The organism is Rhodococcus zopfii NBRC 100606 = JCM 9919 (assembly GCF_001895025.1).
In the GTDB taxonomy this organism is placed as follows: Bacteria; Actinomycetota; Actinomycetes; order Mycobacteriales; family Mycobacteriaceae; genus Rhodococcus; species Rhodococcus zopfii.
This window is the reverse complement of sequence record NZ_BCXI01000023.1, coordinates 57,672-115,342: the sequence shown is the minus strand read 5'-3', so window position 1 is coordinate 115,342 and position 57,671 is coordinate 57,672. Positions and strand designations below refer to the sequence as shown.

The window sequence follows — 57,671 nt, the reverse complement described above, 5'->3', positions numbered from 1 at the left end:
CTGGACCAGGTCCGTACCCGAACCCGATTCCCGCTCCCGGCGGACGGGCCCGCGGTCACCGTCGACGCGCTGACATCGATGCCCGACGCCCTGCGGGAACGGCAGAAGATCTTCGACACCACCGGTGGGCTGCACGCTGCCGGGTTGTTCACCCCCGACGGGGTGCTGCTCGCGGTGCGGGAGGACGTCGGGCGGCACAACGCTGTCGACAAGGTGCTCGGCTGGGCGCTGACCGAGAGGCGGGTACCGCTCGGGGACACGGTGCTCATTGTCAGCGGCCGGGCGTCGTTCGAACTCGCCCAGAAGGCGGTCATGGCCGGGGTGCGGATGCTCGGGGCGGTGTCCGCGCCGTCGTCGCTGGCGGTGGATCTCGCGGCCGACGCCGGTCTGACGCTCGTCGGGTTCCTGCGCGGCGGAACCATGAACGTCTACACCGGCGCCGACCGCATCAAGAGCGGCGGCTGACGGGCTGCGCCGAGGGTCGCCGGACGTGCCCGCGGCCGTCGGCCGTTACCGCCCGCCCGTCTCCGAGCGAACGACACACCCGATCGATCCAAGGAGACGAACGGTACATTCGCTCCGAGAGAGCCGGGTCGGGAAGAGACCGCGTCAGTCGACCTCCGGCGCCCACTGCACGCCGTTGATGTGCGCACCACCGTCGACGAACAGTGTGTTGCCGGTCAAATAGCGACTGTCGTCGCTCGCGAGAAACGCTGCGACGGTGCCGATGTCGTCGAGCGGGTCACCGATCCGGCCCATGGGGTTCGCCGCGGCCTGCGCCGCCGCCATCTGCGGGTTGGCCTCCGCGACGCGCTGGTACGCGGCGCTCTGCGCACCCGGACAGATCACGTTGCAGCACACCTGCTTCGGCGCCCACTCGCGGGCGGCGGTGCGGGTCATGCTGCGCAGCGCCTCCTTCGCGGCGTTATAGGCCACCGAATACATGTGGGCGTTGACGCCGTTGAGACTGCACAGATTGATCACTCGGCCGGTACCGTGCTCGAGCAGCGCCGGATATGCACGCTGCATCGCCCAGAACGCTGCCATCACCGCCATGTCGAACCCGGCCTGCATGCTCTCCTCGGCCGTCTTCTCCAGCCGCGCGAATCCCAATCCGCGCCAGGCGTTGTTGACGAGGACATCGAGCCGTCCGAATTCCCGCGTCGCGGTATCGACCATCGCGTGCACCTGCTCACGGTCGGTGACGTCGGTGCGCACGAATGTCGCCCGCACACCCCACTCGTCGGTGAGCCAGCGCGCGGTGCCGGCCCCGGCCTGCTCGTCGACCTCCGCGACCAGCACGTTCGCGCCCTCACGCGCCAACGCACCCGCGATGCCCCGACCGATTCCCATACCGGCGCCGGTAACGATCGCCACCCGCCCGTTCAGTTTGCCCATGATGGGCACCTCCTTCGTCGGCGCCGCCCGCGTCGTCAGCGGGGGCGCGGAATGGTCTTGTCGACGAACAACGCTTCGACGGACACGCACACCGTGCCGTCGGCGGTCCTGATGTCGCCGACGGTGTTGATCTTTCGGCCGTCCTGGGCCACGAGTCGGCCGCTCACCGTGAGCGGCTCGAACAGCGGCGTCGGGCGGTGGTACCGGACGTTGAGCTGAGCGGTCGCGCCACTGCGGCCGGCCCACGCGTTCGCGACCCCGAGCGTGTGATCGAGCAGGAGCGCAGACACTCCGCCGTGTACGTGCCCGGGCGGGCCCTGATACGGGAACGTCAACGTGACGACACCCTCGACCGAGCCGTCGTCGCGGCCGGCGAGCACCAGCGGCGGGGCGACGGCGTTCTCCGGACCGGCAACGGGATCGTGCCGGGTCACACCCTCGCCGTGCCACATGTCGATCAGCCGTTCCGCGACCTCGGGGGCGTGCTCCTCGAGGTGCTCGGCGATGCTGTCGAGTTCCTCCGCCACCCGCTCGAGATTCGCGTTGGACCGGTCCGTCCGCAGCAGAGCGTTCACGACGCGCCGGGCCGCGGCGGTCGCCCTGTCCACCGGGATGTCCTGGGGTGCCGACGTCAGGACTGTGCCGTCCGGGGCCCTCCCGACGGTGGGATGCGTATCCGGGTCGATCTTCATCGGACCTCCATTACTGCGTGGGTGAGAACCGGTTGCCCGTCCCGTTCGGGGCAGGTGGCCAGCAGGGTCAGGCGATTGCCGTCGCGCCAGACGGCGGTCTCGAGGGTCTCGCCGGGGTACAGCGACCCGGCGAACCGCACCGAGAAAGACTGCATCCGATCCGGATCCCCGTCCAGAAGGCCGTCGACGACGGCCTTGCAGACGATTCCGTAGGACGCGAGCCCGTGCAGGATCGGCCGGTCGAAACCGGCCGTCGTCGCGAACTCCGGGTCGGCGTGCAGCGGGTTCAGGTCGCCGCTGAGCCGGTACACGAGTGCCTGCTGCGGGCCGGTCGGCGACACCAGGACCTTGTCGGCGGCCCGCTCGGGCACCGCACTCGACACGTCGGGTCCGGCGACGCCGCCGAAGCCGCCCTCGCCGCGCGCCCAGATCTGCATACTGTTGGTCCACAACGGGTTTCCCTCGTCGTCGACGGCCGACTGCTCGAGCACGATGACCGCGGCCTTGCCCTTGTCCCACACGTCGGCCACCCGCGACGAGATCGTCGCGGTGCCGGCCGCCGGGATGGGGGCGTGCAGTGCCAGCGACTGTCCACCGTGCAGAATCCGGCGCAGGTCGATGTCGATACCCGGCAGGTTCATCCCGGCCGGTTTCGTCTCACCCGCCGAGACGCCCTGCCCCGCGACCATCGCGAACGTGGGCAGTACCCGCAGGTTCTTCTCGTACACCCAGCCCAGCTCGGCCGGATCCAGCGAGTTCACGCCCGCCCCGAGACCGAGGTGGTAGAGGATGACGTCACGCTCGGTCCAGGTGGCCTCGCGGACGGTCGGTGCAGCAGCCAATGCCGCGTTCACATCGATCGGCATGGCGCTACGACTCCTTCGCCGACGTTCCGGACGGGTATTGCTCCACGCGGTTCACGGATGCTCCCTCACCTGCCGGGTTCGGGATCGCGCGGCAGACCGAGGATCCGCTCGCCGATGATGTTGAGCTGGACGTTCGTGGTTCCGCCCGCGATGGACAGGCACTGTGCGTTGAGGAACATCTGTGTCGCGGACCGGCGGTCCTGCTCGCCGAGCAGCGACGCCGGGCCGGCCCATTCCATCGCGACCTCCCACACCTGCTGGACGTGCTCGACGCCGAGCAGCTTGGCGATCGACGACTCCGCGCCGGGTTGCGCACCGGTCAGCGATCGCAGCGTCGCCCGCAGCCCCATGAGTCCACCGGACTGCGCGTCGCACAGCACCTTCCCGAGGACGGTGAGCTGTTCGTCGTCGAAGCCGGGGGTCGTTTTCGCGAGCGAGAGCAGCGTTTCTCCGCCGGCCCCGAGCGACGAGTCGTTGGACAGCGACACCCGCTCGTTCGCCAGGGTCGTCCGAGCGAGTTTCCAGCCGTCGCCGGGCTCGCCGACGAGACAGTCGTCCGGGACGAACACATCGTCGAGGAACACCTCGTTGAACAGTGCCTCGCCGGTGATCTCGCGGAGCGGTCGGATGTCGAGGCCCGGGGTGTTCCTGATGTCGATCAGGAAGTACGACAGGCCCTTGTGCTTGGCGACGTCGGAGTCGGTGCGGGCCAGGCAGATACCCCAGTCGGCCACCCTGGCCATTGACGTCCACACCTTCTGGCCCTGCAGCTTCCAGCCGCCGTCGACCTTGGTGGCCTTGGTGGACAGGCCCGCGAGGTCGGAGCCGGCGCCCGGTTCGGAGAACAGCTGGCACCAGACGATGTCTCCGCGCAGCGATCCGGGCACGAACCGTTCGAGCTGCTCGTCACTGCCGTGCGCGATGAGCGTGGGCACTACCCAGTTCCCGATGATCATGTCGTGCGGTTCGAGCTCCGCGGCACGCAGCTCCTCGGCGATCACGAGCTGGGTGACCGGATCGGCGCTCTTGCCCCAGGGTGCGGGCAGATGCGGTGCAGTGTAACCCTTCTCGGCAAGGTATACCTTACGATCGGCACCGACGAGTTCGGACGCGTGTGCGAGTTCTGCACGAACGTCGGCGCGAATCTGCTCGGCCTCGGCCGGCAGATCGATCCCGAGGACGCGGCGGGCGCCGCCGAGGGTGAGGGCCGCGACCCGGCGCTTCCAGGATGCGGTGGAGCCCAGCAGGATCCGCAGCGACTGGGCGCGCCGCAGATACAGGTGGGCGTCGTGCTCCCACGTGTAGCCGATGCCACCGAGGACCTGGATACAGTCCGTCGTCACCCGGAACGCAGCCTCGGGCGCCACGGCTGCGGCGACCGCGGCAGCCAGCGCCGCCTCGCCGGCCGGGACGCCCTCGCCCTGGGCACGCGCGGCATCCCACGCGGTGACGCGGGCCTGCTCGGTCCGGCTCAGCATGCGGGCGGCCTGGTGCTTGACGCCCTGGAACTGGCCGATGACCCGCCCGAACTGCTGACGCACGCGCGCATAATCGGCGGCGGTCGTGGTGGCCCAGTCGCACAGGCCGGCCGCTTCCGCCGCGAAGAGCGTCGCGGCGAAGTCGAGGACCCGCCGCGAATCGAGGCTGAGCACGTCACTGGTGGCGAGCGGCAGGCCGTCGACCTCGACCTCGGCGTTGCGTCGCACCACGTCGTAGCTGGGCAGATCGCGAACGACCAGCCGGTCGCGGTGCAGAGCGACGAACGCGAGCTCACCGTCGTCGGCGGCGGCGAGCAGGAACACGTCGCCGATCTGGCCACCGAGCACTTGACTCGACGTGCCGGACAGGGTGGCGGTATCACCGTCGCGGGTGATGCGCAGACGACCGGGCTGCAGGGACACCGCGCCGGACAACGAGCCGTCGGCCAGTCCCGCGAGATCGTCGGTGCGCCCGGCGGCGTTCAGTACGGCGGAGACGATCACGGTCGGCAGGAACGGACCCGGCACCATCGCGCGACCGAGTTCCTCTGCGACGATCCCGGTTTCGAGGAGGGAGAAACCGGCACCGCCGACCTCTTCCGGCAGGTGCAGGCCGAGCATGCCGAGTTCGGCGAGCGAATCCCAGTACTGCGGTCGCGTCTCGGTCTTCGCCTCGACGGCCTCGCGGATCACCGCGGGGGTTGAATGGCGCGCGGCCCATCCGCGTACGGAATCGCGGAGTTCGCGGTCCTCGTCACTCAGTCCAATGGTCATGAACGGGTCCTTCGGTTGGAAGCATAGGAAAGGTTCGCCACCCCCGTTCTTTCCGAGCGAATGTATCGTTCGATCGATCCAAGGAGACGAGCGATACATTCGCTCGGACCCGGGGCGGGGTTCCCCCGGACGCAGGTGCGGGGGTGGCGGGACAGCGCAGGTACGGGCAGGACGGTCTAGATGCGCTCGATGATCGTGGCGGTGGACAATGCCCCGCCCGCGCACATGGTGACCAGGGCGGTGGAGCGGTCCGAGCGCTCGAGTTCGTGCAGGGCGCTGGTGATGAGCCGGGCGCCAGTGGAGCCGACCGGGTGCCCCAGCGCGATGGCACCACCGTTGACGTTGACCTTGCCCATGTCGGCGTCGAGCACCTGAGCCCACGACAGTACGACCGACGCGAACGCCTCGTTGATCTCGACGATGTCGATGTCCGACAACGACATGCCCGTGCGGTCGAGCACGGCGCGGGTGGAGTCGATCGGGCCGTCGAGGTGGTAGTACGGGTCGGCGCCGATCAGGGTGGACGCGAGGATCCGGGCCCGCGGCTGCAGTCCGGCCTCGCGCGCCTTCTCCTCGCTCATCAGCAGCACCGCGGCCGCGCCGTCGCTGACCTGCGACGAGTTGCCAGCTGTGTGAATGCCGCCCTCGATCACCGGCTTCAGGCCGGCCAGACCCTCGGGGGTGGTCTCGCGCAGACCGCCGTCACGGGTGACGGTCGCGACCTCACCGGTGGGTTCGCCTTCCTTGGTGACGACGGGCGCGACCACCGGGACGATCTCGCGGTCGAAGCGGCCTTCGCTCCAGGCGACCGCGGCGCGCCGCTGGGATTCGAGCCCGAGGGCGTCGACGTCGGCGCGCGTGATCCCGCGGTGGGCGGCGATCCGTTCGGCTGAGGTGAACTGGTCGCCCATATCGACGGACCAGTCGTCCGGGTAGGGGCTACCGGTGCCGGGCGTGTTGGCCTGACCGAGGAACACCCTGCTCATCACCTCGACGCCGCAGCCGATTCCGGCGTCGATCTGCCCGGAGGCGATGAGCCCGGCGACCATATGGACGGCTTGCTGCGACGACCCGCACGCGCAGTCGATGGTGGTGGCCGCGGTCCGGTACGGGAGGCCGGCGTGCAGCCATGCCTGGCGGGTCACGTTGTTGGACTGCTCCCCCGCCTGGGTCACTGCCCCACCGACAAGCTGGCCGATCCGGTCGGCGGGCAGGCCCGTCCGGTCTACGACCGCCTTCTGGGCGGCGCCCAGCAACACCGCCGGATGAACTCCGGACAGTTGACCACGACGACGGCCGATCGGCGTCCGCGCGGCCTCGACGACAACGACATTGCTCAAGTCCACTCCTCATTCCGGATGCTGGAATTGATTCTATTTCTCTGGTGACCCCACTCCCCCTGCTCATCTCACCGAGCGGGACCACGCCGGTCTGGACACGGGACCGGGAATCGAGGGGCGCCCGTTGAGGGCTGATCGGACGAGCCCGAACCACAACGCCACCACGACCGGTGCGCGAGCGAGAGAGCCGTGCGCTCGATCCGGTCGACCATCACCGCGACGAACAGGTGCGCCTCGGAAGGGAAACAGCGGTACAGGGTGCCGATCGCGACGCCGGCGAGCTTCGCTACCTCGTGCATCCGGACACGTTCGGGGTCGTTCTCGGCACCCAGGTACGCCGCCGCCTTCAGGATGCGGCCGTGCCGCGCGCGGCTCCGCCGAACCGGGTTCGGCGGCGTCTCGTGCCGACGCAATTCTCGGCATCGTCCGCCCCGTCGTTCCGTCCACCCCGGACGAAGATCGAACGCTCGGTGTCGCACCGTCGACGACGGATGATCGAGTCGATTCCGGTCAGGGAGAACCACCCGCAACGGGTCACAGAGGTGCGCGAGATCGCCTGTAGCACTGGATAAATTGCCTTTCAGCCAACAACCTTCGAGTGCTACGGTATCCACACTCGATTCGGCTTCGGTCCGTGATCGACGATCTGGGCCGGGACTGTCGACCGGCGCCCGCAACTATCACAAGGAGCACCTCCATGCCCGACTTCTCCGGCAAGACCGTCGTCGTCACCGGCTGCTCGTCCGGTGTCGGCGCTGCCGCCGTCACCAAGCTCACAGCCCAGGGCGCCACCGTGATCGGCGTCGACCGGGTCGCGACCACCCGACCCCGCGGTCTCCCGCATGGTGGTGGGCGATCTGTCGACGCACGCCGGTGTCCTCGCGATCGCCGAGCAGATCGCCGGCCCGATCGACTCGCTCATCAACAACGCGGGTGTCGCCGCGACACTGCCGTGGCGCACCGTCCTGTCGATCAACGCCCTCGCCCCCCGTGACCTGACACGGGCGCTGCAGCCGAAGTTCACCTCCGACGCCACCGTCGTCACGACCGCGTCCCAGGCCGGGTTCATGTGGCAGCAGCACTACGACATGCTCAACGACTTCCTCGGGATCGACGACTGGGACGCCGCACTCGACTCCTTCGCGGACCATCCGGGCATCGAAGGCGCGTGCTACAGCCTCTCCAAGGAAGCCGCGATCATCTGGTCCGGCAATCTCGCCGTTGAAGGCAAGGCGACCGGGCTGCGCTCGAACAGCGTCTCTCCCGGCACGATCGGCACGCCGCTCCTGAAGGACTTCACCGCGACGATGGGCGCGGAAACCATCGACGGGGCCGCGGCGTGGGCCGGCCGGCACGGTCGCGCCGAGGAGATCGCCGATGCCCTGCTGTTCCTCGCGTCGTCCGAGTCCACCTGGATCAGCGGCGCGGATCTTCCCGTCGACGGCGGCTTCGGCGCGTACGTACATCGCACGTTCATCGCGCCGGCGCTGTCCGCGATGGCCGCGCAGACGTCGGAAAACTGACGAGACGACAAGGGGCGGTGCGGCGAGCGTGCCGCCGCACTGCCCCTTCTCACGGAGCCATATCCAGCCAGCCGGTGAAGCCGGACGGATCATGGCGTCCCATAACCGCGTGCTCGAACATGCCCCAGCCCACCCGACCGTCGATCGTCGCCTTCGCGATGTGGTCGATGGTGGAGAACGGAAGCCGGGCGAGGAAGTCCTGGCTCGCGGTGTCCACGACGGACAACGACGACCAGTTCTCGCCCTTCCACTCACCGTGCGTCCACTCCGGGTCGCCGCTGTAGCCGGCGCCGTGGCTGAGCGAGATGAATCCCAGGTTCTCGATGTCCACGACGAGCGGCTCGCCCTTCGGCGTGGTCAGGTGCAGGCGCGCCGACTCGGGGTGGCGGGTTCCGCTGCGATAGTTCACCTCGACCCGGGGCCATCCGAGTTGCTCGACGCGGCCGTCGGCGAAGACCCGGGTGGCGTGGTTGAGGGTGCGGTGACCGTCCTGCGACTCCTGCACGATGACCATCAGCGCGAAGTCGTCGAAGCGCAGCGGCACGTATGTCCAGTAGTGGCCGCCTCGGTTCTCGTAGGTCCAGCGTCCCTGCGGATCCGGCTCGCCGACCGGACGGATGCCCCACGAGCGGTCGCGCGTGCCCATCCACGTGTGGGGGTCGAGGGTGACGTCCTTGCCCTGTACGGCCAGGGTGCCGGACCAGCTCCCGACCTGCGCGAAGCGGGACGCGTCGAGAATCGGGCGCGGGCTCGACATGAGGATGTGCGCTTCCTCGAGTACAGCCGGAAACGAACCGTCCCAGGTGATGTCGCACGAGAGTTGCTCGTGCTCGCAGATCACGCGGATCTTCTGCAGCGGCTCGATGACCTCGAGGCGGTAGCCGCCGACCTTGCTCTCCATCGAGCGCTCTCCGAGCGCGTCCGAGAAGCGCACCGCGACCTGCGAGTCGCCGTGCCGCACGGTGACGAACGCATCGACGACACTCAGGTTCGGATAGACACCGAAGCCGGAGATCAGGAAGATGTCGCCGGTACGGTCGTGAGCGTTGAAATAGTTGCGGTCGTAGAAGTTCCGGTCCGTGGACGACACGCGACCCAGCGACAGCGGCGCCTGGTGCACGGGGTACTCGTCGAGCTGAACGGGTTTCATCTGTGCTACTTCTCCCAGTCGTAGGAATCGTCGATCAACTGCGCGAGCATTGCCTGATGGAGCACCAGGTGATCGGGGTCGGCGGGGAACTCCATCTCGCCGAAATGGACGCGACGGCGCATGATCTGAGACATCACGATGCCGTGGCGCAGTGCGGCGTACACGAGGTAGAAGTCGAGGTCACGGACTTCGACTCCGGAGATCTTCTCGTACTCGGCCACGACGTCCGAGCGCCGGAGGAATCCGGGCAGACCTGGCATTGAGAACTGGTCGGCGATGTCCTGGAACATGCGGTGGAAGAAGATGAACCAGCCCAGGTCCAGTTCCCGCGGGGCGAGCGCCGCCGACTCCCAGTCGAGGACCGCGCCGGCGTCGGTGCCTCTGTACAGAATGTTGCCGATACGCGCGTCGCCCCAGCACAGCACGTCCTCGGACGGGTCGGCCGGCCAGTTGGTCTCGAGCCACTCGAATGCGCGCTCCAGCACGGGAATACGCAGTCCGTCCTCACGGCGGGTCCACTCGTAGTATGCACGCTCGTTCTCGACGTGCCGGCGCAGGCTCGACACTCCGGCGGGAGCGACCATCGCGGGCAGCTTGGACGCGGGTTCGGTGATCGCGTGGATGTCCGCGAGAACCTTCACGCTCGTGCTCTGCACGGCCCTGCGGGTGTCGTCGTCGGCGTCGAGCAACCAGCCGGTGAAAACGTACGGCGGGTTGTCCACGGGCACTACACCTTCGGCGCGGTCCATGACGAGGAACGGCCGGCCCAGCACATCGGCGGAGGTCTCGACCCAGCGCACGTTCGGCACCGGGATGTCGCTACTGTCGCGGACGGCGGTCATGACATCGAACTGACGCTGCAGGTCGTAGCTGGGGAACACCGGGTACGCGTCTGCCTCGGGAGCGAGCCGCGCGACGAGCTGCGCGCTCTGTTCCTGGCCGTTCTTCGACCAGTCGAGGTCGAACAGGACCGAAATGCTGGACATTCCGGAGTGTTCCGGGCGATTCAGGTTGTACACGCGCGGCGACGCGTCGGCTTCGAGACGGTCTCCGAGCCAGCCCTCGAGCTGTTCGCGCAGCTCGCCCAGATCAGTCTCCGTGGTCTTGATGTCCTGCTCCGCGCCTTCAGGCACCACACTCTCGGCGGTCATGCCCGTACCTCCAGTTTCTTGAACGAATCGGGCCCGTGGCGGCACGCTGCAGTGTCAGGGACCTTTCCGCGTCGCGTGCCCGGGCGTTCGGATGAGAGCCGAGATCGTGCCGGATCTCGCGCTGTGAGCGTCGTGGTGGATCCACTCTGCGATGTGGGTCACACTGCGGATCCAGAACGAAGTACAGCAGCGGGATCCACTCGAAGTCAATACGATCTCCAAGGTTTTTGGAATCCGTTCTACCGCTTGACCTGCACAAAGACGCCCACGGCCGACACCGCGGTGCCGGACCTGCGAGCGGTTCGACCCGACGACGTCGTGAGTGCCCTGCCCGATCTCGTTACCCCCATTGCCGGCCCCCGGGATAAAGATAGACGCCAGTCCAACTTTTTGGAACCCGTTCTACGGATTTCCCGCCCATCCGCCCACCTTCTACGCTGACAACGACTCCGCGCCTCGCCCACGCATTCAACCGACGAGACGCCCGACACTGAAAGTTGCGGAAAAGATGAGCGAGCCCCCGGCCCTCGGTCGCCGCGAGCGCAACAAGCTGCAGACCCGCCGGCGCATGCTGGACGCAGCCAGACGACTGTTCGCCGAACGCGGCGTCGCCGGCTCGACGATCGAGGACATCGCCGATCTCGCCGGTGTCTCACGCGCAACGGTTTTCAACTACTTCCCCAGCAAGGACGATCTGATCACGGCACTGCACGCGAGCCACATGGACGCGTTGACAACCCTGGTCGACGAACTGCTCGCGAAGGACCTCACGACCGCGGAACGAATCGCGGGCGTCTTCGCCGACTTCGCGCGTGAATCGCGCCGGTACCCCGGATACATGCGCGCGGTCACCGGCGAAATCGAACGGGATCTCGCCACACCCGACACCAGCCGCGAACGCACCCAGCGGTTCGACGATCAGATGCTGCGCCTCATCGAGCCCGGCACCGAACACGGCGAGGTCCGCACCGACTATCCCCTGCCGTTCCTCGCGCAGATGGTCGGAGCCGTGTACGTCTCGACGATGCGGCACTGGCGGCAGAACCCTGACGACGACGGCACCGAGAACTTCGACCGGGCAGCACGATTCGCTGCCGACACCCTCCTCCCCGGCGGCCCGTCCGGGCGCGGTCGCGGATAGCGCACCCACGACCGCGCCCGGCGATCGGTCTACTTCTCGGCTTCGAGAGTGGCCCTGGCCCAGCGGTAGTCGGCCTTGCCTGCGGGCGAGCGCACGATAGTGTCGACGCCGACAACCATGCGCGGAGCCTTGTAGCGGGCGATCCGGCCGGCGACGTGGGCGATGAGGTCGTCGAGTTCGGGCACCTCATGGCCCTCGCGCGGCTGCACCACGGCTCCGACGCGTTGCCCGTAGCGTTCATCCTCGACTCCCGCGACGAGCACGTCCATCACGGACGGATGGCTCTTGATCGCCATCTCCACTTCTTCCGGGTACACCTTCTCCCCGCCCGTATTGATGCACATCGAGCCGCGGCCGAGCAGCACGATCGTGCCGTCCTCCTCGACACTCGCCATGTCGCCGAGGATCGACATCCGCACGCCGTCGACGACGGGGAACGTTGCCGCGGTCTTCTCCGGGTCACCCCAGTAGCCGAGCGGCACGTGCCCGGCACGGGCGATGTAGCCGATCTCGCCGGATCCCGGTTCGATCGGTCGCATACGCTCGTCGACGACCTTGACGGTCGGCTTCGCGGCGATACGCATCCGGCCGTCCTCGCCGATCGAGAGATCGCCGTCGATCCCGGACTCGGACGATCCGAATCCGTCGCGCACCATGACGTTCGGCAGCAACGAGACGAGCTGTTCGCGCACGTTCTTGGAGAACAGCGCGCCGCCGGAACCGACGACGAACAGGGAGCTCAGGTCGTATTCCGAGCCGTGCTCGGCGATCGCGTCGGCGAGCGGGCGGGCCATCGCGTCGCCGACGATGGTCATCGTCATCACGCGCTCGCGTTCGATGAGCGAGAGCATCTCCTTCGCGTCGAATGCCGGCACCACGACCTGCGAGACGCCGAGGCAGAAGGCACTGAACATGCTGTACATCGCGGCGCCGTGGATCAGCGGCGCGGTCAGCATCCAGGTCATCTCCGGCATGTTCGCGGCCTGCGTCGCGACCGACGCGATGTCGGAGTGAGGATCGCCCATCGGATTGCCGCCTGACAGGGCCGCGTGGAAGAAGTCCTCGGCGCGCCACATCACGCCCTTGGGCATGCCGGTGGTGCCACCGGTGTAGATGATGAATTGATCGTCGCCGCTGCGCGGCGCGAAGTCGCGTTCGTCGGACTGTACGGCGACAGCCTCGTGGAAGTCGGCGGTGGTGACTGTTCCCCAGTCCGCGTCGGCGGCCGCTCCCACGGTGACGACGTGCCGGATCGTCGGCGTGCGCGGCAGTACGACGGCAGTGGTGGTCGCGAACTCGCCGTCGGCAATGAGGGCGGCGAGTTCGGCATTGGCGAACAGATAGGCCAGCTCGGCGTCGACATAGCGGTAGTTGATGTTGATAGGGACAGCCCTGATCTTCAGAATCGCCAGGAGCGATTCGACGAACTCGGTGCTGTTGCGCATGTACAGACCGACGTGGTCACCCGCGACGACCCCCGCACCGGCCAGATGGTGAGCGAGCCGATTGGCACCGGCATCGAGTTCGCGGTAGGTGAGTCGGCCGTTCCCGCAGATGATCGCGGTGCGATCGGGGACGGCGTCGGCGATGGCTTCGTACAAGTCCGCCAAGTTCAGCGACATCGAGATTCCTTCTGACGCAGTGGTAGTAAACCGTCGCGATACGGTGACACCCGCAGCCCGAGTGATTTCGGCCACTCCCGGCCAGTGGGACAGCCGCCGACCGGCCATCCCACCCACCCCACAAGCTAGAACCAATACCAGTTCCGTCGCGGCGTCGTCTCGCCCCGACGCAACCACACAGGAGAGATCTCATGGGTGAATCAGTCAGCCTGACCGGCCGCACCGCCGTCGTTACCGGCGCCGGCGCCGGCCTCGGCCGCGCCGAGGCCGTCGCACTCGCCGCCGCCGGCGCCGCGGTCGTCGTCAATGACATGGGGCAGGCCGCGCACGACGTCGCTGATGAGATCACCGCCGCCGGCGGGCAGGCCATCGCCGTCACCGGCGACGTCTCCGACTGGTCACTCGGCGGCCGCCTCGTCGACGAGGCCGTGAGCAGGTTCGGCTCCCTCGATATCCTGGTCAACAACGCGGGCATCCTGCGCGACAAGATGATCTTCAACCTGACCGAGTCCGACTGGGACGACGTGATCCGTGTCCACCTCAAGGGCCACGCCGCCACCTCGCACGCCGCTGCCGTGCACTGGCGCAACGCGAGTAAGGCCGCCGGCGCCCCCGTCTACGGCCGCGTCGTCAATACCTCCTCCGAGGCGTTCCTGTTCGGGTCCGCCGGACAGCCGAACTACTCGGCGGCCAAGGCGGGCATCACCGCACTGACCCTGTCCACCGCGCAGGGCCTTGCCCGCTACGGTGTGACCGCGAACGCGATCTGCCCGCGCGCCCGGACCGCGATGACCGCCGCCACGTTCGGCGAGAACGAGGCCGCGACCGGCGGACTCGACGCCCTGGCCCCCGAGCGCGTCGCGACCCTGGTGTCCTACCTGGCCTCCCCCGCTTCCCACGAGATCACCGGCCAGGTCTTCGTCGTGTACGGCAAGATGGTCGCGCTCATGGCGTCCCCGAAGGTCGAGAACCGTTTCGACGCAGCAGGATCCGAGTTCACGGTGGACGAACTCGACGAGCAGCTGTCGAGCTACTTCACCGGGCGCGGCAGGTACGAGACGTACTCGGCGTACAGCGTGGCCGAACTGGAGAAGCCCGCACTCGCCATCGACTGACGGGAGGCACCAGACCTGACCGGGCGGAAGACGACAGAGGAGGAGTGTGACATGAGGCTTGCGGGTAAAGTTGCGATCGTCACCGGTGGTGCCGGCGGAATCGGCCGTGGCATCGTCCGCGCGTTCACCAAGGAGGGCGCGAAGGTGTTGTCCGTCGACATCGACGACGCCTCCGGCTCGGCGCTCGAAGCCGAACTCGGCAGCAACACAGTCCGATTCGTGAACGCGGACATTTCCGAGGAGGCGAGTGCCGACAGGATCGTCGCGGCAGCGGTCGACGCGTTCGGGAAGGTGGACGTGCTCGTCAACAACGCGCACGCGTCCAAGCAGGCACCCCTGCTCGAGACCACGCAGGAAATGCTCGACCTGTCGTTCGGCACGGGGTTCTACCCGACGTTCCGGCTGATGAAGGCCGCCCACGCTCAACTGGCCGCGAACCGGGGCTCGGTGATCAACTTCGCGTCCGGGGCCGGCATCGAGGGCAACGTGACGCAAAGCTCCTATGCGGCGGCGAAGGAGGCGATCCGCGCGATCAGCCGGGTGGCGGCCAACGAATGGGCCGCCGACGATATCAACGTCAACGTCATCTCCCCACTGGCGCTCACCGAGGGTGTGCGGGCGTACATCGAGGCGAACCCCGGTGTCGAGCAGGCACTGCTGTCGAAGACTCCACTGCGCCGGTTCGGCGACCCGGAGTCGGACATCGGCCGGGTCGCGGTGTTCCTCGCGAGCGACGATGCCTCCTACATGACCGGTCAGACGCTGATGGTCGACGGTGGCAGCATCAAACTGCGCTGAGCGCCGAGCACCGGACTTCAGGAACGACCACGGCCCCCGGCGTCGGCGGATTCTAGGGGTCCCGATGGTTTAGACGACTGTCACCAGATCACGCAGAACGCTCGGCTGGAGTTCTCCAGCCGAGCGTTCTGCGTGGCCGGCTGTTGAGGCGTTGCGCGACGAGTTCGAGGTCCTCGGCGCTGTGCACCGACAGGTCCGTTCCTTTCGGGAAGTACTGCTGCAAAAGACCATTGGTGTTCTCGTTGGAACCGCGTCGCCAGGGCGAGAGCGGATCACAGAAGTAGACCGGCGCATCGGTGGCGACGGTGAACTGTCTGCGAGCAGACTTCTCGCACCCCTGATCCCAGGTGAACGATCCCCGCAGATGCTCCGGCGGGGAACCGATCAGCGGAATGAGGACATTCCGGACCTCCTCGGCGGCGTGCCCCGCCGGGCAGATGCCCGAGCAACACGTATCGGGTCGAGCGCTCCACCAACGTCACAATGGCCGAGGCCGAGCGGGTTCCGACGATCAGGTCACCTTCCTTACGTTGTAGCGGTGGGCGATATCAGGGTCCGGACGTAGGGTCTTGATCGCTCTCCTTGGGACAGCGGGCATGGCTGAGGTCTCCCTGCCGCAGCGACGGCTCACTGTGGGTCAAGGGGCCGAATGTGATGACCGGGTATCTGGGGAACGAGGAAGCGACGCGGGAAACGATCGATGACGACGGGTTCCTCCATACCGGCGATATCGCCGTGGTCGATTCCGAGCCGTTCGTCTACATCGTCGACCGGCTCAAGGAGCTCATCAAGTACAAGGGCTACCAAGTGCCGCCGGCCGAGCTCGAGGCAGTCCTGCTGGCCCATCCCGTGATCGCCGACGCCGCCGTGATCGGAGTAGCGGACGAGGCGGGCGAGGCGGGCGAGAAGGTTCCGAAGGCGTTCGTCGTGAGACTGCCCGGCAGCGAACTCACAGAGGACGCGGTGATGCACTTCGTGGCCGAGCAGGTCGCACCACACAAGAAGGTGCGTCGAGTGCAGTTCATTGATGTGATCCCGAAATCGACTGCGGGAAAGATCCTCCGAAAGGACCTTCGGGCGTCCCACAGCGGTTGAATTTCGTGCTGCTCCCGGGCGACAACAGCGCGCCCGGGAGTCTCACGAACCGTGCACCAATGCGACTGCGGACCTGACGATCTCGCTGCGCGAGTCCGCCGAGCCTTCGATGCCGATGCTCGAGTGAACAACGGCGGCGCCTTCGAGGAGGCTGACGACGGCCGCTGCGACGGCCGAGCACCGTGGCCTGTCGAGCTCGGGGCGAACACAGGACACGAGGTCGGTGATGTGACCGACGTACTGGGTGTAGAAGTCGCGAACGACCGCAGCTGTTGCTTTGTCGCTGACCGCAATCCCCCAGATCTCCATGAACATCCGCACGCATGAGGGATCATCGTGCTCCGCGAGCAGGGTATGGAACAACCGCGCCGTTTCCGACTCTGTCAGAGTCACCTCTGTGTCGACCTCGTCAACGAACTTCGTTGCTGCAGAAACCCGCTCGAGCGAGCGTTGCAGTGCCCGTTCGAGCACCGCGCGGATGAGGTCTGCTCGTGTCGGGTAGTAGTGCTGGAGGTGGCCGAGACGCACATCCGCCGCCGCCGCGAAGTCACGCATGGATGCGTTGGCATTGCCGACGCTCATGAGGACACGTTCGGCAGAATCCAACAGTTCAGCTTGCCTTTTGGCGCCTTTCCTCGAAGTCACTCCCTCAACACTTCCACTCCGTAGTCGTCCAGCGATCGTAGGACGGAGATCGGATCGGGATGCAGCTCGGGGTAGGTGACGCCGGCTGGCGCCGCTGGATCGAGGACCCTCCGCAATCCGAGGTAGCCGCCGAGCGCAGTCAGGTGGGCCTGGCCGCGGGGGTCGACGATTGTCGCCGACGTTCTTCCGCCCTTGCCGTCGACATCGATCCGAACCCGCGCGCTCCCTCCTTCACCGGGCGCGTACAGAAACGCCCTGCGGACCGAGGTCCACCGATCCCCGCGCCCCCAGCGGAACAGACCTACTTTCTTCACGGCGAGCAGGGCTGTGGTGGCCAAGCCCGAACTGAAGCCGATGCGAGTCGACACAGTGTCGATACCCAGGGTCGTCGGCAGAGTGAACTGTTCCGGAGTGTCGATGCGAGCCACCTTGGTGGGCAATCCTGCAATATTCACTGTTCGCGGGTCCGTCAATGGCGTCACCGTGACCGGACGTCCCGACTGCCGAACCTCGTAGTCATCGCCGAGCCGATCCATGAAGTCGACCGAGTCGGCTCCTGCCGAATCCGCCATGTCCCATCGAACCGCGATATCGACCGACGTGGCGTCTCCGTCGCGTTCGGCGATCAAGGCCGCAACAACGAGACTGGTGACACCCCCCATCCACGCCGACGAGAAGAGCGTTGGGGCGCTCGGCCCCACCACTGCAGCGGTCGCTGCCGCACGCGTCATACGACTGGTCCATCTCGTGATGTCGACGTACGGAATGCCCTCCCGCGCTGCTGCTTCGAGTACCCGATCGTTCGGGTCGTTGACCGCGCCAATTACCGCACGAACGCCAGCGGAGAACGGCGTCGGATCTGAGAGGTCCCAGCGCCGCACCGCGGCGCCGTACCTGTCCGCCAGTTCCGCGCCGTTCTCCGGGGTGCGCCCGGTCAGTAGCAGCGGCCATTGTGCTGCACCGAGTTCGGTGAGTGCCGATCCCACCGTGCCGTATCCCCCGACGATCAGTACCGGACCGCCGTTGTCTCTCACAAGTTGGTCATCCATGGAACCCAACTCTAGGTCGAACGACCTAGAGTTGGCAAAGTGTCGCCCTGGGCGATCCGAGTCCGCCACCACGCATGCCGGGCGCCGGAACACCGACTGCGCAGTACAATCCGGTGTGACGCTGGCAGTTCGTTGCGACGGGTCGCCAACGGCTGGTGGGCACGGCGCGCCCCGTGCAGTAACTGACGGTTTCAGAATGATCTCCGCAGTCGTCTCAAACAGATGATGCCGCAAGCGAGTTCGAGCAGACCCTGATGCCGGTCCGCTCGTACCTCGGAACGTGTTCGTAGGCGCTTGAATTGATGCAACCAAGCGAAGGTCCTCTCGACGACCCAGCGGACCTTGCCGAGCCCAGAGCCATGCACGGCACCCCGGCGGGCGATCATCGGTGTGATCCCTTTCCCACGAAGCAGGTTCCGGTACTTGTCGTAGTCGTATCCTCGGTCGGCGAACAACCGGCGGGGCCGGTTCCGTGGCCGCCCCCGACGGCCTCGAATGCGTGGGATCGCCTCGACGAGCGGCATCAGTTGAGTGACATCGTGGCGGTTTCCGCCGGTCAGCGACACCGCAAGAGGGGTTCCGTGCCGGTCGACGATCACACGGTGCTTACTGCCGGTGCGACCCCGGTCCACTGGCGAGGGCCCGGTGTGATCCCCCCTTGAGGGCCCGCACGTGCGAACCGTCCACGGCGACGTCGTCCATCTCGAGCAACCCGGCGGCGCGCAGCTCCGCGAGCAGCATCTCGTGCAGCCGCGGCCACACCCCGGCCTCGGTCCACTCCCGCAACCTGCGCCAACAGGTCACGCCGCTGCACCCGATCTTCTCTGCCGGCACATCACGCCAGGCGACATTGGTCCGCAGAACGAACATGATGCCGGCCAGCGCGACCCGGTCGTCGACCGGCTTGCGCCCCGGGAACCGGTACCGACGGGCAGATCTCGGCGGAAGCAGCGGAGCTACCCGCTCCCACAGATCGTCAGGGACAAGATCAACAGGCACTCTCGACACGGTGCCCGAAACCGTCCCAGAACGCCCTCAACCACGCCGAACTCATTCTGAAACGATCAGTAAGTGCGCGGCAACCGCCAGAGCTGACGACCAAACATCGCAAGCCACGCCGCACGTAGCGAAACGCCCTGGACGATATGGAGTGACGCACGATCTGTCGTGAGCTCGCTCCATATCGTCTAGGTGTCGAGCGGCGCCGACAGCGCCGGGAACCAGATGTCGGTGAGCACCTCGGCGGCCTGCTCGCGGGTGACGTCGATCGTGCCCTGCAGCGCCCAGCGGGTGAAGAACCGTTCGAGCTGGGCAACCAGCAGCCCGACGCGCAGCCGGGCCTCGTCCTGTCGCTCCTCCGGCCAGCTCGCCAGGTACTGCGTCATCGCATTGGGCAGCGCCAGTATCCCCTCACGCGAGGTCTCCCGGAAGTCCGGTTCGAGCGCCACCGCCTCGTCCCAGGCCGGCAGCATCTGCTTGTGCTCGTCGAACCAGTCGATGGCGCGATTGACCCAGGCCGTGAACTCGGTCCGGGACCGGGAGTCGAGCACCCGGTCCAGGTCCTGATAGAACGCCAGCGCGCTCGGCGCCATCTTCTCGGCGCTGATCACCCGCAGGATCTCCAGTTTGCTGGGGAAGTGCAGGTAGAACGTGGCACGGCTGCAGCCAACCGCCGCCGCGATGTCGTCGACGGTGACCGCCGCGTAGCCCTGCGTGGCGAACAGCTCACGCGCGGACTCCACGAGCTTCGCGCGGGTCGCGCGCTTCTGCTCCTCACGCAGTGTGCTGCGCCTTCCCTTGCCATCGCCGGTTGCCGTGCTCACCTTCACCACCCTGGTCCACGTCGCGCGATCGGGCAAATCTCCCCGTCATTGGGAATACGTTCCGTCATTCACTTGACAGTCCGTCACCAAACTCGGAGTATGGCGTAAGTCACTCCGGCGAGCGTCGATGGCGCCGACCACATCGCTACCGTCGTCGGCCGATGGCCGCACACGTACAGAAAGCGAGCATCATGAGCTCCACAAACCTGCCGACCGTCTGCATCATCGGCGCGGGCCCATCCGGGATCACCACCGCCAAACGACTCCAGGACCACGGCATCCCGTTCGACTGCTTCGAGGCCTCCGACGAGGTGGGCGGCAACTGGTACTACAAGAACCCCAACGGGATGTCGGCCTGCTACCAGAGCCTGCACATCGACACCTCGAAGTGGCGGTTGGCATTCGAGGACTTCCCGGTCCCCGCCGAGTGGCCCGACTTTCCGCACCACTCGCTGCTGTTCCAATACTTCAAGGACTACGTCGCCCACTTCGGCCTGCGGGACAAGATCACCTTCAACACCTCCGTCGACCACGCCGAACGCGGAGACGACGGTTTGTGGACCGTGACGTTGTCCACCGGCGAGACGCGCGCCTACGACGCGCTGATCGTGTGTAACGGGCACCACTGGGACCCGAATACCCCGGACTATCCCGGACAGTTCGACGGCACACTGATGCACAGCCACGAGTACAACGACCCCTTCGACCCGATCGACATGCGCGGCAAGAACGTCGTGGTGGTCGGAATGGGCAACTCGGGCCTCGACATCGCATCCGAACTCTCGCAGCGCTTCCTCGCCAAGAAGCTGACGGTCTCCGCTCGCCGCGGTGTCTGGGTCCTGCCGAAGTACCTGGGCGGCAAGGCCGGCGACAAGATGTCGGCGCCGGCCTGGATGCCGCGCTCGCTCTCGCTCGCGCTGAGCCGTCGCTTCCTGCGCAAGAACATCGGAACCATGGAGGGCTACGGCCTCCCCAAGCCCGATCACCAGCCCTTCGAGGCGCACCCGTCCGCGAGCGGCGAGTTCCTCGGCAAGGCGGGCTCGGGCGACATCTCGTTCAAGCCCGCCATCACCGCGCTGGAGGGCAAGCAGGTGCGCTTCGCCGACGGGAGCGCCGAAGACGTCGACGTGATCATCTGCGCCACCGGCTACCGCATCAGCTTCCCGTTCTTCACGGACCCGAACCTGTTGCCCGACAGCAGAAACCGATTCCCACTGTTCAAGCGGATGATGAAGCCCGACATCGACAACCTCTTCTTCATGGGGCTCGCACAGCCGATGCCGACCCTGGTGAACTTCGCCGAGCAACAGAGCAAGCTCGTCGCCGCCTACCTCGCCGGCAAGTACCAGCCCCCGTCGCCCAGCGAGATGCGGTCCGTCCTCGCCGCCGACGAAAAGTACTACCTCGGCCCCTACTACGAATCCCCGCGACACACCATCCAGTGCGAGTTCGACCCGTACGTGCGCAACCTGAAGAAGGAGATCGCCGACGGCGGCAAGCGCGCCCGGTTGGCCGGCAACGCATTGCCCGTGCCCGCTCGCGCCCTGCAGAACGCCTGAGAAGGAGATCCGATGACACTGACACAGGGATTCTGCGCGGAGGGCTTCGAGTCGGTTCGCGAGGCACTCGAGCTGCAGCTCGCCTCCGGTGAGGAACTCGGGGCGTCCATCTGTGTGACCGTCGACGGCGAACCCGTCGTCGACATCTGGGGTGGACACACCGACACCGAACGCACCACCACCTGGGACCGCGACACCATCGTCAACGTCTTCTCCATCACCAAGACGATGACCGCCCTGTCCGCCCTGCTGCTCACGGACCGCGGCGTGCTGGACCTCGACGAGAAGGTCGCGCACTACTGGCCGGAGTTCGCCGCGAACGGCAAGGCGGACATCGAGATCCGGCACCTGCTCGCGCACACCTCCGGGGTGTCCGGGTGGGATCGCCCGATCGAGCTCGCCGACATCTACGACCACGAGTCCGCGGCCGCACGGCTGGCCGGTCAGGCCCCGTGGTGGGAGCCGGGCACCGCGTCCGGCTATCACGCCCTCAATTACGGGCACCTGATCGGAGAGGTGATCAGGCGGGTCGACGGCCGCACACTCGGCCGGTTCTTCGCGGAGGAGCTGGCCGGGCCGCTGGGCGCCGACTTCCACATCGGCACCGGCCCCGAGCACTTCGACCGGATCGCGCCGCTGGTGCCGCCGCCTGCCCTCGAGTTCGACATGTCCACGCTCGACCAGGACAGCATCCTGGTCAAGACGTTGACCAGCCCGCTGCTCGACTACGAGCGCACCGCGGACCCACAGTGGCGGCAGGCCGAGATCGGGGCGGTCAACGGCCACGGCAACGCCCGCTCCATCGCCCGACTGCAGTCGATCGTCTCCGGTGGCGGCATCCTCGACGGCAAGACCTGGCTGTCAGCCGACACCATCGACGCGATCTTCTGGGAGCAGGCCGACGGTGTGGACCTCGGGATCCTGACCCCGCTGCGGTTCGGGATCGGCTACGGGCTGCCGCACGCACAGACGGCGCCCGCCGTTCCCGACGGCAAGGTCTGCTGGTGGGCAGGGGTTGGCGGGTCGTTCGTCGTCAACGACCTCGACCGCGGGATCACCTTCGCGTATGCGATGAACAAGATGGCGCCTGGACTCATCGGGTCCGACCGTGCCGACGCCTACCTGAATGCGACCTTCGAGGCGGTGGCGTGATGCGAGCACTACAACTGACCGATCCCGGCGTCCTGGAGATCAGGGAGGTCCCGGTGCCGGAGATCGGGCCGTCCGACCTGCTGATCCGGGTCGGTGCGGCAGGCATCTGCCACTCCGATCTCCACCTGCTGCACTTCCCCGTGAAGATGCGGGAGGAGCCACTCACCCTCGGGCACGAGATCGCCGGCACCATCGAGGCGGTCGGCAGTGAAGTGGACGGCCGCCATGCGGGCGAACGCGGGATCATCTACCTCTGCTGGTCGTGCGGTGTCTGCCGCGAGTGCGTCAGCGGCAACGAGAACGTCTGCCTGGCCGCCGGCCGGACCGCCATGCCGCCGTGCCCCGGGCTCGGGCCCGACGGCGGCATGGCCGAATACGTGCGTGTGCCGGCCCGCTCCTTCGTGCCGATCGGCGACCTGGACTTCCAGCAGGCCGCACCGATGGCTGATGCCGCGCTGACCAGCTACCACGCGATCCGTGGGGCCATGGAGCACCTGCGACCCGGCTCCACCGCGGTAGTCATAGGGATCGGTGGGCTCGGGCACGTCGCCGTGCAGATCCTGCGGGCGGTCAGCGCCACACGCGTGGTCGCGGTCGACGTCGGTGCCGCCCAGCTCGACCTCGCGAAGCGCTGCGGCGCCGAGATCGCCCTCGAATCGGGGCCAGCGACCTCACGCCAGATCCTCGATCTCACCGAGGGCCGCGGCGCTGACGCGGTGTTCGACTTCGTGGGGATCGATGCGACCGCCCGCATGTCCGTCGAGTCTGTCGCGCCGAACGGGACCTACCGGATGGTCGGGCTCGGCGGCGGCGTCCCTGGCGTGACGGCGGAACCCGCGGGCGGACCCGGCTGGCCGTGGGGTGCATCCGTCCGGAAGTCCTACGGCGGCACCAGAAGCGACCTCATCGACTCGATCGCGCTCGCGCGCTCCGGGCGGCTCACCGTGGAGGTCGACCCGTTCGACCTCGCGGACGCCCGCACCGCCCTGGACCGCCTCGAAGCCGGGCAGATCCGGGGCCGAGCGGTGCTCCTCCCGTGACCGGACTGCCCTGCCCGAATACCACTGACCACTGCATCGAAAGGATTCACAGTGACGAAGTCCGTTGACCCGCAGGAGTACATCGCGTCCGTGATGGCCGGGCTGACGGGCCCGGGCGGACGGTTCGAACTCGGCGTCGAGACGGTGCTCGGCACCGAGATGCCGGTGATGAAGAACCGCGACCGGGCCCTCGGGGATGTCCTCGCCGCCTCGCTCGACTACGGCGACCGCGACTACCTGGTCGCCGAGGATCGCCGGATGAGCTACACGGAACATGGGTCCGCCGCCGCCGCGCTCGCGACCGCGCTGCGCGAGCGGTACGGCGTCGGCAAGGGCGACCGAATCGGCATCCTGGCCGCCAACACCCCCGAATGGCTCGTCGCCTTCTGGGCGGCGCAGTCACTCGGTGCGATCGCGGTCGGCTTCAATGCCTGGTGGGCGCCGCGTGAGGTCGAGTACGGCATCGACCACACCAAGCCCACCGTCGTGGTCGCCGACGCCAAGCGCGCCGCGCTGCTCGGCGAGCTCGGCGCCGACGCCCCCGTGCTGACCATGGAGCAGGACCTCCCGAGCCTGATCGCCGAGTTCGCCGGCTCCGACCTGCCGCACACCGATGTGGACGAGGACGATCCGGCGCTGATCTTCTACACCAGCGGGACCAGCGGCCGACCCAAGGGCGCAGTGCACTCGCACCGAAACGTGCTCGCGACCATCGACTACCACCGGTACAGCGATGCGCTCGCCGCAGCGTTCACCGGCGGCGACCCGAGCTCGGATGCCCCGAGCGACCGGCGGTACCTGCTCACCTCGCCGCTGTTCCACATCGCCGGCCTGCACAACCTGGCCGTCCCCCGGCTGGCCACAGGCGGTGCGGTCGTGATCTACCAGGGCTCGTTCGACGTGGACCGCATGCTCCGGCTGGTCGAGCGCGAGCGCGTGACCAACTGGGCCGCCGTCCCCACCATGGCGAATCGTCTACTCGAGCACGAGGATCTGTCGCGATACGACCTCTCCTCGGTCACCGCGTTCGCGCTGTCGGCGGCGCCGTCGTCCGCGGCGTTCCAGGACCGCCTGCGCGAGAAGGTGCCGTTCGCGCGCAGCTCCCTCGTCGACAGCTACGGCCAAACCGAGAGTGCCACCGCGATCTCCGTCGCCACCCCGCTCGATCTCGCACAGTTCCCCGGAACCCTCGGGCGGCCCATCATCGGGGTCGCCGTCGAGGTCAGGGACCCGTTCGGGGTGAAGGTCCCCGACGGGGTGGAAGGCGAGATCTGCACGCGCAGCCCGTACGTGATGCTCGGCTACTGGGACAACCCGGAGGCCACCGCCGCGGCGATCACCGAGGACCGTTGGCTGCGCACCGGCGACTTCGGTGTGATCGAGAACGGCATGGTCCGACTCACCGGGCGACGGTCGGACCTGATCGTGCGCGGCGGCGAGAACGTGTACCCGATGGAGATCGAGCAGTGCCTGGACGAGCACCCCGAGATCCTCGAGTGCGCGGTGATCGGCGTCGACCACCCCGACCTCGGCCAGGAGGTGGCCGCGGTGGTCGTCGCGCGGTCGGAGGACGCCGTCACGGAAGAGGAGCTGCGGGCCTTCGCCGGCGAGCGCCTCGCCTATTTCAAGGTCCCGGCTCGGTGGCGGATCACCACGTCGCCGCTACCGCGCAACGCGACCGGCAAGACGATGCGCACCCAGGTGGTCGTCTGATGGCCCCGTGCGTGGAAACCGATGACGTTCGAGATTGGAGTGGTCTGCGATGAGCTACGACGTGATCGTCAAGAACGGCCGGTGGTTCGACGGCACCGGCGCACGGTCCGAGACCAGGCATCTCGGCATCCGTGACGGCCGGGTGGCCGTCGTGTCGGTCGATGCACTCGACGAGACGGACTGCCCGGAGGTGGTCGACGCCGCCGGGAAGTGGGTCATCCCGGGCATGGTCGACATCCACACCCACTACGACGTCGAGGTCCTCCTGGACCCCGGGCTCGAGGAGTCGGTGCGGCACGGCGTCACCACGATCTTCCTGGGGTCGTGCTCGCTGTCGGCGGTCCATGCCGGCCCGTCCGACGCGGGCGACCTGTTCGGCCGGGTCGAGGCCATCCCGCGCAGATTCGTGGTCGACACGCTCACCGAGTTCCAGACGTGGACCTCGGCGCACGGGTACGTCGAGGCGCTGGAGGCGTTGCCGTTGGGCCCGAACGTGGCCTCCTTCATCGGCCATTCGGACATCCGGGTCGCGCAGATGGGCCTGGATCGGGCGACCCGCAAGGACGTCAAGCCCACCCCGGCCGAACTCGACGCGATGGCGGCGAAGCTCGAGGAGGCGCTCGACGCGGGCTTCATCGGCATGTCCTCGCAGGAGCTGCTGTTCGACAAGCTCGACGGCGAGGTCTGCCGGTCCCGGACTCTGCCGTCGACGTACTCGACACGGCGGGAACGTCGACGGCTCAGTGCGATCCTGCGACGCAGGGGCCGGGCATTGCAGGCCGGCCCGGACGTGGGCCGCCCGCAGTCCATGGTCGCGTTGGCGCTGAGCAGCATGGGGCTCTTCCGCCGCCCGTTGAAGGTGAGCCTGCTCTCGGCCGCGGACGTCAAGGCGATACCGGCTGTGGCGCACGTGTTCCCGGCGATGGCGAGGGCCGTCAACGGGATACGCGGCAACTTCCGGTGGCAACACCTGCCAGTGCCGTTCGAGGTGTACTCGGACGGCATCGACCTGCCCGTGTTCGAGGAGTTCGGGTCGGGTGCGGCCGCGCTGCACCTGTCGAATCAGATCGAGGAGCGGCGCGCGCTGCTGGCCGACGAGTCCTACCGCCGCCGGTTCCGCAAGGACTACGACAAGAAGTACGGTCCGCGGGTCTGGCACCGTGACTTCTTCGACGCCGAGATCGTCGAATGCCCGGACGAGTCGGCGATCGGCAAGACCTTCGGCCAGGTCGGGGTCGAGCGCGGCGGGGTGCATCCCGTGGACGCCTTCCTCGACCTGGTGGTCGAGTACGGCACCAAGGTCAGATGGCGCACCACGATCTCGAACCACCGCCCCGAGGTGCTCAACAAGTTCGCGTCCGATCCCGGTGTGCAGCTGGGCTTCTCCGATGCCGGTGCACACCTGCGCAACATGGCCTTCTACAATTTCGGGCTCCGCCTGCTGCGTCGCGTGCGCGACGCCGAGCGATCGGGGAATCCGTTCATGTCGGTGGAGCAGGCCGTGCACCGGCTCACCGGCGAGCTCGCCGACTGGTACGACCTCGACGCCGGGCACCTGCGCGAGGGTGACCGGGCCGACCTCGTCGTGATCGATCCGGCGCACCTGGACGAGTCCCTCGATGCCTACGCCGAATCCCTTGTCGCCGAGTACGACAACTTGTCCCGGATGGTCAACCGGAACGACGAGGCCGTCACCGCCGTGTTCGTCGGGGGCGAATTCGTCTTCGGCGAGGGACAACCCGCACCGGCGCTCGGAACCCGGCGCACCGGCCGGTTCTTGCGAGCCTCGTCGTCGACGGCGGCTGGGAGCTGTTGAATTACCCCGACCTGAGGCGCCTCGCGGGCTGACGAGCATGGGGTTGCCGGTGAACGCCTACTTGCCGCAGAGTGTCAACTCCTTCGGTTCGTTGTCGTCGGTCTTCGGCATCTGACGGCGGCCGGTTGAGCCGGGCGGCTACCCGAGAGCGGCGGAGGCCCGCATGGTGTAGTCGTCCAGCGGGAAGCTGCGGGCCTCCCGGAACGTGTTGACCGTGGAGGTGGGGCGCAGGATCGCCGCCTCGCCGTGCTGGTTGAAGTAGTAGCTGCGGGCGCTCTGGCAACTGCCCCCGTAGAACACCGAATCGTCCAGCTTGGCGGTCATCCGGTCCAGGAAGGCGGCGTTGGCACCCTCGGTGACCTCGAAGACGTCCGTGCCGCGCCGTCGCATCTCGCCGAACAGTCGCTGCATGTGCGCCATCTGCGACTCGATGGTGGTGAAGTAGGACAGCCCGCTGTACGAGTATGGGCTCGCGAGTGTGAGGAAGTTCGGGAAGTACGGCACAGCCACACCCTCGTAGGCCTGGAACCTGTTGTCACGCCACCACTTCCCCAGGTTTCGCTCCTCTCGACCGATCACCTCGATCGCCGGGAAGTTCACGTCCCACAGGTTGAACCCGGTGGCCAGGATCAGTGTGTCGATCGTGGTCTTGCGGCCGTCGGCGGTGACGATGCCGTCCGCCTCGATCCGCTCGATCGACGCCGTCTCCAGGTGCACGTCGTCTCGGGTGAAGGTGCGGTAGTAGCTGTTGGAGAACGTTGGGCGCTTGCAGCCGAAGTCGTAGTCCGGGGTCAACTTCCGGCGCAGCCCGGCATCGCCGACCTGCGCGCGGAGGAACGCCCGCGAGAGCGCTGCGGCGCCCTTGCTCAGCACCTTGGTCTGCCGGTAGTGCAGCACCGCGCTGACCATCACGGCCTCGAGGATGCCCGAACTGACCCAGCGGGCCACCCGCTGCGAGGCCGGGAGGCGGGCGAACAGCCGCTGCACCACACCGGGGATCGGCGTGTCCACCTTGGGCAGCACCCAGATCGGCGTGCGCTGGTACACCGTCAGGTCGGCGGCCTTGCACGCCACCTCGGGGATCAGCTGGACCGCGGTCGCGCCGGTGCCGATGACAGCCACCCTGGCGCCGGTCAGGTCGTGCGTGTCGTCCCACGCGGTGGTGTGGATGACGGTGCCCGCGAACGTGTCGATGCCCTCGATGTCCGGCATGCGCGGCTGGGACAGGAACCCGGTGGCGGTGAGCAGGTAGCGCGCGGTGATCGACTCCTGGCCGGCGACCGAGACCACCCAGCACTGCTCGGCCTCGTCCCACCGCGCTCCCTCGACCACCGCCCCGAAGCGCATGTGCCGGCGCAGGTCGTACTTGTCGGCGACGTGGTCGGCGTAGCGCTTGAGTTCGGCGCCGGGCGCGAACAGCCGCGACCAGTACGGGTTCGGCTCGAAGGAGTAGGAGTAGGTGACCGAGGCGATATCCACGGCCAGGCCCGGATAGCGGTTCACATGCCACGTGCCGCCGAGGTCGTCCTCGCGCTCGAGAATGCGAATGTCGTTGAAGCCGAGGCGTTTGAGCTCGATCGCGGCACCCATCCCGCCGAATCCGGCACCCACGATCACCGCATCATGATGCTCCCGCACAGCAGCCATCCGAAGCCCCTCCCAGAATCACTCTTCCGAAACTGACACATCATTCCGTTTGGGAATAACGTATCATCGCCCTATGACGGAGGCCACCACTCGAGCGGAACGCAAGAAGGCCGAGCTGCGCCGCGAGATCATCGACGCGGCGTTCGACTGCTTCGCTGAGCGCGGCTACCACGCGACGGGCATCGCGGACATCGCCGCCGTGCTCGGGATCGGCCACGGCACCTTCTACCGCTACTTCGAGAACAAGCGCGACATCATCGAGCACGTCATCGACGACCTCGTCGGCAAGATCATCGGGACACTCGCGATGGAGAACGCCCCCGACGCGGCGAACAGCCTCGACGAGTACCGGGCGCAGGTCGCGCGCATCGCGGAGGCGCTGCCGCGCATCTTCTTCGACGATCCGCGTGTCCCGCGACTGCTGCTGTTCGAGGCGACCGGTGTGGACGCGGATCTGACCCAGCGGCTGTACGGCCTGCTCGACAACGCGGTGGCGCTGACCGCCGGTTACCTCGAGCACGGCGTCGAACGCGGGTACCTGCGCGCCGACCTCGACGTTCCGGGCACCGCGCAGGCGGTCAACGGGATGATGCTCGCCAGCGCGATCCAGGGCCTGCGCACCGGCGATGCCGCGCAGGTGCAGTCGTTGAACACGGCCATCCAGCGGCTGATGTTCGACGGCATCCGCGCCGCGGGGTGAGGGTCGGCCCGCATCGGGAATCGTCAGCTCGGGCTGCGTCCCCGAGAACCGCCGCGACGATCACCGGGGCCAGGTAGAGCAGCGGGAACGGGCTTGCCCCGCCCGCGAAGCCCCGCTCGACGAATCCAGCCGTAGGCGGTGTTGCGATTGAGTCCGACGCTCCGAGCGGCAGCGCCGACATTGCCGTCTTCACGGTCGAGCGCTTCGAAGAACCGGTCCTTCAACTCTGCAGAAACCACGATCCCCGCAACTCCCTGAAATCCAGGGTGTTGCGGGGATCGCCAGAACCCGTCGTCAGCCGGGGGCCGTGGTCGTCGTCGGAGTTCCGAGTCCGTCGGCTCGAGAGTGCTTACGCGCTCTTGTCGCGACGCTCGCGGTCCGGCTTGCGCGGCACGATCGTCGGCAGCACGTTGTCGGTGACAGTCTCGGCGGTGACCACCACCTTCTCGACATCGTCCCGGCTCGGGATGTCGTACATCACCGGCAGGAGCACTTCCTCCATGATCGCGCGCAGGCCGCGGGCGCCGGTGCCGCGCAGGATGGCCTGGTCCGCGACCGCTTCGAGCCCGTCGGTCGTGAACTCGAGTTCCACACCGTCCATCTCGAAGAGCCGGACGTACTGCTTCACGAGGGCGTTCTTCGGCTCGGAGAGGATCTGGACGAGCGAATCCTTGTCGAGGTTCGTCACCGACGCCACGACGGGCAGACGGCCGATGAACTCGGGGATCAGACCGAACTTGATCAAATCCTCGGGCATGACCTCGGCGAAATGGTCGGTGGTGTCGATGTCCGCCTTCGAGCGCACCTCGGCACCGAATCCGATGCCGCGCTTGCCGACGCGGTCGGAGACGATCCGCTCGAGACCTGCGAACGCACCGGCCACGATGAACAGCACGTTGGTGGTGTCGATCTGGATGAATTCCTGGTGCGGATGCTTGCGTCCACCCTGCGGCGGCACCGACGCCTGCGTCCCCTCGAGGATCTTCAGCAACGCCTGCTGCACACCCTCCCCCGAGACATCCCGGGTGATCGACGGGTTCTCGCTCTTGCGGGCGATCTTGTCGACCTCGTCGATGTAGATGATGCCGGTCTCGGCGCGCTTGACGTCGTAATCCGCTGCCTGGATCAGCTTGAGGAGAATGTTCTCGACATCCTCGCCGACGTAGCCGGCTTCGGTGAGGGCGGTAGCGTCGGCGATCGCGAACGGCACGTTCAGCATCTTCGCCAGCGTCTGCGCGAGATAGGTCTTGCCGCAGCCGGTGGGGCCGAGCAACAGGATGTTGGATTTGGCGAGTTCGACGGTTTCGCCGCGCGCGTCGCGGGACCTGTCGCCCGCCTGGATGCGCTTGTAGTGGTTGTAGACCGCCACGGCGAGGGTCCGCTTCGCCGAATCCTGACCGATCACATAGTTGTCGAGGAACTCGCGGATCTCGGCGGGCTTGGGCAGCTCGTCGAGCTTGACCTCAGTGGATTCGGCGAGTTCTTCCTCGATGATCTCGTTGCAGAGGTCGATGCACTCGTCGCAGATGTAGACACCGGGGCCTGCAATGAGCTTCTTGACCTGCTTCTGGCTCTTTCCACAGAACGAGCACTTGAGCAGATCTCCGCCATCACCGATACGTGCCATCTGTCAGGTCCCCTACTTCCTCGTGTGCGTGCAACAGACGCCGAGACCGCCGACAGTGCCGGTCCGGCGAGCGCGCCTCGGTTCGACCGTACCCGGAGATCACTGCACAGGTCGACCGGTTCTTCGCGTTTCGAAGGTCATATTTGTGCGGTGCGATCCGTGTACGTCCCGCTGCGTGTGGACCGGCCCGGTCCGAAAACCCACGGTTGCGGGTCCCGGACCGGGCCGTGCCGGTCACTTCTGCGCCGAGAGCTTGCGGTACTCGAGCACGTTGTCGATCAGGCCGTACTCGACGGCTTCGGCCGCGGTGAGGATCTTGTCGCGGTCGGTGTCCTTGCGGATCTGCTCAGCGTCCCTGCCGGTGTGCTTGGCCAGCGTGGTCTCCATGAGCCGACGCATGCGCTCGATCTCGGCGGCCTGGATCTCGAGGTCGGAGACCTGGCCCTGGATGCCACCGGTCGCGGGCTGGTGGATGAGCACGCGGGCGTTCGGCAGTGCCAGGCGCTTGCCGGGGGTACCGGCGGCGAGCAGCACGGCCGCGGCCGAGGCGGCCTGGCCGAGGCACACGGTGGTGATGTCGGCGCGCACGTACTGCATGGTGTCGTAGATCGCCATCAGCGACGTGAACGAGCCACCGGGCGAGTTGATGTACATGGTGATGTCGCGGTCGGGATCGAGGGACTCGAGCACCAGCAACTGCGCCATGACGTCGTTCGCCGACGCGTCGTCGACCTGCACGCCGAGGAAGATGATGCGTTCCTCGAACAGCTTGTTGTACGGGTTGGATTCCTTGACGCCGTAGCTCGAGTGCTCGATGAACGACGGAAGGATGTAGCGCGAGGAGGGGCCGGCAGGTGCCGCTCCGCCCAGAGCGCGGGGATCGAAGAGGTTGGTCATCGCTTCTCCAAGAAGTTCGTGATGCGGGGGACGGATCGTCGGGTTCGGCTAGTTGCCGGTGCCGCCGGCCTGCGTGGCCCGGGACACGACGTGGTCGACGAAGCCGTACTCGAGCGCCTCGGACGCGGTGAACCAGCGGTCACGGTCGGAGTCGGCGGTGATCTGCTCGACCGTCTGACCCGTGTGCTCGGCGATGAGCTCGGCCATCTCCCGCTTGGTGTGCGCGAACTGCTCGGCCATGATCGCGATGTCGCTGGCCGTACCACCGATACCCGCCGACGGCTGGTGCATCATGATCCGCGCGTGCGGCAAGGCATACCGCTTGCCCTTGGTTCCGGCGGACAACAGGAACTGCCCCATCGAGGCGGCCAGGCCCATACCGAACGTGGCGACGTCGCACTCGACGAACTTCATGGTGTCGTAGATCGCCATACCGGCGGTCACCGACCCACCCGGGGAGTTGATGTACAGGGAGATGTCGCGCGACGGATCCTCGGCCGCGAGCAGCAGGATCTGGGCGCAGAGCTTGTTGGCGATGTCGTCGTCGACCTGGGTACCGAGGAAGATGATCCGCTCGCGGAGCAGGCGCTCGTAGACCGAGTCGCTGAGGTTCAGCCCAGCGGTGGCCGAGGTCATCGTCGGACCGATGGATGTCGCCGGATTCTGAGGAGTCACGGTACCTGCCTTCTCGTCAATCGTGGATTGCTGACACAGACACTAACGAAAGGGGGGCGGCACCGGATGCCCGGTGCCGCCCCAATTCGCTTACAGCGGAACGATCAGCGCGATCTACTCGGCCGACTCGTCGGCCGCGGCCTCGTCCTCGGCGCCCTCGTCGGCCTTCGAACCGAACAGCGTCTCGGTGTCGACGGTCGCACCGGTGGTGTCGGTCACGGTCGCCTGGTTCACGACGCTGCCGAGCGCCTTGCCGCGACGCACGTCGGCGAAGATCGCCCCGAGCTGGTTCGCCTGGCTGATCTGCTGGATGAACTGCTCCGGCGGGATGCCGTAGCGCTGCGCCTGGAAGAAGATGCGCTCGGTGAGCTCCTGCTGCTCGACCGTGGTGTTCTCGGCCTCGGCGATCGCATCCAGCAGCAGCTGGGTCTTGACGGAACGCTCGGCGGACTCGCGGGCGTCCTTGTCGAACTCCTCGCGGCTCGAGCCCTGCTCCTCGAGCAGCTCGTTGAGCTTGGTCTCGTCGTGATCGAGCGCGTGGATGGCGTCGTGCAGCGCGCTGTCGACCTCGGCCTGGACGACCGCCTCGGGCAGCGGAACCTCGACGGTCTCGAGCAGGGCCTCGAGGACCTTGTCGCGGATCTGGCCGGCCTGCTCGACCTTCTTGACGCGCTCGACGCGCTCACGCAGGTCGGCCTTCAGCTCGTCGAGGGTGTCGAACTCGCTCGCGAGCTGCGCGAAGTCGTCGTCCTCGTCGGGAAGCTCGCGCTCCTTGACGGAGTTCACCTTGACGGTGACGAGGGCTTCCTTGTCGGCGAACTCACCGGCGACAAGCGTCGAGGTGAACTCCGCCGAGCCACCGGCCTCGAGGCCGATGATCGCCTCGTCGAGACCCTCGATGAGCTGGCCGGAGCCGACCTCGTGGGACAGGCCCTCGGTCGCGGCCTCCGGAACGGGCTCGCCGTCGACGGTCGCGGACAGGTCGATGGAGACGAAGTCGCCGTCCTGCACGGCCCGCTCGACGCCCTTGAGGGTGCCGAAGCGCTGGCGCAGCGACAGGAGCTGCTCGGCGACGTCCTCGTCGGTGATCTCGACGGGATCGACGGTGACGGCGATGCCGGAGAAGCCGGGGAGGGTGATCTCGGGGCGGACGTCGACCTCGGCGGTGAACGCGAGCTCGACGTTGTCCTCGATCTTGGTGAGCTCGATCTCGGGCTGACCGATGACCTTGACGTCGTTGGCGGTCACGGCCTCGCTGTAGCGGGGGCCGATCGCGTCGTTGACGACCTGCTCGAGCACGGCGCCGCGACCGACACGGGCCTCGAGGAGCTTACGGGGAGCCTTGCCGGGGCGGAAGCCGGGCAGGCGAATCTGGCCCGCGAGGGCCTTGAATGCGCGGTCGAAATCAGGCTGGAGCTCCTCGAAGGGCACCTCAACGTTGATACGGACTCGCGTCGGGCTGAGCTGCTCGACGGTGCTCTTCACGGACATGCTCCTTCTGTGTCGTGCTCTTGTTTCGGTCTCACTACGGCGCCGATTGCTCCGCCGCCGTTCGTTCTGGTCGGGATGACAGGATTTGAACCTGCGACCCTCCGCTCCCAAAGCGGATGCGCTACCAAGCTGCGCCACATCCCGTCGTCCTACCCGGCACCCGTCGACCGCCCGGGGACCCGTTGAGGAATCCTACGGCCCCCCGATTATGAATTCCAAAGCGAGGTTCGGTACAGTCTCATCCGGCAGCGACGGAGACGGCGATCCCGGCAGAAGTCGCTTGCTCGTGGGGATGTAGCTCAATGGTAGAGCCCCAGTCTTCCAAACTGGCTACGCGGGTTCGATTCCCGTCATCCCCTCCATGGGATCTCACGCCCGCCACCGATTTCCGGTGGCGGGCGTGAATCGTTTCCGGACCACTCGACCCGATCGTCCCGGTCACCGTTTCGACTCGAAACGGTCATCGCCCCGAGATCGAACGGTTCAACCGGTGTCGGTATGAGAACGTTCCGATCATGAACGACGTTTCCGGCCCTTCCCCGGAGCCTCCTGTGCGGGCGGCGATGCGGTCGACGATCGTCGCCGCCGTCCTGCTGGACGCCTCCCCCGACTGGGATCGGGTCGGCGAGATGCTCGCGGGCGGCACCCCCGAAACGCCGGCGTTCCGGCACCGCGTCGTGGACGTGCCCTTCGGTCTGGCCCCGCCGCGATGGGCCGGGGAACACGACTCGGACCTGCCGTGGCAGCTCGACCGTGTGACGCTGCCCCACTCCACGGATTTCGACGATGTTCTCGACTACGCGCGCACGAGCTCTCCGGCCACGATCCCCGAGCACCCCCAGTGGGAACTGACGCTGGTCGAGGGGCTGCTCGGGGGCCAGTCCGCACTGCTGATCCGCATCCACCACGCGTACGCCGACGGCGCCGATGGCACCCACATCACTGCCCGCATCGTCGATCTCGAACGGCACGGGCGGGAAGAACCGGGATCGGACCGGGACACGACCACAGCGGACGATGCGTCCGCCCGGGCCGCCGACCGCGCAGCAGGCTCGTTCGGTTCCCTCGTCGGCTCGGTGGCCGGGCTGATGCAGTCCCTGACCGCACCGCTGCGGTGGCTCACCTCGTCGAGCGAACCCACGAAGACCGACGACCGGCGACTGCACGTGGTCGACGTGCCGCTCGCCGAGCTGCGGGCGGCAGCCGAACGCGCGGGCAGCACCCTGGACAGCGCGTGCCTCGCGGCAGTGCTTCTCGGGCTGGCCGACTACCGGTTCCGCCGCGGCATCGACGTCGACGAGCTGAGCCTGGCGATGCCACTGGCCGACCCCGAGAACGGCGGTACCGGGATCAACCTGGCCCGGGCGGACCTGCCGGTGCCCGCCGACGACCCCGCCCTGCTCATGCGACTGCTGGACGAATACTCCGGCCCCAGCACCGAACCCGGCCGCCACCTCGCTCCCCCTCCGAACCTGCTGCCTGCGGTGGTCGACGACCCACTCGACCACGACGACGTGTTCGCCTGCACGGTGCCGGGCTCGCACGTGCCGCTGTACGTGGCGGGCGCGAAGATCGAGAAGTACTACGGTTTCGGACCGACGCTCGGTTCTGCGTTCAACGTGACGCTGATGTCGTACCTGGACAGCTGCTGCCTCGGGTTCACCGTCGACACCGACGCGGTGCGCGACGCCGGGATGTTCGACGATTGCATCCGAGCCGGTCTGCGCGCAGTCCTCGAGAGCTGAACCGTCGGTACGCTGGACGTTGCACCCGTACGCCCAGTCGGAAGGCACATCGTCGTGGAACTCCTGCTCATCGTCCTCGGAGCCAGAAGAACTCGTCCGGTCACGGCGCGGTGCGACTCGACGACGCCAAGGCCGACGCTCGCCAGGCGATCGAGCGTCTCGGCGGCCAGATCTACAACCTGACGGGCACCGACGACGCGTCGAAGCAGGCGCTCGCGGACGCGGCCGAGCGCTATACCGCCGCCGGCTCGCAGATCGATCAGGCACAAACCCCCGCGCAGGCACGACTGGCCAAGCAGAGCGCACTCGAAGGTCTGTATTACATCCGGGCCGCACGCACCGCGATGGGTATGGACCCCGGTCCCGACATCCCGTCGCTCGACGGCCAGAAGTCGGCCGGTGCGGTCACCGAGGACCGGCAGATCGAATTCGAGGGCCGGCAGGTCGCCGCGTCCCCGTCCCCGTCGGCGCGGACACCGAACTACTACCCGGGCGGCCGGGTCGCGGGCCGTCCGGTGCCGGCGGGCTGGTACTCGGAGCCGTGGTGGAAGCCGGCGCTGGTCGCGGGCGCTTGGGGTGTGGGGTCGATGCTGCTCTTCTCGGCGATGTTCTCGGGCATGGCCGGGGTGCCGTACGACGCACAGGCGTTCGAGAGCGGCGCCGGCGACGGCACCGCAGACGCCGGTGACGCCGACGGGGGCGACGGGGGCGACGACTTCGGCGACGGGGGCGACGACTTCGGCGGTGGTGGCGGCGACTTCGGCGGCGGCGATTTCGGGGGCGGCGATTTCGGGGGCGGCGATTTCGGGGGCGGGTTCGACTTCTGACCGGCCCGACCACGGGATCGTCCACCCTGCCACATCGGCACACGACAGCCGCGCGTCCCGACGCGCGCGGCTGTCGCTCCTCTCGGCGGCTGCCGAGCACGGTTCGGGGACTTCCGACGGACCGGCCGGGATAGTCGACTCTGGCCGCAGCCCCGACAATGTGGGATCGTCCGTAGATGAGCACCGCAGCGCGGCGGATGGCGCAGACCGACTTCCTCACGTGGAGCATGGAGCAGGACCCTGCACTGCGCTCGACGATCGTCGCCGTCATCACCCTCGATTCTTCTCCCGACTGGGACCGCATCGTCGAGATGATGGACCGCGGCACCCGCGACATTCCACACTTCCGGCACCGTGTCGTGTCCGTTCCGCTCGGCCTGGGCGCGCCGCGCTGGGTCGCGGACCCGGACTTCGACCTGTCCTGGCATCTGCGGCACGTGGCGCTGCCGTCACCCGGCACGTTCGACGACGTTCTCGAACTCGCCCGCATCGCGGCGATGACGGCATTCGACCGGGCGCGCCCACTGTGGGAGTTCACCGTGATCGACGGGATCGCCGATGGACGCGCGGCATTGATGCTCAAGGTGCATCACGCGCTGACCGATGGCCTCGGCGGTATGCAGATGACGGCGCACATCGTCGATTTCACGCGCGAAGGCACACCGCGTCCCGAGCCCGCCGCGCCTCCGGAGCCGGAACGACCCGGGTCGTTGGACCTGGTGACCGAGATACTCGGCGAGTACAGGTCGCAGGCGCGCGGCGCCGTCGTCCAGGGGCTGCGGTCGGTGTGGCCCGCGACTCGCGCGGTGGTCACCCATCCGATCGGCGCGGCGCGCGGAGTGCTCGGAACGGTGTCGTCGGTGGCCCGCTATCTGCGTCCGATCACAACGATCGCATCGCCGGTGATGACCGATCGCGCATTGGGACGGGCACTCTTCGCGGCCGAATTCCCGCTCGAGGGGTTGCGCGCCGCGGGGCATCGTACCGGGTGCACCGTCAACAGTGCCTTTCTCACGGCACTGATCGTGGGGCTGGATCGCTACCATCGCGAACACGGCGCCGACGACGTCGAGATGCTGCGCGTCACGATGCCGCTGAGCGTGCGCCGGCCGGAGGACCAGATGGGCGGCAACCTCATCAATCTGGCACGTTTCGCCCTTCCGGTTCGCAGCGGTGATGTCGACGACTTGATGCGGGAGATCGACTCGATCGTCCGGAGATGGCGGGGAGAACCGGCTGTGGAAATGGGTCCGATGCTCGCCGCTCCCCTGAACGTTCTCCCGCCGGCGGTGATCGGGAGCATGCTCGAACACGTCGACTTCCTGGCGTCGAACGTGCCGGGATCTCCGGTACCGCTGTATGTGGCGGGTGCGCGTGCCGAGGGTTACTACGCGTTCGGGCCGACGATCGGGTCGTCGTTCAACGTGACGATGGTGTCGTACCTCGGCGTCTGCTACCTGGGCTTCACCCTCGACGTCGGAGCGGTGCCGGACCAGGGCGTGTTCGAGGACTGCATGCGCGCCGGGTTCCGGGACGTCATCGGCGAGACGCCGGACGAGTCGGTGTCGTGACGGTCAGCCTGGTTGGCAGCCGGGGCACCAGAACAGGTTGCGCGCCTGCATGACCGAGTGCAGGACGGGGGTACCGCACACACGGCAGGGGTCACCGGCGCGGCGGTAGACGTAGGTGCGGGGCCGGTCCTTCGCGTAGGCCGGGGCGCCGTGGTCGTGTTCGGGTCGCACGACATGCATGCGACCGCGCTCCATCCCGATCCGCATGAGTTCGACCAGATCCGCCCAGAGGGCATCGAACTCGCTGCGCGACAAGTCTTTTCCGGGGCGTTGCGGACCGATTCCGTGACGGAACAGCACCTCCGCCCGATACACGTTGCCGACGCCGGCGATCACCGCCTGGTTCATGAGCAGCGATCCTATTGCGGTGCGGGACTTGGAGATTCGCGACCAGGCCCGGTCGGGATCGGCGTCGGTGCGCAGCGGGTCGGGCCCGAGCCGGGCCTCGATCGCCTCGACCTCGTGAGGCCCGAGCACGTCGCACGCGGCCGGGCCGCGCAGGTCGCTGCCGTGCGAAACGCCGATCATTCGCATGCGCACCTGGCCGACCGGCTGCCCGAGCGGCAGCGCGGATTCGGTGAACTCGCCGTAGATGCCGAGGTGCACATGCACCACCGCCCCGGTCTCGTAGTGATGGAACAGGTGCTTTCCCCACGCTTCGGCGTGGGTCAGCACCCGCCCGTCGACGAGCGCGGCACCCTCCGAGAAGCGCCCCTGCGGGCTCGACACCCGCACCGCCGCACCGGCGTAGTGCTGCTGGTGCAGGCGGGCGAGCCGATGGAGTATGTGTCCCTCGGGCACCGGGCTGTCGAACCTCCGTCTGCTGTCGGACTAGGCGCCGGGAACGGCGGGAGCGACGCCGGTCGTCTCGTACTCGGCGAGGATGTCGATGCGACGCTGGTGCCGCTCCTCGTTCGACCACGCGGTCGCCAGGAACGCGTCGACGATCGCGAGCGTCTCCTCGAGGCTGTGCATGCGGCCGCCGATGCCGATGAGCTGGGCGTTGTTGTGCTCGCGAGCGAGCTTGGCGGTCTCGACGCTCCACGCGAGCGCACAGCGCGCGCCGGGCACCTTGTTCGCGGCGATCTGCTCGCCGTTGCCGCTGCCGCCGAGGACGATGCCGAGGCTGCCCTCGTCGGCGACGGTGCGGCGCGCCGCCTCGATGCAGAACGCGGGGTAGTCGTCCTGGGCGTCGTATTCGTGTGCGCCGCAGTCGACGGCTTCGTGACCGTTGGCGGTCAGGTGTTCGATGATCTGGTTCTTACGTTCGAAGCCGGCGTGGTCGGCACCCAGGTAAACGCGCATGGCAGCAGAGTCTAACGAGGCGGTTCCGACATCGGCGAACCGCACGCCGGTGAGCACTTCGGGCCGCTGCAGGGGCCCGAAGTGCTCACCGGCGGCGGAGCCGCCTACTCGAAACTCGGATCCTCGGTACGGGTGCGCTTGAGCTCGAAGAAGTGCGGGTAGCCCGCGAGCGCGACCACGCCGTCCCACACCTTGCCGGCTTCCTCCCCGCGCGGGATCTTCGAGAGAACCGGTCCGAAGAACGCGATGCCGTTGACGTGGATCGTCGGGGTTCCCACATCCGTGCCCACCGCGTCCATGCCGGCGGCGTGGCTCGCGCGCAGCGCCTCGTCGTAGGTATCGGTGTCGGCGGCCTCCGCGAGTGCCGGGTCCAGGCCCAGTTCGGAGAGGGCCTTCGCGATCACCGTCGGGAAGTCCTTGTTGCCCTCTTCGTGGATCTGCGTGCCCAGCGCCGTGTAGAGCGAGGGCAGGATCTCGTCGCCGTACTTCTGGGCGGCGGCGATCGCCACGCGCACCGGACCCCACGCCGTCTTCATCATTTCCGCGTACTCGGCGGGCAGGTCCCGGCCCTCGTTGAGGACCGCGAGGCTCATCACGTGGAATCGCGCTTCGATGTCGCGCACTTGGGTAACCTCGAGGATCCAGCGCGAGGTGATCCAGCACCAGGGACAGAGCGGGTCGAACCAGAAATCTGCGGTGTCCTTGGTCGTGGCTTCGCTCACGGAACTCTCCTCCGATGTCGTGTCGCCGACACGTCGGCGACACCCGATGCTTCCTTCGACAGACAACGCCGCCGCCTGTCGGATTCTTCCCGAACCACGCCGGCCCCGGCACGGCACACCGTACGGTCGAGTTCGAACCCGCACGACTCGTGACACGGGAGATTGCGATGCCTACGGAAGAAACGTTCGTGATCATCGGCGCGGGACTGGCCGGAGCCAAGACCGCCGAGGAACTGCGCGCCCGCGATTTCGCCGGGCACATCGTGCTGCTCGGCGACGAGGAGCACCTGCCGTACGAGCGGCCGCCGCTGTCGAAGGAGTACTTCGCCGGCGACAAACGGCTGCTGGACTTCACCGTCCAGCGCGGTGACTGGTACCGCGACCACCGCGTCGAACTGCGGCTGGGCACCACCGTCACGGCGCTGGACCCCGCGGCGCACACGGTGACGCTGCCGGACGACTCGACGCTGCACTACGACAAGCTGGCGCTCGCGACGGGCTCGCGGCCCCGGCTCATCCCCCTGCCGGGAGCCGACGCGTCGGGTGTCCACGTCCTGCGCACCGTCGACCACGCCGACGCGCTGCTCTCGGTGGTGCGGGCGGACGGCGCCCGCCTCGTGATCGTGGGCGCCGGCTGGATCGGACTCGAGGTCGCCGCGAACGCCCGCGGGCACGGCGCCGACGTGACGGTCCTCGAAACGGCCGATCAGCCGTTGCAGGCCGCATTGGGCCCGGAGATCGGTGCCGTGTTCGCGGGGCTGCACCGTGCGCACGGCGTCGACCTGCGGGTGCGGACATCGGTCGAGGAGATCGTCGTCGAATCCGGGCGCGCCACCGGGGTGCGCCTCGGCCACGGCAGTGTCGTGCCCGCCGACGCGGTGCTGCTCGCCGTCGGTGCGGTGCCGAACATCGAGGTCGCGCGCGACGCCGGGCTCGCCGTCGACGGCGGTGTGCTCGTGGACAGCACGCTGACCACCAGCGATCCGGACATCGTCGCGGTCGGTGACATCGCCGAGGCGGAGCATCCGATGCTGGGCGGCCGGGTCCGCGTCGAACACTGGGCGAACGCGTTGAACCAGCCCGCGGTCGCGGCGGCGACGATGTTGGGTCGCCCGGCGTCGTACGACCGTCTCCCCTACTTCTTCACCGACCAGTACGACCTGGGCATGGAGTACGTGGGGCACGCGCCGCGCGACGCGACGGTGGTGACCCGCGGCGATGTCGCGGGCCTGCAGTTCCTGGCGTTCTGGCTCGATTCGGGCAACCGGGTGCGGGCCGGGATGAACGTGAACATCTGGGATGCGGGCGACGACATCCGCACGCTCGTGGGTTCCGGCGCGGCGGTGGATCCGGCGCGGCTCGCCGATCCGGGTGTCGCGCTGGCCGGTCTCGCAGGGTGAGGTCGGCGGTCTGCCCGCGGGTCCGTCCGGTTCGCAGCGGCCGCGCATGATGGGATTGGTCCGTCGCAACCCGTCGTGAGAAGGAGATCTTCGTGGCACCACCGAATCTGACCCGTGAGCAGGCTGCCGAACGGGCCGCGATCCTGGCGGTCGACAACTACCGCATCGAGCTCGATCTCACCGACGGCGCGGGCGCACCCGGCACCAGCACGTTCCGTTCGATCACGACGGTGACTTTCGGTGCCACCGCGGGCGCGTCGACGTTCATCGATCTGATCGCGCAGACGGTGCGCTCGGCGACGCTCAACGGCACCCCGGTCGACGTGTCCGGCTACACCGAGGACACCGGTCTCGCGCTGACCGGGCTGGCCGAGCGCAACGAACTCGTCGTCGACGCGGACTGCATCTACACGAACACCGGTGAGGGCCTGCATCGGTTCGTCGACCCGACCGACGGCGCCGTCTACCTGTACTCGCAGTTCGAGACGGCCGACGCCAAACGCATGTTCGCGTGCTTCGACCAGCCGGACCTGAAGGCCACCTTCGATCTCGCGGTCACCGCACCCACCGACTGGGCGGTGATCTCCAACGCCGAGACGGTGCAGACCGTCGCGGCCACCCCCGGCAGGCACATCTTCCGCACGACGCCCCGGATGAGCACCTATTTGGTCGCGCTGATCGCCGGCCCCTATTCGGTGTGGACGGACGTCTACACCGACGAGCACGGCACGATTCCGCTGGGCATCTACTGCCGCGCATCGCTCGCCGAATTCATGGATGCCGACCGGCTGTTCACCGAGACGAAGCAGGGCTTCGACTTCTACCACCGCAACTTCGGGGTGCCGTACGCGTTCGGCAAGTACGACCAGCTGTTCGTGCCGGAGTTCAATGCGGGCGCGATGGAGAACGCCGGCGCGGTCACGTTCCTCGAGGACTACGTGTTCCGCTCGAAGGTGACCCGCGCGTCGTACGAGCGCCGCGCCGAGACCGTGCTGCACGAGATGGCACACATGTGGTTCGGCGATCTCGTGACCATGCGCTGGTGGGACGACCTGTGGCTCAACGAGTCGTTCGCGACCTTCGCGTCGGTGCTGTGCCAGTCCCGCGCCACCGAGTACACCAACGCGTGGACGACGTTCGCGAACGTCGAGAAGTCGTGGGCGTACCGGCAGGATCAGCTCCCGTCGACGCACCCGATCGCCGCGGACATCCCCGATCTGGCGGCCGTGGAGGTCAACTTCGACGGCATCACCTACGCGAAGGGTGCGTCGGTGCTCAAGCAGCTCGTCGCCTACGTCGGGGAGGAACCGTTCCTCGCGGGTCTGCGCGACTACTTCCGCGACCATGCCTACGGCAACGCCACGTTCGACGACTTGCTCGCGGCGCTCGAGAAGGCGTCGGGCCGCGACCTGTCCGGGTGGGGCGCGCAGTGGCTCAAGACGACGGGTCTGAACATCCTGCGTCCCGATTTCGAGGTCGACGACGACGGGACGTTCTCCCGGTTCACGGTCGTGCAGGAGGGCGCGCAGCCCGGTGCCGGCGAGTTCCGGGTGCACCGCCTGGCGATCGGTGTCTACGACGACGACGGTTCCGGGAAACTGCTGCGCACCCACCGCGTCGAGATCGACGTCGACGCCGCCGCCCGCACCGACGTGCCGGAACTGGTGGGGGTGCCGCGCGGGCAGTTCGTGCTCGTCAACGACGACGACCTGACGTACTGCTCGGTGCGGCTCGACGAACAGTCGCTGCGCACGGTGATCGAACGGGTCGGCGACATCGCCGAGTCGCTGCCCCGCACACTGGTGTGGTCGGCGGCGTGGGAGATGACGCGGCAGGCCGAGCTCAAGGCCCGCGACTTCGTGGCGCTCGTGCAGCGCGGGGTGGCCGCCGAAACCGAGGTAGGGGTGGTGCAGCGGCTGCTCATGCAGGCGCACACGGCGCTCGGCAGCTACGCGGAGCCGGCGTGGGTGGACGGCCCGGGCTGGGCCGACTACGCGAACCGCCTGCTCGAGCTGGCCCGCGACGCCGAGCCGGGGTCCGATCATCAGCTCGCGTTCGTCAACGCGCTGACCTCGGCGCAGTTGTCGGCGTGGCACACCGAGGTGCTCGCCGAACTGCTCGCCGCCGATCCGTCGACGGTGGGGTTGCCGGGGCTGGTCGTCGACACGGATCTGCGGTGGCGGGTCGTGCAGGCGCTGGCCGCCGCCGGGGAGATCGACGCGGACGGTGTCGAGTCGCCGGTGATCGACGCGGAGGCCGAGCGTGATCCCACGGCTGCGGGTGCCCGTCAGGCGGCGGCGGCGCGTGCGGCGCGCCCGCAGGCCGCGGTCAAGGCAAAGGTGTGGGAGACGGTGATCGGCGACGACACCGTCCCGAACATCACCGCCCGCGCGATCATCGGCGGTTTTGCGCCGGCCGGTCAGGGCGAGCTGCTCGAACCGTACGTGGCGCGGTACTTCGCCGACGTCCCGGGTGTGTGGGAGCGGCGGTCGAGCGAGGTCGCGCAAACCGTCGTGGTCGGCCTGTACCCGGCGTGGTCGATCTCGGAGGAGTCGGTCGCGGCGGCCGACGAGTTCCTCACCGGTGATCTGCCGGCCGCGCTGCGCCGGCTCGTCGTCGAGGGTCGCGCCGGCATCGTCCGGTCGTTGAAGGCCCGCACGTTCGACGCCTCCTGAAACCGGGTGAGGGGAACCTTCAGCCTGTTGAACAGGCTGAAGGTTCCCCTCACCGGGAAGCGCTGGAGACCGAAGCGCCGAAAATCAGGGCGCGACGATCGCGTTGCTCATGACGCGAATGGCGCTGACCAGGCCATCGAGAAGCTGGCCCTGGCCGAACGATGCGACCGCGGCGGTCACGCCGAGCTGGGCGACACGATCGGTGACGCGGTCCGCGACGTCGCGGCCGCTGCGGATCTGGATCGACCGCTGGTTCGGGTACACGGCGATGAGCACCGAATCCGCCGCATCGGGCGTCTGCGGGAAGACGGCGTCGGTAGCCGATACCGGGTCCGCCGCATCCGCGATGTACACGTTGAACCGCACCTTCGTGGCGCGGGTGGCGTCGGTAAGCGCGTCGTCGAGCGCGACGAGGTCCCACATCGCGAACGGCGGGTTCTCGTCGAACGACTCGCCGAGCGGGATGGCCCGCGAGATGCGTCCGCTCGCCGTCAGCGCGGCGGCGTACGGCAGATTCTCCGGCGCGATCGCCGGGGCATGGATCACGTCACCACTTGCCACTTGCGGTACCTCCGATCAGTTCCGTCGCCGAACCGGCGTGTCCGTGTCCACCGTGGTGCCCGCGCCCGGCCACCTCGTCGACAGCGCTCCACAGCACCGGCTCGTGATCCCACTTGTCGCCGAGCTTGTACTCGGCCGGATCCTTGGCCGTGTATCGCGGCCCGATGTAGCCCAGCCCCGCGAGGATCAGGATCACCAGCAACGGGATGCCCACGAATATGAGGGTTGTCTCGAGAATGCTCACACCGCAAACGGTAGCCCAGGCGGTACCATCCCGGCGCACTTGGCCCGAGATGTTCACGATGCGCTCAGGCGGCGCCCTCTCCCAGATACGGCAGCCAGGTCGGATGCAGCTCCGGCAAAGTGGCCAGCAGACGCCAGTGCCGGCCTTTCGGTGGTACCAGTGCGGCCCGCAGTGTCCAGCCCAGTTCGCCGAGCAGACGGTCGGCTTTCTTGTGATTGCACGGCGCGCAGCAGGCGACGCAGTTCTCCCACGAATGCTCCCCGCCGCGGCTGCGCGGGACGACGTGATCGATCGTTTCCGCCCGGGCACCGCAGTAGGCGCACCGGTTGCCGTCACGGTGCATGAGCGCGGCCCGGGTCATCGGCACCCGCGCGTGGTGGGGCACCCGGACGAAGGTGCGTAGCCGGATCACCGACGGAAGCTGCATCGATCGGTCCGCCGAGCGCACGACCGGCGCCAGCGGATCCTCGTGCACGGTGTCGGCTTTGCCGCAGGTCATGAGCACCACCGCGCGGCGCGCCGGCAGCGCGGTCAGAGGTTCGTAGGTGGCGTTGAGCAGCAGCACCCGCAGCCCGAACCAGTCCGGTACGGCACCCGGGTCGCGCAGGACACGCAGAGTGTTGGCCCCCGGAACCCCGTCGAGGGCCTCCGTGGGCGGGAGTTGTCGATGCGCGCTGCTGCGATGCTTCATGCGACCTCCGGAAGACTGGGAATAGTGCACCACGGATGCCCCGACATCGCACCCCGAATTCGCCGACGGATGTGGTCGCCATGGTGAACATCCGGTACCGCCCCGGCGGCGGCCCCGCGGCGGAACCGGGCACAATGGGCGAGCGAGAGGGAATGGTGAGAAACGATGAGTGACGAGCAGACCTTCTACGACGCGATCGGCGGCGCCGAGACGTTCCGGAAGATCACCGCGCGCTTCTACGAAGAGGTCGCCCAGGACGAGATCGTCCGGCCGCTGTACCCGGAGGAGGATCTGGGCCCGGCGGAGCGCCGCATGCGCATGTTCCTCGAACAGTACTGGGGTGGTCCCCGCACCTACTCCGAGGAACGGGGACATCCGCGGCTGCGGATGCGCCACCACCCGTTCAAGATCGGTCCGATCGAGCGGGACGCGTGGCTGCGCTGTATGCACGTCGCGATCGCCTCCATCGACGACGCCACGCTCGACGCCGCGCATCGGCGCCGACTCGTCGACTACATCGACATGGCGGCCGATTCGCTGATGAACTCACCCGTCTGAGGCCGCCGCGGAACAGGGCGACCCGGCCGTGCAGCCACCACCGATGCGGCTTCACGCGGGTTTTCCGGCCGCATCCGCACACGGCTCCGAGATTTGACACGATATCCCGGTGTCCCGGCCGCACAGCACTTCGTCCCCGGAGCCTCCCGCTCCGGTGCCCTGGTGGCGCGATGCCGTCTTCTACCAGATCTATCCGCGCTCGTTCGCCGACACGGACGGCGACGGCATCGGCGACCTCGCCGGTATTCGTGACCGCCTCGGCTACATCGAACTGCTCGGCGCCGATGCGATCTGGCTGAACCCGGTGATGCGGTCCCCGATGGCCGATCACGGCTACGACGTGTCCGACCCCCGCGACATCGACCCACTGTTCGGCGATCTCGACGACTTCGACGAACTCGTCCGGGAAGCACACGCCCGGCGGATCCGCGTGGTGATGGATCTGGTGCCGAACCACACCAGCAGCGCACACCCCTGGTTCGCCGCCGCCCTCGCCGCCCCGCCGGGCAGCCGCGAACGCGCCCGCTACCACTTCCGGGACGGTCGCGGACCGGACGGCGACGAGCCGCCGAACAACTGGCCGAGCATCTTCGGTGGTCCCGCCTGGACACGCATCACCGACCCCGACGGCCAGCAACACCAGGGCCGACCCGGCCAGCAACACCAGGGCCGACCCGGCCAGTGGTACCTGCATCTCTTCGCCCCCGAACAACCCGACCTGAACTGGGGAAACGAAGAAGTCTTCGCCGACCTGGAACGGACGCTGCGGTTCTGGCTCGATCGCGGCGTCGACGGCTTCCGCATCGACGTCGCACACGGCATGGCCAAACCGGACGGCCTGCCCGACCACGACGGGTGGCAGTCGAACAAGCTGCTCTCGCACTTCGACACCGACCCTCGGTTCAACGATCCGAACGTGCACGACATCCACCGGCGGATCCGGAAGATCTTCGACGAGTACCCGCACGCGGTGGCGATCGGCGAGATCTGGGTGCACGACCCCCAGCGGTTCGCGGAGTATCTGCGCCCGGACGAACTGCACCTCGGATTCGATTTCCACCTCGCGCTGACGGGGTGGGACGCGACCGCGATCCGGGCGGCGATCGACGGTTCGCTCGCCGCGGTCGCTCCGGTGCAGGGGACCCCGACGTGGACCCTGTCCAACCACGATGTCTCGCGGGAGGTCACCCGGTTCGGGGGCGGTCCGATCGGAATCGCGCGGGCTCGCGCGATGATCCTCGTCGAACTGGCACTGCCGGGGGCGGTGTTCGTCTACAACGGTGCCGAGCTGGGGCTCGCCGACGTCGACCTGCCCGACGAGGCGCTGCAGGATCCGGTGTGGACACGGTCCGGCCACACCGACCGGGGCCGGGACGGCTGCCGGGTGCCGCTGCCGTGGCAGGGCGACCGGCCGCCGTTCGGGTTCACCGCGGCCACGCAGGGCTGGTTGCCGCAACCGGAGAGCTGGGCGGCGCTGACCGCCGAACGGCAACTCGAGGACGTGACGTCGATGCTGTCGCTGTACCGGTCGGCGCTCGAGCTGCGCCGTCGCCGCCCGGAGCTGTCCGGCGGGATCGATTGGTATGGAAGCCCACCCGGCTGCCTGGCGTTCCGGCGGCACGGCGGACTGACGTGCGCGCTCAACACCACCGACGTTCCGGTGCCGCTGCCCCCGGGCGCGGTGCTGCTCGCGAGCACACCCGGGGTGGACACCCAACTCCCGCCGAACAGCGCGGTCTGGTTGCTGTGAAGCTACGAAATATATTGCGTCACAGCACGTTCAGACCTATTCCCCCGCCGCGGCGCAGGTACACCGAACCGTAGCGTGCGTCGAGCCGCAGCCAGGTCGCGGTGGCCCGCACCCGCACCACCTCGGCGGGATCGATGCGCGCGAGGTCGATCTCGGCGGTCGCACCGGCCGTCGATCCGGTGGGCACGAAACCCATGCCGTTGAGCGCGAACACCAGCCGCATGGGCACCCCGACCGTCGTGCCGCCGCCGCTGACCTCGAGCACCTCCTGTGCAAGCAACGACACCGGCGGTCCCTGCGCGCCCTGTTCCCGGGTCACCGCGACGCCGCGCTGGGCGAGGTCGACGAGCACTCGGGCGGGCACGTCGTCGACGTGGACGTAGCCCTCCTCCGGCGGCAGCGACCCCCGCCACGCCGAATCGACCGCCCAGCCCGGGTCGATGCTCTCTCCCGCGCCGGGTGCGGTGAGCGCCGCGCGCAGCCCGTCCGCGGCGACGCACGTGTCGGCCGGGGTGACGGCGCCGGACAGGACCCGCACGGCCAGCGCGTCGAAGCCCGTGCGCACCCAGGCCGCGATCAGCCCGTCGCGTCGACGGTGCAGCCGCACCACGGTCGACTCGTCGAGCCGCAACGCCCGGCCCAGGAAGGTCGCGAGGTCGGCGCGGTCGTGCGCGGCCGGGATGCGGACCCGCCGTTCCGCGGAGGCCGCGTCAGTCACGCCGCCACCGCTGCAGGAATTCGCGTTCGGCGGCGGTGAGCCGCCGCAATCTCTGGGTGCCGATGTCGAACGCGGCGATCTGCGTCGACGCGACGATCGCCGGTGGCGTGTCGACCGGTGCTCCGCCGGGCCGCACCTCGTAGCCGATGGTGAAGTCGACCGCACGCACCTGTTCGGTCCACATAACCACGTCCAGCGGGCTGTCCTCGTGCCGCAACTGTCCTCGGTATCGCACGTGCAGGTCGGCGATCACGGCGCCGTCGCGCAGGTTGACGGTGGGCCGGCCGTCGGCGAACAGCCACGGGATGCGGGCTTCCTCGAGCAGGGTCACCATCCGCGCGTGGTTGACGTGCTGGAAGGCGTCCATGTCGGACCAGCGCACCACCACCTCGGTCCGGAACCCGAACTGCTCGGCCGCATCCTTCACGTGCTACCTCCGATCGGGTGCGCCCGCGCGCACCATGGTCCTGATCTGCCGTGCCGCCACCAGCAGGGTGGCCAGATCCAGGTTTCCAGACGCGAATATCTCGTCGAGCGCCGCCCTCGCACGCACGAGCCGGGACCCGTTCGACAACTCCCAGTCCTCGATCATCTCGACGCTGGTCTCCCCCGGTTCGGTGCCGACGAGCACGTCGCGGATCAGCGCCCGCAGCGATCCGTAGAGTTCGTCGCGCAACGCGAGCCGCGCGAGCGAATGCCAGCGATCGCCCCGGTCGAGGTCGGACACCGCCGACAGGAGCCGGTCGACGCCGAGGTGGGCGTCCATCGCGTAGTACAGCTCGGCGACGACGTCCTCGTCGCGTTCGAGGATGTCGGCGATGTCGATGACGTCGAGCAGCGGGAACTGATCGAGGAGCCGGAACACGTCCTCGGTGAGGGCGCGCGGGGCACCCCGCGAGAGCAGCGGCTCCATCCGGGTGCCCAGATCCTCGCGATGGTGGCCCCGCATCCATTCCCCCACCCGCGGGGCGAGCTGCGCGAACGCAGACCGGTAGCGGCTGATCTCGGCGCCGACGGCCAGCGGCTGCGGGCGGTTCGACAGCAGCCACCGCGACGCCCGGTCGAGCACCCGGTTGGTTTCGAGCAGCAGATCGTCGGCGAGGTCGGTGGGGATGTTCGCGCCGCGGATGCGCGCCCACAACTGCGGCAGCCCGAAGATCTCGGTGACCGCCGCGTAGGCGCGGATCGCGTCGGTGCTCGACGCCCCCGTGTCCTCGCTCAGCCGGTACACGTAGCTGATGCCGCCGTTGTCGACGGTTTCGTTGGCGAGGATCGTCGCGACGATCTGCCGGCGCAGCGGATGCGCCTTGATGCCGGTCCGGAACCGCTGCCGCAGCGGTTCCGGGAAGTATCCGGGCAGCCGGCCGGCGAATGTGTCGCTGTCGGGCAGGTCGGTGTCGAGCAGGTCGTCGACGAGCGCGAGTTTGACGTGGGCGAGCAGCGTGCACAGCTCCGGTGAGGACAGTCCCTCACCGGCCTCGAGGCGCAGTTCGATCTCCTCGTTGTCCGGCAGCGCCTCGAGGGCCCGGTCCAGGCCGCGGTCGGCGACGAGGGCGTTGAGCTGCCGCTGGTGCACGGCGAGCAGCGCCGGCGCCGATGCCCGCGACACGCCGAGCACCCCGTTCTGGGCGATGTTGTCGGCGAGGACGAGCCGGGCGACGTCGTCGGTCATGGATTCGAGCAGCGGATTGCGTTCGGACGCGGGCAGTTCCCCGGCGGTGACCATCGAATCGAGCAGGATCTTGATGTTGACCTCGTGGTCGGAACAGTCCACCCCGGCGGAGTTGTCGATCGCGTCGGTATTGATCTTGCCGCCGGCGCGGGCGTATTCGATGCGGCCGCGGGGGGTCACACCCAGGTTGCCGCCCTCCCCCATCACCCGCGCCCGGATCTCGTCGCCGTCGACGCGGACCGCGTCGTTGCCCTTGTCGCCGACGTCCGCGTGCGTCTCGGTGCTCGCCTTGACGTAGGTGCCGATGCCGCCGTTCCACAGCAGGTCGACGGGGGCGCGCAGGATCGCCCGGATCAGGTCGGGCGGACGGAGCTCGGTGACCTCCTCCGGCAACCCCAGCACGGCCCGGGCCTGCGGCGCGAGCGGAATCGACTTGCGGGTGCGTTCCCACACACCGCCACCGGCACCGATCAGTGCCGGCTCGTAGTCGGCCCACGAGGACCGGGGCAGGTCGAACAGCCGGCGCCGTTCGGCGTAGGAGCGGGCGGCATCGGGGTCCGGGTCGAGGAAGATGTGCCGATGGTCGAACGCGGCGACGAGCCGGATGTGTTCGCTGAGCAGCATCCCGTTGCCGAACACGTCGCCACTCATGTCGCCGATGCCGACGACGGTGAAGTCACGGGTCTGGGTGTCGACACCGAACTCGGCGAAGTGGCGTTTGACGCTCTCCCACGCGCCGCGCGCGGTGATGCCCATCTCCTTGTGGTCGTATCCGGCCGAACCACCCGAGGCGAACGCGTCGTCGAGCCAGAAACGATGTTCGCGCGCAACCTCGTTGGCGAGGTCGGAGAACGACGCGGTGCCCTTGTCGGCGGCGACGACGAGATAGGTGTCGTCGCCGTCGCGGCGCACCACCCGCGCGGGAGGGATCGCCGCGTTGGTGGTGCGGTCGAGGTTGTCGGTGACCTCGAGCATGCCCGCGATGAACCGACGGTAGCAGCGTTCGCCCTGCACGCGGGCTGCGACGCGGTCGGCGGCGGCGTCCCCGGTCGGCGCGACGGGCTTCTTCACGACGAACCCGCCCTTCGCACCGACCGGCACGATCACCGCGTTCTTCACGGCCTGAGCCTTGGCGAGACCGAGAATCTCGGTGCGGTAGTCCTCGCGGCGGTCGGACCAGCGCAGCCCGCCGCGCGCGACCGGACCGAACCGCAGGTGCACACCCTCGACGTCGGGCGCATAGACGAACATCTCGAACTTCGGCCGGGGACGCGGCAATTCGTCGATGCCGGTGGGGTCGAGTTTGAAGGTCAGGACGCGTCCCGCAGCGTCCCGGTCGCCGACCGGAACGAAGTAGTTGGTACGCAGGGTGGCTTGTATCAGGGCGAACAGGCCGCGCAGGATCCGGTCTGCGTCGAGCCCCGCGACGGTGTCGATCGCGCGGGTGAGCGCGGCGACGAGATCGCGTTCACGCGCCGCGGAGACCGCCGGGATCAGCTCGGGGTCGAACATCGTCTCGAACAGTTCGACGAACAGACCGGTGGTTTCCGGGACGGCGAGCAGCACCCCGGCGATGCGGTACTCGCTGTACGGGAAACCCGCCTGTTTCAGGTATTTCGCGTAGGCGCGCAGCATCGCGGCCCGGCGCCAGGTCAGGCCCGCGCGCAGCACCAGTTCGTTGAATCGGTCGCTTGCGGCGTCCCCGTGCCACACCGCCTCGAATGCGTCGGTGAAACGTTGCGGCACCGACATTTCCGGGTCCACGTCGACCGGCAGATCGAGTCCGAAATCGTAGATCCAGCAACTCATCCGGTCGGCGCGGATGATCTGGTACGGCCGTTCGTCGACGACGTCGACGCCGAGGCTCTGCAGTGCGGGCAGCACCCGGCTCAGGGTGATGCCTTCGCTGCCGATGTAGAGCGCGAAACGCCACCGGCGCGGTGCGGCGTGATCGGGGCGGTACAGCAGCATGTCGATCGAGTCGGCGCGCAACGCCTCGAGGCGCGCCACGTCGGCGAGCGCGTGCGCCGGGCCGAAGTCCTCCTTGTACCCGTCGGGCAGCACGTCCGCGTAGCGCTTCACCAGCGCCGGATCGAACGCCGGGTCGGCCGCGGCGATCTCGACGAGCCGGTCGTCCCAGCTGCGGCTGGCCTCGGCGAGCAAGGCCTGGATGCGCTGCCGTTCGGCCTCCGACGTGTCGACCCGAACCTCGGGTGCGCCGGCCGCCGAACGGATCGTCACGTGCAGCAATGCCAGATCACCCTCGGTGACGCGGGCCGTGTAATCGATTGTGCCCCCGCCATATTCGCGTAGCAAAATCTGCTGCATGGCGGTGCGGACACGGGTGGTGTAGCGGTCGCGCGGCAGGTAGACCAGGCACGAGACGTACCGCCCGAACGGGTCGACGCGCACGAACAGCCGCACCTGGCGACGCATCCCCACGACCGAGGACACCGTGTCGTACAGGGTGTCGGAGTCCATCGAGAACAGCTCGATCCGCGGCATCGACTGGATGATCTCGAGCATCGCCTGCCCGGTGAACGAGGACATCGGCACCCCGGACCGTGCGATGGCGCCGCGTACCCGGCGCGAGAGCATCGGGATGTCGAGGACGTTTTCGTGCAGCGCGGTGACCGTGAGCACCCCGAGGAACCGGTGCTCCCCGACGATGCGGCCGCGGTCGTCGAGGATCGCCACGTCCACGAAGTAGGGGTACACCGACCGATGCACGGTCGCCGGCAACGAGCCCTGGGTGAGCACCAGCATCGGACGGTCGGCCGGTTCGTCGACGGCCGGCAGATCGATGGGATCGTGCGCCGCCTCGTCGCGGAGCACCCCGAGGCCGCTGCCCGGCACCGGATGGGCACGGCGCGCGCCGTGTCCGTCCGGTTCCCCGAGCTCGTACTGCCGGTATCCGAGGAGGGTGTAGTTGCCCTGGGCAAGCCAGCGCAGCAGCGCCGCCGTCTCGGTCAACTCCTCGACGGTCCGCGTACCCGGCGGGTCGGTGGCGAGCGCGTCCAGGTACGCCCCCAGTTCGCGGCCGCGGTCCTGCATCGCCTCGGTGTCCACCACCACCTGGCGGACGTCGGCGAGCACCACCGGAAGCTCTGCGTCCAGGGCATCGAGCGCCGAGTCTGCGGTCGTGGGATGCAGTTGCACGTGCATCCACGACTCGGCGGTGGTGCCCTCACCCGCCGGGTCCGCGGTCAGGGCGACGAGCTCTCCCGACGGCCCGCGCCGCGCCCCGAATATCGGGTGCACCACGTCGCCGACGGTGACCCCGAGCCGGTCCAGCAGCGCGGTCACCGATTCCACCAGCAACGGCATGTCGTCGGTGACGATCTGCACGGCCGGCCCGACCCCCTCACGGCGTCCGTTCCGGTGAACGTGCGTGACGGCGGTACCCGCGGGGCGGTGCCGCCCCAGTTCGAGATGCGCCGCGACCGCGCGGCGCATCTCGGCGAGGTCGCCGTCGCCCTGCCGATATGCCCGTTGCAGCACCTCGAGATCGGACGAAACACCGTGCGATACAGGCGACTCGGCCATGACCACTCTCCTTACTCGGATCCGTCCGCACCAACGCGAACGCCGCGGACAGGCCCGAAGTCGAGCCTATCCGCGGCGTGGCGTCGGAACAGGAAAACCGGCGTCAGCCGACCGGTACGGCCAGGTACTGCCCGAGCATCCGGCGTTCGTCGGCAGTGAGTGCACGCGCGGTGTCGGTGGCGGGGTCGAACCCGACCAGCACCACGTCACCGGTCCCGCACACGTTGCCGTGCACATCGACGACGGTGTGCCGGAGCGTGTACGAGGTGGTGCCCAGCCGCACCGCGGTGATCGTGACCGTGAGCGGACCCGACTCGTCCTTGACCGGTCGCAGGAATTCCACGTCGCTCTTGCGCACCACGACCGGCAAGTGCTCGAACGTCGCCGATCGGAAGAACTTGATCCGCGCCTCCTGCATGTACTCGATGAACTTCGTGTTGTTCACGTGCCCGAGCCGATCGGAATCGGCCCAACGCACCTCGATGGTGCAGGAGAATTCGTTACCGCCCTGCTCAGTCACGGGTGAGCTTCCGGTGCGTGACGCGGTGCGGGCGGGCCGCATCGGCGCCCAGACGATCGATCTTGTTCGCCTCGTACGCCTCGAAGTTGCCCTCGAACCAGAACCACCGGCCCTCCTCGACGTTGCCCTCCCACGCCAGGATGTGCGTGCAGGTGCGGTCCAGGAACCAGCGGTCGTGGGAGATCACGACGGCGCAGCCGGGGAACTGCTGCAGCGCATTCTCGAGCGAGCTCAGGGTCTCGACGTCGAGGTCGTTGGTCGGCTCGTCGAGCAGGATCAGGTTGCCGCCCTCCTTGAGGGTCAGCGCCAGGTTCAGGCGGTTGCGCTCACCACCGGAGAGCACCCCCGACTTCTTCTGCTGGTCCGGGCCCTTGAAACCGAACGCGCTGACATACGCGCGCGACGGCATCTCGTTCTGCCCGACCTCGATGAAGTCCATGCCACCGGACACGACCTCCCACACGTTCTTGGTGGGATCGATGTTCGCGCGATTCTGGTCGACGTAGCTGAGCTTGACCGCATCGCCGACCTTGACGGTGCCCGAATCCGGCGCTTCGAGGCCGACGATCGTCTTGAACAGCGTGGTCTTACCGACACCGTTCGGGCCGATCACGCCGACGATGCCGTTGCGCGGCAGGGTGAACGACAGGTCCTTGATGAGCACGCGACCGTCGAAGCCCTTGTCGAGGTGGTCGACCTCGACGACGACGTTGCCCAGGCGCGGCGGCGTCGGGATCTGGATCTCCTCGAAGTCCAGCTTGCGGTGCTTCTCAGCCTCCGCCGCCATCTCCTCGTAGCGGCCCAGACGCGCCTTGTTCTTCGTCTGGCGGGCCTTGGCGCCGGACCGGACCCACTCGAGCTCCTCCTTGAGGCGCTTCTGCAGCTTCTGATCCTTCTTGCCCTGCACCTCGAGGCGCTCGGCCTTCTTCTCCAGGTAGGTGGAGTAGTTGCCCTCGTAGGGATGCAGTTTGCCGCGGTCGACCTCACAGATCCACTGCGCGACGTGATCGAGGAAGTACCGGTCGTGGGTGACGGCGAGCACCGCGCCCGGGTAGGACGAGAGGAACTGCTCGAGCCACAACACCGACTCGGCGTCGAGGTGGTTGGTGGGCTCGTCGAGGAGCAGCAGGTCGGGCTTGCTCAGCAGCAGCTTGCACAGCGCGACACGGCGACGCTCACCACCGGAGAGGTGGGTGACCGGCTCGTCCGGCGGCGGGCAGCGCAGCGCGTCCATCGCCTGCTCGAGCTGCGAGTCGATGTCCCACGCGTTGGCGTGATCGAGCTCCTCCTGGAGCTTGCCCATCTCCTCCATCAGCTCGTCCGAGTAGTCGGTCGCCATGAGCTCGGCGATCTCGTTGAACCGGTCGAGCTTGACCTTGATCTCGCCGAGGCCCTCCTCGACGTTGCCGCGGACCGTCTTCTCCTCGTTGAGCGGAGGTTCCTGCAGCAGGATGCCGACGGTCGCTTCCGGGTCGAGGAACGCCTCGCCGTTGCTGGGCTGGTCCAGCCCGGCCATGATCTTCAGGATCGACGACTTGCCGGCGCCGTTCGGCCCGACGACACCGATCTTGGCTCCCGGGTAGAAGCTCATGGTGACGTCATCGAGGATGACCTTGTCACCGTGCGCCTTGCGCACCTTCTTCATCGTGTAAATGAACTCCGCCATGCCCACCAGCCTATCGGGCCGAGCGCGGGAACCCACATCGCGGAGTTTCTCCGGTCCGGGAGCACCCGCACGGCGCGGCGGAACCACCCGGGAACGGCCCACCCGAACGGCATCGCGCCCGGCGGCGAGGCGAACGCCGTGTCACCCGGAACCGGTCGCCCGGAGCGGCCGGGCCGGCAGCGTGACCGACGTGGACCGAGCCGGCCCGCGGTTCTCAGCGACCTTCCCGGTCACGGCGCGCGAGTTCGGCGAACATCGCGTTGTGCGCCGCGAGGTCGGCGTCGTGGTCCCGCTCCGCAGCCCGGTCCACGCGCCGCGCGGTCCGGTCGTCGCTGCGCGACCACTGGACGAGCAGCGCCAGCATCACCAGCACCAGCGGAATCTCCCCGGCGGACCAGGCGATACTGCCGCCGACCTTCTGATCGGAGAACAGGTCTTCGTTCCACGGCAGCAACAGGCCGCGGTAGTACGGCTCGGCCATCACCGAGCCCATGCTCATGAGGGTCACCCCGAAGAACGCGTGGAACGGCAGCGAACCGAACACCATCGCCAGCTTCGTCACCGGCTGCACGTCCCGCGGGGACGGGTCGACACCGATGACCACCCAGTAGAACAGGTAGCCGCTCATCAGGAAGTGCAGATTCATCAGCACGTGCGCGGCGTGACTGTCGGCCGACGATTCGAAGATGCCGCCCAGGTACAACGCGTAGAAACCGCCGACGAACATCACCGACGCCACCACCGGCTGCGTGAAGAACCGCGACGGCGGGCTGTGCAGGAGTTCGAGAATCCACTCGCGCGGGCCGGGCGCCCCGTCACGGCCGGCCGGTTTGAACGCCCGCAGCGCCAGCGTCATCGCACCACCGAGCGCCAGCAGCACCGGAGCGAGCATCGACATCGCCATGTGCGCGCCCATGTGCACGCTGAACATCGCCGGCGAATACATACCGACACCCGACGACGTCGCGACCAGCAGCACGAAGCATCCGCTGAACCACGCGATCGCGCGGCCCACCGGCCACGTGTCGCCGCGCTTACGCAGCGTCCACATGCCGAGTGCGTACCCGGCGGCGAGCACGACGGCCGCGGTGCCGAAGATCAGGTCGAAGCGCCACGCCCCGAAGAACAGGTTCGCGAAGGTGGGCGGGCCGTCGAGGTTGTAACCGAGTTCCACCTCGAGGACGCTCGGCGCCGACGCCGGGGCGGGCGGCGGGGTGCGGCCCAGCCCGACGGCCAGGCCGATCGTCGCGGCCAGCAGGACCGCCTCCACGGCCGCGAATCGGACGAGGGCGCCCCGGCTGGTGGGGTCGGCTTCGAGGGCGGGCAGCGCGCGGCGGCGCTGGGCCCAGCCGAGGATGCCGATCAGGATCAGGGCGACGGCCTTCGCGATGACGAGCCGTCCGTAGGTGGTGGTCGCGAGGTCGCCGAACGGCACCCGCACCGCGGAGTTGATGATGCCGCTCAGCGCCATCACCACGAACGCGATCCCGGCGACGAACGAGAACCGGCGGGCCGCGAGATCG

46 protein-coding genes, 2 tRNA genes and 4 pseudogenes (2 of these 52 cut by a window edge) are annotated in these 57,671 nt (G+C 68.1%); 20 read left to right on the top strand and 32 right to left on the bottom strand.

The window, feature by feature from the left end; genetic code table 11:
• A pseudogene (fdhD, locus tag RZ1_RS16165) lies at nucleotides 1-465 on the top strand (formate dehydrogenase accessory sulfurtransferase FdhD); it begins 367 nt to the left of the window's first position.
• 144 nt (nucleotides 466-609) lie between these two features.
• Here fdhD and RZ1_RS16160 read toward each other — a convergent pair.
• The 6 genes and pseudogenes from RZ1_RS16160 to RZ1_RS16135 form a co-directional block, all read right to left on the bottom strand.
• Nucleotides 610-1,398, bottom strand: coding sequence for an SDR family NAD(P)-dependent oxidoreductase (locus tag RZ1_RS16160; RefSeq protein WP_072813419.1), 789 nt, complete (start codon nucleotides 1,396-1,398; stop codon nucleotides 610-612).
• A 35-nt stretch (nucleotides 1,399-1,433) separates the two neighbouring features.
• Entirely contained in the window at nucleotides 1,434-2,090 is a 657-nt protein-coding gene (locus RZ1_RS16155; protein WP_072813418.1) for a PaaI family thioesterase, read from the bottom strand.
• Complete coding sequence (locus tag RZ1_RS16150) at nucleotides 2,087-2,956, bottom strand: MaoC/PaaZ C-terminal domain-containing protein (protein WP_072813416.1); 870 nt, start codon at nucleotides 2,954-2,956, stop codon at nucleotides 2,087-2,089. The genes RZ1_RS16155 and RZ1_RS16150 overlap by 4 nt, the downstream gene beginning before the upstream one ends.
• A 65-nt stretch (nucleotides 2,957-3,021) precedes the next feature.
• Entirely contained in the window at nucleotides 3,022-5,208 is a 2,187-nt protein-coding gene (locus RZ1_RS16145; protein ID WP_072813414.1) for an acyl-CoA dehydrogenase family protein, read from the bottom strand.
• 176 nt (nucleotides 5,209-5,384) lie between these two features.
• On the bottom strand, nucleotides 5,385-6,548 hold the full coding sequence (locus RZ1_RS16140; protein WP_072813447.1) for a steroid 3-ketoacyl-CoA thiolase: 1,164 nt from the start codon (nucleotides 6,546-6,548) through the stop codon (nucleotides 5,385-5,387).
• Nucleotides 6,549-6,739: 191 nt separating this feature from the next.
• Nucleotides 6,740-6,971, bottom strand: a pseudogene (locus RZ1_RS16135) (helix-turn-helix domain-containing protein); the annotation flags it as partial.
• Between the two features lie 419 nt (nucleotides 6,972-7,390).
• Here RZ1_RS16135 and RZ1_RS16130 point away from each other — a divergent pair.
• Nucleotides 7,391-8,071 (top strand): SDR family oxidoreductase, encoded by a 681-nt coding sequence (locus tag RZ1_RS16130; RefSeq protein ID WP_072813412.1) that lies wholly within the window; start codon nucleotides 7,391-7,393, stop codon nucleotides 8,069-8,071.
• Between the two features lie 49 nt (nucleotides 8,072-8,120).
• Here RZ1_RS16130 and RZ1_RS16125 read toward each other — a convergent pair whose 3' ends face one another.
• Together RZ1_RS16125 and RZ1_RS16120 are read right to left on the bottom strand one after the other, a co-directional pair.
• Nucleotides 8,121-9,221 carry an Rv3169 family protein gene (locus tag RZ1_RS16125; protein ID WP_072813411.1) on the bottom strand — a complete coding sequence of 367 codons (1,101 nt, stop codon included), beginning with the start codon at nucleotides 9,219-9,221 and terminating at the stop codon, nucleotides 8,121-8,123.
• A gap of 5 nt (nucleotides 9,222-9,226) precedes the next feature.
• A complete protein-coding gene (locus RZ1_RS16120; RefSeq protein ID WP_072813409.1) occupies nucleotides 9,227-10,372 on the bottom strand; it encodes a phosphotransferase family protein in 1,146 nt (381 codons plus the stop codon).
• Between the two features lie 508 nt (nucleotides 10,373-10,880).
• Between RZ1_RS16120 and RZ1_RS16115 the strand changes: the two genes are divergently transcribed.
• Nucleotides 10,881-11,513: a TetR/AcrR family transcriptional regulator gene (locus RZ1_RS16115; protein ID WP_072813407.1), complete on the top strand. Its 633-nt coding sequence runs from the start codon at nucleotides 10,881-10,883 to the stop codon at nucleotides 11,511-11,513.
• Between the two features lie 29 nt (nucleotides 11,514-11,542).
• Here the strand turns inward: RZ1_RS16115 and RZ1_RS16110 are convergent, their stop codons facing one another.
• Nucleotides 11,543-13,135 (bottom strand): acyl-CoA synthetase, encoded by a 1,593-nt coding sequence (locus RZ1_RS16110; protein WP_072813406.1) that lies wholly within the window; start codon nucleotides 13,133-13,135, stop codon nucleotides 11,543-11,545.
• A gap of 191 nt (nucleotides 13,136-13,326) precedes the next feature.
• Between RZ1_RS16110 and RZ1_RS16105 the strand changes: the two genes are divergently transcribed.
• Entirely contained in the window at nucleotides 13,327-14,250 is a 924-nt protein-coding gene (locus RZ1_RS16105) for a 3-oxoacyl-ACP reductase (protein WP_072813404.1), read from the top strand.
• Nucleotides 14,251-14,301: 51 nt separating this feature from the next.
• A complete protein-coding gene (locus tag RZ1_RS16100) occupies nucleotides 14,302-15,048 on the top strand; it encodes an SDR family NAD(P)-dependent oxidoreductase (RefSeq protein WP_072813403.1) in 747 nt (248 codons plus the stop codon).
• Nucleotides 15,049-15,136: 88 nt separating this feature from the next.
• Here the strand turns inward: RZ1_RS16100 and RZ1_RS16095 are convergent.
• A pseudogene (locus RZ1_RS16095) lies at nucleotides 15,137-15,572 on the bottom strand (IS30 family transposase); the annotation flags it as partial.
• A 100-nt stretch (nucleotides 15,573-15,672) separates the two neighbouring features.
• On the opposite strand from RZ1_RS16095, the pseudogene RZ1_RS16090 reads away from it, so the two are divergent.
• Nucleotides 15,673-16,143 (top strand): annotated as a pseudogene (locus RZ1_RS16090) (AMP-binding enzyme); the annotation flags it as partial.
• Between the two features lie 42 nt (nucleotides 16,144-16,185).
• On the opposite strand, the gene RZ1_RS16085 reads toward RZ1_RS16090, so the two are convergent.
• From RZ1_RS16085 to RZ1_RS16065, 4 genes are all read right to left on the bottom strand, one after another.
• The gene (locus RZ1_RS16085) at nucleotides 16,186-16,725 is read right to left on the bottom strand and encodes a TetR/AcrR family transcriptional regulator (RefSeq protein WP_238071744.1); all 540 of its coding nucleotides are present in this window, start codon (nucleotides 16,723-16,725) and stop codon (nucleotides 16,186-16,188) included.
• Nucleotides 16,726-16,784: 59 nt separating this feature from the next.
• On the bottom strand, nucleotides 16,785-17,930 hold the full coding sequence (locus RZ1_RS16080) for a saccharopine dehydrogenase family protein (protein ID WP_244899341.1): 1,146 nt from the start codon (nucleotides 17,928-17,930) through the stop codon (nucleotides 16,785-16,787).
• Between the two features lie 98 nt (nucleotides 17,931-18,028).
• Nucleotides 18,029-18,836 (bottom strand): IS5 family transposase gene (locus RZ1_RS16075; RefSeq protein WP_139281864.1). Its coding sequence is split into 2 segments (ribosomal slippage): nucleotides 18,029-18,497 and nucleotides 18,496-18,836, totalling 810 coding nucleotides; the frame shifts between segments, so codons are not numbered across the junction.
• Between the two features lie 188 nt (nucleotides 18,837-19,024).
• A complete protein-coding gene (locus tag RZ1_RS16065; RefSeq protein WP_072813398.1) occupies nucleotides 19,025-19,669 on the bottom strand; it encodes a TetR/AcrR family transcriptional regulator in 645 nt (214 codons plus the stop codon).
• 182 nt (nucleotides 19,670-19,851) lie between these two features.
• On the opposite strand from RZ1_RS16065, the gene RZ1_RS16060 reads away from it, so the two are divergent.
• The 5 genes from RZ1_RS16060 to RZ1_RS16040 are packed head-to-tail and all read left to right on the top strand — an operon-like array spanning nucleotide 19,852 to nucleotide 26,940.
• Nucleotides 19,852-21,219, top strand: coding sequence for a flavin-containing monooxygenase (locus RZ1_RS16060; protein ID WP_083583731.1), 1,368 nt, complete (start codon nucleotides 19,852-19,854; stop codon nucleotides 21,217-21,219).
• A gap of 12 nt (nucleotides 21,220-21,231) precedes the next feature.
• Nucleotides 21,232-22,371: a serine hydrolase domain-containing protein gene (locus tag RZ1_RS16055; protein WP_072813395.1), complete on the top strand. Its 1,140-nt coding sequence runs from the start codon at nucleotides 21,232-21,234 to the stop codon at nucleotides 22,369-22,371.
• The gene (locus tag RZ1_RS16050) at nucleotides 22,371-23,411 is read left to right on the top strand and encodes an NAD(P)-dependent alcohol dehydrogenase (protein WP_072813393.1); all 1,041 of its coding nucleotides are present in this window, start codon (nucleotides 22,371-22,373) and stop codon (nucleotides 23,409-23,411) included. Before RZ1_RS16055 ends, RZ1_RS16050 begins: the two co-directional genes overlap by 1 nt.
• 51 nt (nucleotides 23,412-23,462) lie before the next feature.
• Nucleotides 23,463-25,124 (top strand): steroid-24-oyl-CoA synthetase, encoded by a 1,662-nt coding sequence (gene casG, locus RZ1_RS16045; protein WP_072813391.1) that lies wholly within the window; start codon nucleotides 23,463-23,465, stop codon nucleotides 25,122-25,124.
• Nucleotides 25,125-25,173: 49 nt separating this feature from the next.
• On the top strand, nucleotides 25,174-26,940 hold the full coding sequence (locus RZ1_RS16040; protein ID WP_072813389.1) for an N-acyl-D-amino-acid deacylase family protein: 1,767 nt from the start codon (nucleotides 25,174-25,176) through the stop codon (nucleotides 26,938-26,940).
• Nucleotides 26,941-27,078: 138 nt separating this feature from the next.
• Here the strand turns inward: RZ1_RS16040 and RZ1_RS16035 are convergent, their stop codons facing one another.
• On the bottom strand, nucleotides 27,079-28,587 hold the full coding sequence (locus tag RZ1_RS16035) for a flavin-containing monooxygenase (RefSeq protein ID WP_072813387.1): 1,509 nt from the start codon (nucleotides 28,585-28,587) through the stop codon (nucleotides 27,079-27,081).
• A 73-nt stretch (nucleotides 28,588-28,660) separates the two neighbouring features.
• Between RZ1_RS16035 and RZ1_RS16030 the strand changes: the two genes are divergently transcribed.
• Nucleotides 28,661-29,287, top strand: a complete 627-nt coding sequence (locus tag RZ1_RS16030; protein WP_072813385.1) for a TetR/AcrR family transcriptional regulator — start codon at nucleotides 28,661-28,663, stop codon at nucleotides 29,285-29,287.
• 349 nt (nucleotides 29,288-29,636) lie between these two features.
• Here the strand turns inward: RZ1_RS16030 and clpX are convergent, their stop codons facing one another.
• The 5 genes from clpX to RZ1_RS16005 form a co-directional block, all read right to left on the bottom strand.
• Nucleotides 29,637-30,914 (bottom strand): ATP-dependent Clp protease ATP-binding subunit ClpX, encoded by a 1,278-nt coding sequence (gene clpX / locus RZ1_RS16025; protein WP_072813383.1) that lies wholly within the window; start codon nucleotides 30,912-30,914, stop codon nucleotides 29,637-29,639.
• Between the two features lie 234 nt (nucleotides 30,915-31,148).
• Nucleotides 31,149-31,811 (bottom strand): ATP-dependent Clp protease proteolytic subunit, encoded by a 663-nt coding sequence (locus RZ1_RS16020; protein WP_072813382.1) that lies wholly within the window; start codon nucleotides 31,809-31,811, stop codon nucleotides 31,149-31,151.
• 48 nt (nucleotides 31,812-31,859) lie between these two features.
• Nucleotides 31,860-32,486 (bottom strand): ATP-dependent Clp protease proteolytic subunit, encoded by a 627-nt coding sequence (locus tag RZ1_RS16015; protein ID WP_072813380.1) that lies wholly within the window; start codon nucleotides 32,484-32,486, stop codon nucleotides 31,860-31,862.
• Nucleotides 32,487-32,600: 114 nt separating this feature from the next.
• Complete coding sequence (tig, locus tag RZ1_RS16010) at nucleotides 32,601-33,971, bottom strand: trigger factor (RefSeq protein ID WP_169917978.1); 1,371 nt, start codon at nucleotides 33,969-33,971, stop codon at nucleotides 32,601-32,603.
• Nucleotides 33,972-34,044: 73 nt separating this feature from the next.
• Nucleotides 34,045-34,121 (bottom strand) — tRNA-Pro (locus RZ1_RS16005).
• Between the two features lie 144 nt (nucleotides 34,122-34,265).
• Here RZ1_RS16005 and RZ1_RS16000 point away from each other — a divergent pair.
• From RZ1_RS16000 to RZ1_RS15985, 4 genes are all read left to right on the top strand, one after another.
• Nucleotides 34,266-34,339: transfer RNA gene (locus RZ1_RS16000), tRNA-Gly, on the top strand.
• Nucleotides 34,340-34,492: 153 nt separating this feature from the next.
• Nucleotides 34,493-35,722 (top strand): wax ester/triacylglycerol synthase domain-containing protein, encoded by a 1,230-nt coding sequence (locus RZ1_RS15995; RefSeq protein WP_083583727.1) that lies wholly within the window; start codon nucleotides 34,493-34,495, stop codon nucleotides 35,720-35,722.
• Nucleotides 35,723-35,832: 110 nt separating this feature from the next.
• Nucleotides 35,833-36,549: a GA module-containing protein gene (locus RZ1_RS15990; RefSeq protein WP_244899339.1), complete on the top strand. Its 717-nt coding sequence runs from the start codon at nucleotides 35,833-35,835 to the stop codon at nucleotides 36,547-36,549.
• Nucleotides 36,550-36,725: 176 nt separating this feature from the next.
• Entirely contained in the window at nucleotides 36,726-38,120 is a 1,395-nt protein-coding gene (locus RZ1_RS15985; RefSeq protein WP_072813376.1) for a wax ester/triacylglycerol synthase domain-containing protein, read from the top strand.
• Between the two features lie 3 nt (nucleotides 38,121-38,123).
• Here RZ1_RS15985 and RZ1_RS15980 read toward each other — a convergent pair whose 3' ends face one another.
• From RZ1_RS15980 to RZ1_RS15970, 3 genes are all read right to left on the bottom strand, one after another.
• Nucleotides 38,124-38,921 (bottom strand): Fpg/Nei family DNA glycosylase, encoded by a 798-nt coding sequence (locus tag RZ1_RS15980; RefSeq protein WP_072813374.1) that lies wholly within the window; start codon nucleotides 38,919-38,921, stop codon nucleotides 38,124-38,126.
• A 30-nt stretch (nucleotides 38,922-38,951) separates the two neighbouring features.
• Nucleotides 38,952-39,425, bottom strand: coding sequence for a ribose-5-phosphate isomerase (locus RZ1_RS15975; RefSeq protein ID WP_072813444.1), 474 nt, complete (start codon nucleotides 39,423-39,425; stop codon nucleotides 38,952-38,954).
• A 104-nt stretch (nucleotides 39,426-39,529) separates the two neighbouring features.
• On the bottom strand, nucleotides 39,530-40,147 hold the full coding sequence (locus RZ1_RS15970; protein ID WP_072813372.1) for a mycothiol-dependent nitroreductase Rv2466c family protein: 618 nt from the start codon (nucleotides 40,145-40,147) through the stop codon (nucleotides 39,530-39,532).
• A 167-nt stretch (nucleotides 40,148-40,314) separates the two neighbouring features.
• On the opposite strand from RZ1_RS15970, the gene RZ1_RS15965 reads away from it, so the two are divergent.
• Nucleotides 40,315-41,547 (top strand): NAD(P)/FAD-dependent oxidoreductase, encoded by a 1,233-nt coding sequence (locus RZ1_RS15965; RefSeq protein WP_072813442.1) that lies wholly within the window; start codon nucleotides 40,315-40,317, stop codon nucleotides 41,545-41,547.
• 92 nt (nucleotides 41,548-41,639) lie between these two features.
• A complete protein-coding gene (gene pepN, locus RZ1_RS15960; protein WP_072813370.1) occupies nucleotides 41,640-44,222 on the top strand; it encodes an aminopeptidase N in 2,583 nt (860 codons plus the stop codon).
• Nucleotides 44,223-44,306: 84 nt separating this feature from the next.
• On the opposite strand, the gene RZ1_RS15955 is transcribed toward pepN, so the two are convergent.
• The 3 genes from RZ1_RS15955 to RZ1_RS15945 form a co-directional block, all read right to left on the bottom strand.
• Nucleotides 44,307-44,783 (bottom strand): DUF5130 family protein, encoded by a 477-nt coding sequence (locus RZ1_RS15955; RefSeq protein WP_072813368.1) that lies wholly within the window; start codon nucleotides 44,781-44,783, stop codon nucleotides 44,307-44,309.
• Nucleotides 44,770-45,027 carry an aa3-type cytochrome oxidase subunit CtaJ gene (gene ctaJ, locus RZ1_RS15950; protein WP_072813366.1) on the bottom strand — a complete coding sequence of 86 codons (258 nt, stop codon included), beginning with the start codon at nucleotides 45,025-45,027 and terminating at the stop codon, nucleotides 44,770-44,772. The genes RZ1_RS15955 and ctaJ overlap by 14 nt, the downstream gene beginning before the upstream one ends.
• A 64-nt stretch (nucleotides 45,028-45,091) precedes the next feature.
• Nucleotides 45,092-45,718: an HNH endonuclease gene (locus RZ1_RS15945; RefSeq protein ID WP_072813365.1), complete on the bottom strand. Its 627-nt coding sequence runs from the start codon at nucleotides 45,716-45,718 to the stop codon at nucleotides 45,092-45,094.
• Between the two features lie 165 nt (nucleotides 45,719-45,883).
• Here RZ1_RS15945 and RZ1_RS15940 point away from each other — a divergent pair, with 165 nt between their 5' ends.
• Complete coding sequence (locus tag RZ1_RS15940) at nucleotides 45,884-46,276, top strand: globin (protein ID WP_072813363.1); 393 nt, start codon at nucleotides 45,884-45,886, stop codon at nucleotides 46,274-46,276.
• A gap of 109 nt (nucleotides 46,277-46,385) precedes the next feature.
• Nucleotides 46,386-48,026, top strand: a complete 1,641-nt coding sequence (locus RZ1_RS15935) for a glycoside hydrolase family 13 protein (RefSeq protein WP_072813361.1) — start codon at nucleotides 46,386-46,388, stop codon at nucleotides 48,024-48,026.
• Between the two features lie 19 nt (nucleotides 48,027-48,045).
• Here RZ1_RS15935 and RZ1_RS15930 read toward each other — a convergent pair whose 3' ends face one another.
• The 6 genes from RZ1_RS15930 to RZ1_RS15905 all read right to left on the bottom strand — a co-directional run.
• A complete protein-coding gene (locus tag RZ1_RS15930) occupies nucleotides 48,046-48,744 on the bottom strand; it encodes a DUF8185 domain-containing protein (protein WP_072813359.1) in 699 nt (232 codons plus the stop codon).
• Complete coding sequence (locus RZ1_RS15925; protein ID WP_139281863.1) at nucleotides 48,737-49,171, bottom strand: acyl-CoA thioesterase; 435 nt, start codon at nucleotides 49,169-49,171, stop codon at nucleotides 48,737-48,739. Before RZ1_RS15925 ends, RZ1_RS15930 begins: the two co-directional genes overlap by 8 nt.
• A 3-nt stretch (nucleotides 49,172-49,174) precedes the next feature.
• Nucleotides 49,175-53,962, bottom strand: a complete 4,788-nt coding sequence (locus RZ1_RS15920; protein ID WP_072813358.1) for an NAD-glutamate dehydrogenase — start codon at nucleotides 53,960-53,962, stop codon at nucleotides 49,175-49,177.
• A gap of 103 nt (nucleotides 53,963-54,065) precedes the next feature.
• Nucleotides 54,066-54,482, bottom strand: a complete 417-nt coding sequence (locus RZ1_RS15915; RefSeq protein ID WP_072813356.1) for an acyl-CoA thioesterase — start codon at nucleotides 54,480-54,482, stop codon at nucleotides 54,066-54,068.
• Nucleotides 54,475-56,148 carry an energy-dependent translational throttle protein EttA gene (gene ettA / locus RZ1_RS15910; RefSeq protein WP_072813354.1) on the bottom strand — a complete coding sequence of 558 codons (1,674 nt, stop codon included), beginning with the start codon at nucleotides 56,146-56,148 and terminating at the stop codon, nucleotides 54,475-54,477. Before ettA ends, RZ1_RS15915 begins: the two co-directional genes overlap by 8 nt.
• Before the next feature lie 214 nt (nucleotides 56,149-56,362).
• Nucleotides 56,363-57,671, bottom strand: the 3' portion of a protein-coding gene (locus tag RZ1_RS15905) for a bifunctional copper resistance protein CopD/cytochrome c oxidase assembly protein (protein ID WP_072813353.1). It continues 722 nt past the right edge of the window; the window shows 1,309 of its 2,031 coding nt (coding positions 723-2,031); its start codon lies beyond the right edge, outside the window — the gene reads right to left on this strand; it ends in the stop codon at nucleotides 56,363-56,365.

What these genes read in the sequence shown, in the direction of transcription:
- RZ1_RS16115 (WP_072813407.1), top strand. Translation starts at nt 10,881, where the DNA reads ATGAGCGAGCCCCCGGCCCTCGGTCGCCGCGAGCGCAACAAGCTGCAG.
- RZ1_RS16130 (WP_072813412.1), top strand. Translation starts at nt 7,391, where the DNA reads ATGGTGGTGGGCGATCTGTCGACGCACGCCGGTGTCCTCGCGATCGCC.
- RZ1_RS16055 (WP_072813395.1), top strand. Translation starts at nt 21,232, where the DNA reads ATGACACTGACACAGGGATTCTGCGCGGAGGGCTTCGAGTCGGTTCGC.
- RZ1_RS16145 (WP_072813414.1), bottom strand. Translation starts at nt 5,208, where the DNA reads ATGACCATTGGACTGAGTGACGAGGACCGCGAACTCCGCGATTCCGTA.
- RZ1_RS15920 (WP_072813358.1), bottom strand. Translation starts at nt 53,962, where the DNA reads ATGGCCGAGTCGCCTGTATCGCACGGTGTTTCGTCCGATCTCGAGGTG.
- RZ1_RS16060 (WP_083583731.1), top strand. Translation starts at nt 19,852, where the DNA reads ATGAGCTCCACAAACCTGCCGACCGTCTGCATCATCGGCGCGGGCCCA.
- RZ1_RS16160 (WP_072813419.1), bottom strand. Translation starts at nt 1,398, where the DNA reads ATGGGCAAACTGAACGGGCGGGTGGCGATCGTTACCGGCGCCGGTATG.
- RZ1_RS16035 (WP_072813387.1), bottom strand. Translation starts at nt 28,587, where the DNA reads ATGGCTGCTGTGCGGGAGCATCATGATGCGGTGATCGTGGGTGCCGGA.
- RZ1_RS16125 (WP_072813411.1), bottom strand. Translation starts at nt 9,221, where the DNA reads ATGAAACCCGTTCAGCTCGACGAGTACCCCGTGCACCAGGCGCCGCTG.
- RZ1_RS16030 (WP_072813385.1), top strand. Translation starts at nt 28,661, where the DNA reads ATGACGGAGGCCACCACTCGAGCGGAACGCAAGAAGGCCGAGCTGCGC.
- RZ1_RS16110 (WP_072813406.1), bottom strand. Translation starts at nt 13,135, where the DNA reads ATGTCGCTGAACTTGGCGGACTTGTACGAAGCCATCGCCGACGCCGTC.
- RZ1_RS15940 (WP_072813363.1), top strand. Translation starts at nt 45,884, where the DNA reads ATGAGTGACGAGCAGACCTTCTACGACGCGATCGGCGGCGCCGAGACG.
- RZ1_RS15945 (WP_072813365.1), bottom strand. Translation starts at nt 45,718, where the DNA reads ATGAAGCATCGCAGCAGCGCGCATCGACAACTCCCGCCCACGGAGGCC.
- RZ1_RS16120 (WP_072813409.1), bottom strand. Translation starts at nt 10,372, where the DNA reads ATGACCGCCGAGAGTGTGGTGCCTGAAGGCGCGGAGCAGGACATCAAG.
- clpX (WP_072813383.1), bottom strand. Translation starts at nt 30,914, where the DNA reads ATGGCACGTATCGGTGATGGCGGAGATCTGCTCAAGTGCTCGTTCTGT.
- RZ1_RS16020 (WP_072813382.1), bottom strand. Translation starts at nt 31,811, where the DNA reads ATGACCAACCTCTTCGATCCCCGCGCTCTGGGCGGAGCGGCACCTGCC.
- RZ1_RS16155 (WP_072813418.1), bottom strand. Translation starts at nt 2,090, where the DNA reads ATGAAGATCGACCCGGATACGCATCCCACCGTCGGGAGGGCCCCGGAC.
- RZ1_RS16150 (WP_072813416.1), bottom strand. Translation starts at nt 2,956, where the DNA reads ATGCCGATCGATGTGAACGCGGCATTGGCTGCTGCACCGACCGTCCGC.
- RZ1_RS15995 (WP_083583727.1), top strand. Translation starts at nt 34,493, where the DNA reads ATGAACGACGTTTCCGGCCCTTCCCCGGAGCCTCCTGTGCGGGCGGCG.
- RZ1_RS15965 (WP_072813442.1), top strand. Translation starts at nt 40,315, where the DNA reads ATGCCTACGGAAGAAACGTTCGTGATCATCGGCGCGGGACTGGCCGGA.
- RZ1_RS16085 (WP_238071744.1), bottom strand. Translation starts at nt 16,725, where the DNA reads ATGAGCGTCGGCAATGCCAACGCATCCATGCGTGACTTCGCGGCGGCG.
- RZ1_RS16040 (WP_072813389.1), top strand. Translation starts at nt 25,174, where the DNA reads ATGAGCTACGACGTGATCGTCAAGAACGGCCGGTGGTTCGACGGCACC.
- RZ1_RS16105 (WP_072813404.1), top strand. Translation starts at nt 13,327, where the DNA reads ATGGGTGAATCAGTCAGCCTGACCGGCCGCACCGCCGTCGTTACCGGC.
- RZ1_RS16050 (WP_072813393.1), top strand. Translation starts at nt 22,371, where the DNA reads ATGCGAGCACTACAACTGACCGATCCCGGCGTCCTGGAGATCAGGGAG.
- RZ1_RS15975 (WP_072813444.1), bottom strand. Translation starts at nt 39,425, where the DNA reads ATGCGCGTTTACCTGGGTGCCGACCACGCCGGCTTCGAACGTAAGAAC.
- RZ1_RS15985 (WP_072813376.1), top strand. Translation starts at nt 36,726, where the DNA reads ATGAGCACCGCAGCGCGGCGGATGGCGCAGACCGACTTCCTCACGTGG.
- ettA (WP_072813354.1), bottom strand. Translation starts at nt 56,148, where the DNA reads ATGGCGGAGTTCATTTACACGATGAAGAAGGTGCGCAAGGCGCACGGT.
- RZ1_RS16100 (WP_072813403.1), top strand. Translation starts at nt 14,302, where the DNA reads ATGAGGCTTGCGGGTAAAGTTGCGATCGTCACCGGTGGTGCCGGCGGA.